General features: G+C 63.7%; 51 protein-coding genes (2 of these 51 running past the window's edge). 15 read left to right on the forward strand and 36 right to left on the reverse strand.

Annotation, left to right across the window (positions count from 1 at the left end; translation table 11 throughout):
• Window positions 1-173, reverse strand: partial view of a Sun protein gene (locus tag H6718_30245; protein ID MCB9589734.1) — the 5' end (the start) only. The gene continues 1,105 nt to the left of window position 1, outside the view; only the first 173 of its 1,278 coding nucleotides appear in the window; its start codon is at window positions 171-173; the stop codon falls past the left edge of the window.
• Between the two features lie 133 nt (window positions 174-306).
• Complete coding sequence (rseP, locus tag H6718_30250) at window positions 307-1,983, reverse strand: RIP metalloprotease RseP (GenBank protein MCB9589735.1); 1,677 nt, start codon at window positions 1,981-1,983, stop codon at window positions 307-309.
• A 71-nt stretch (window positions 1,984-2,054) separates the two neighbouring features.
• Here rseP and H6718_30255 point away from each other — a divergent pair, with 71 nt between their 5' ends.
• A complete protein-coding gene (locus H6718_30255) occupies window positions 2,055-2,540 on the forward strand; it encodes an acyl-CoA thioesterase (protein MCB9589736.1) in 486 nt (161 codons plus the stop codon).
• A gap of 59 nt (window positions 2,541-2,599) precedes the next feature.
• Here H6718_30255 and H6718_30260 read toward each other — a convergent pair whose 3' ends face one another.
• From H6718_30260 to H6718_30275, 4 genes are all read right to left on the reverse strand, one after another.
• The gene (locus H6718_30260; protein MCB9589737.1) at window positions 2,600-3,043 is read right to left on the reverse strand and encodes a hypothetical protein; all 444 of its coding nucleotides are present in this window, start codon (window positions 3,041-3,043) and stop codon (window positions 2,600-2,602) included.
• 4 nt (window positions 3,044-3,047) lie between these two features.
• A complete protein-coding gene (locus H6718_30265) occupies window positions 3,048-5,201 on the reverse strand; it encodes a TonB-dependent receptor (GenBank protein MCB9589738.1) in 2,154 nt (717 codons plus the stop codon).
• Window positions 5,198-5,740: a DUF4154 domain-containing protein gene (locus H6718_30270; GenBank protein ID MCB9589739.1), complete on the reverse strand. Its 543-nt coding sequence runs from the start codon at window positions 5,738-5,740 to the stop codon at window positions 5,198-5,200. Before H6718_30270 ends, H6718_30265 begins: the two co-directional genes overlap by 4 nt.
• Before the next feature lie 226 nt (window positions 5,741-5,966).
• Window positions 5,967-7,388, reverse strand: a complete 1,422-nt coding sequence (locus H6718_30275) for a ferritin-like domain-containing protein (protein MCB9589740.1) — start codon at window positions 7,386-7,388, stop codon at window positions 5,967-5,969.
• Window positions 7,389-7,525: 137 nt separating this feature from the next.
• Here H6718_30275 and H6718_30280 point away from each other — a divergent pair, with 137 nt between their 5' ends.
• Window positions 7,526-7,867, forward strand: a complete 342-nt coding sequence (locus H6718_30280; GenBank protein ID MCB9589741.1) for a hypothetical protein — start codon at window positions 7,526-7,528, stop codon at window positions 7,865-7,867.
• Window positions 7,868-7,910: 43 nt separating this feature from the next.
• Here H6718_30280 and H6718_30285 read toward each other — a convergent pair whose 3' ends face one another.
• From H6718_30285 to H6718_30315, 7 genes are all read right to left on the reverse strand, one after another.
• The gene (locus H6718_30285; GenBank protein ID MCB9589742.1) at window positions 7,911-9,269 is read right to left on the reverse strand and encodes a discoidin domain-containing protein; all 1,359 of its coding nucleotides are present in this window, start codon (window positions 9,267-9,269) and stop codon (window positions 7,911-7,913) included.
• Between the two features lie 219 nt (window positions 9,270-9,488).
• The gene (locus H6718_30290; protein MCB9589743.1) at window positions 9,489-10,973 is read right to left on the reverse strand and encodes a VWA domain-containing protein; all 1,485 of its coding nucleotides are present in this window, start codon (window positions 10,971-10,973) and stop codon (window positions 9,489-9,491) included.
• Between the two features lie 125 nt (window positions 10,974-11,098).
• Window positions 11,099-12,496, reverse strand: coding sequence for a hypothetical protein (locus H6718_30295; GenBank protein ID MCB9589744.1), 1,398 nt, complete (start codon window positions 12,494-12,496; stop codon window positions 11,099-11,101).
• A 139-nt stretch (window positions 12,497-12,635) separates the two neighbouring features.
• Window positions 12,636-13,814: an ABC transporter permease gene (locus tag H6718_30300; GenBank protein ID MCB9589745.1), complete on the reverse strand. Its 1,179-nt coding sequence runs from the start codon at window positions 13,812-13,814 to the stop codon at window positions 12,636-12,638.
• Between the two features lie 51 nt (window positions 13,815-13,865).
• The gene (locus H6718_30305) at window positions 13,866-15,074 is read right to left on the reverse strand and encodes an FtsX-like permease family protein (protein ID MCB9589746.1); all 1,209 of its coding nucleotides are present in this window, start codon (window positions 15,072-15,074) and stop codon (window positions 13,866-13,868) included.
• On the reverse strand, window positions 15,071-15,802 hold the full coding sequence (locus H6718_30310) for an ABC transporter ATP-binding protein (GenBank protein MCB9589747.1): 732 nt from the start codon (window positions 15,800-15,802) through the stop codon (window positions 15,071-15,073). The genes H6718_30305 and H6718_30310 overlap by 4 nt, the downstream gene beginning before the upstream one ends.
• Window positions 15,799-16,824: an efflux RND transporter periplasmic adaptor subunit gene (locus H6718_30315; GenBank protein ID MCB9589748.1), complete on the reverse strand. Its 1,026-nt coding sequence runs from the start codon at window positions 16,822-16,824 to the stop codon at window positions 15,799-15,801. The genes H6718_30310 and H6718_30315 overlap by 4 nt, the downstream gene beginning before the upstream one ends.
• Before the next feature lie 207 nt (window positions 16,825-17,031).
• Between H6718_30315 and H6718_30320 the strand changes: the two genes are divergently transcribed.
• Entirely contained in the window at window positions 17,032-18,147 is a 1,116-nt protein-coding gene (locus H6718_30320) for a MarR family transcriptional regulator (GenBank protein ID MCB9589749.1), read from the forward strand.
• Between the two features lie 175 nt (window positions 18,148-18,322).
• Here H6718_30320 and H6718_30325 read toward each other — a convergent pair whose 3' ends face one another.
• The 3 genes from H6718_30325 to H6718_30335 form a co-directional block, all read right to left on the reverse strand.
• A complete protein-coding gene (locus H6718_30325; GenBank protein MCB9589750.1) occupies window positions 18,323-19,648 on the reverse strand; it encodes a hypothetical protein in 1,326 nt (441 codons plus the stop codon).
• A gap of 70 nt (window positions 19,649-19,718) precedes the next feature.
• Entirely contained in the window at window positions 19,719-20,669 is a 951-nt protein-coding gene (locus H6718_30330; protein MCB9589751.1) for a c-type cytochrome, read from the reverse strand.
• Window positions 20,666-21,346: a c-type cytochrome gene (locus H6718_30335; GenBank protein ID MCB9589752.1), complete on the reverse strand. Its 681-nt coding sequence runs from the start codon at window positions 21,344-21,346 to the stop codon at window positions 20,666-20,668. Before H6718_30335 ends, H6718_30330 begins: the two co-directional genes overlap by 4 nt.
• A 226-nt stretch (window positions 21,347-21,572) precedes the next feature.
• Here H6718_30335 and H6718_30340 point away from each other — a divergent pair, with 226 nt between their 5' ends.
• Window positions 21,573-22,427, forward strand: a complete 855-nt coding sequence (locus tag H6718_30340) for an MBL fold metallo-hydrolase (protein MCB9589753.1) — start codon at window positions 21,573-21,575, stop codon at window positions 22,425-22,427.
• Window positions 22,428-22,433: 6 nt separating this feature from the next.
• Complete coding sequence (locus H6718_30345) at window positions 22,434-23,591, forward strand: hypothetical protein (protein ID MCB9589754.1); 1,158 nt, start codon at window positions 22,434-22,436, stop codon at window positions 23,589-23,591.
• Here the strand turns inward: H6718_30345 and H6718_30350 are convergent.
• Together H6718_30350 and H6718_30355 are read right to left on the reverse strand one after the other, a co-directional pair.
• Complete coding sequence (locus H6718_30350; GenBank protein MCB9589755.1) at window positions 23,588-23,773, reverse strand: hypothetical protein; 186 nt, start codon at window positions 23,771-23,773, stop codon at window positions 23,588-23,590. The genes H6718_30345 and H6718_30350 overlap by 4 nt on opposite strands.
• Before the next feature lie 136 nt (window positions 23,774-23,909).
• A complete protein-coding gene (locus H6718_30355) occupies window positions 23,910-24,776 on the reverse strand; it encodes a Crp/Fnr family transcriptional regulator (GenBank protein MCB9589756.1) in 867 nt (288 codons plus the stop codon).
• 502 nt (window positions 24,777-25,278) lie between these two features.
• On the opposite strand from H6718_30355, the gene secA reads away from it, so the two are divergent.
• The 4 genes from secA (at window position 25,279) to H6718_30375 (ending at window position 30,856) form a co-directional block, all read left to right on the forward strand.
• Window positions 25,279-28,356: a preprotein translocase subunit SecA gene (gene secA, locus H6718_30360; protein MCB9589757.1), complete on the forward strand. Its 3,078-nt coding sequence runs from the start codon at window positions 25,279-25,281 to the stop codon at window positions 28,354-28,356.
• On the forward strand, window positions 28,334-29,539 hold the full coding sequence (locus H6718_30365) for a trypsin-like peptidase domain-containing protein (GenBank protein ID MCB9589758.1): 1,206 nt from the start codon (window positions 28,334-28,336) through the stop codon (window positions 29,537-29,539). The genes secA and H6718_30365 overlap by 23 nt, the downstream gene beginning before the upstream one ends.
• 68 nt (window positions 29,540-29,607) lie before the next feature.
• Window positions 29,608-30,099 (forward strand): hypothetical protein, encoded by a 492-nt coding sequence (locus tag H6718_30370; GenBank protein ID MCB9589759.1) that lies wholly within the window; start codon window positions 29,608-29,610, stop codon window positions 30,097-30,099.
• A 43-nt stretch (window positions 30,100-30,142) separates the two neighbouring features.
• Window positions 30,143-30,856, forward strand: coding sequence for a patatin-like phospholipase family protein (locus H6718_30375; protein MCB9589760.1), 714 nt, complete (start codon window positions 30,143-30,145; stop codon window positions 30,854-30,856).
• Between the two features lie 54 nt (window positions 30,857-30,910).
• Here the strand turns inward: H6718_30375 and H6718_30380 are convergent, their stop codons facing one another.
• From H6718_30380 to H6718_30420, 9 genes are all read right to left on the reverse strand, one after another.
• Window positions 30,911-32,590: a hypothetical protein gene (locus tag H6718_30380; protein ID MCB9589761.1), complete on the reverse strand. Its 1,680-nt coding sequence runs from the start codon at window positions 32,588-32,590 to the stop codon at window positions 30,911-30,913.
• Between the two features lie 52 nt (window positions 32,591-32,642).
• Entirely contained in the window at window positions 32,643-33,704 is a 1,062-nt protein-coding gene (locus H6718_30385) for a proline dehydrogenase (protein MCB9589762.1), read from the reverse strand.
• A complete protein-coding gene (locus H6718_30390) occupies window positions 33,701-34,906 on the reverse strand; it encodes an acyl-protein synthetase (protein ID MCB9589763.1) in 1,206 nt (401 codons plus the stop codon). The genes H6718_30385 and H6718_30390 overlap by 4 nt, the downstream gene beginning before the upstream one ends.
• Complete coding sequence (locus tag H6718_30395) at window positions 34,903-36,255, reverse strand: aspartate aminotransferase family protein (protein ID MCB9589764.1); 1,353 nt, start codon at window positions 36,253-36,255, stop codon at window positions 34,903-34,905. Before H6718_30395 ends, H6718_30390 begins: the two co-directional genes overlap by 4 nt.
• Before the next feature lie 21 nt (window positions 36,256-36,276).
• Window positions 36,277-37,176, reverse strand: a complete 900-nt coding sequence (locus H6718_30400; GenBank protein ID MCB9589765.1) for a GGDEF domain-containing protein — start codon at window positions 37,174-37,176, stop codon at window positions 36,277-36,279.
• Between the two features lie 431 nt (window positions 37,177-37,607).
• Window positions 37,608-39,509 (reverse strand): DNA mismatch repair protein MutS, encoded by a 1,902-nt coding sequence (locus H6718_30405; GenBank protein ID MCB9589766.1) that lies wholly within the window; start codon window positions 39,507-39,509, stop codon window positions 37,608-37,610.
• 43 nt (window positions 39,510-39,552) lie between these two features.
• Entirely contained in the window at window positions 39,553-40,638 is a 1,086-nt protein-coding gene (locus H6718_30410; protein ID MCB9589767.1) for a chemotaxis response regulator protein-glutamate methylesterase, read from the reverse strand.
• Window positions 40,635-41,300, reverse strand: a complete 666-nt coding sequence (locus H6718_30415; GenBank protein MCB9589768.1) for a hypothetical protein — start codon at window positions 41,298-41,300, stop codon at window positions 40,635-40,637. Before H6718_30415 ends, H6718_30410 begins: the two co-directional genes overlap by 4 nt.
• A 191-nt stretch (window positions 41,301-41,491) precedes the next feature.
• A complete protein-coding gene (locus H6718_30420) occupies window positions 41,492-43,243 on the reverse strand; it encodes a response regulator (GenBank protein ID MCB9589769.1) in 1,752 nt (583 codons plus the stop codon).
• 196 nt (window positions 43,244-43,439) lie between these two features.
• On the opposite strand from H6718_30420, the gene H6718_30425 reads away from it, so the two are divergent.
• Window positions 43,440-44,651 carry a hypothetical protein gene (locus H6718_30425; GenBank protein ID MCB9589770.1) on the forward strand — a complete coding sequence of 404 codons (1,212 nt, stop codon included), beginning with the start codon at window positions 43,440-43,442 and terminating at the stop codon, window positions 44,649-44,651.
• A gap of 92 nt (window positions 44,652-44,743) precedes the next feature.
• Window positions 44,744-45,085 carry a hypothetical protein gene (locus H6718_30430; GenBank protein MCB9589771.1) on the forward strand — a complete coding sequence of 114 codons (342 nt, stop codon included), beginning with the start codon at window positions 44,744-44,746 and terminating at the stop codon, window positions 45,083-45,085.
• A gap of 41 nt (window positions 45,086-45,126) precedes the next feature.
• Here the strand turns inward: H6718_30430 and H6718_30435 are convergent, their stop codons facing one another.
• Complete coding sequence (locus tag H6718_30435; GenBank protein ID MCB9589772.1) at window positions 45,127-45,465, reverse strand: hypothetical protein; 339 nt, start codon at window positions 45,463-45,465, stop codon at window positions 45,127-45,129.
• Window positions 45,466-45,743: 278 nt separating this feature from the next.
• On the reverse strand, window positions 45,744-46,133 hold the full coding sequence (locus H6718_30440) for a PPOX class F420-dependent oxidoreductase (protein MCB9589773.1): 390 nt from the start codon (window positions 46,131-46,133) through the stop codon (window positions 45,744-45,746).
• A 94-nt stretch (window positions 46,134-46,227) separates the two neighbouring features.
• Between H6718_30440 and H6718_30445 the strand changes: the two genes are divergently transcribed.
• Window positions 46,228-46,695, forward strand: a complete 468-nt coding sequence (locus H6718_30445) for a winged helix-turn-helix transcriptional regulator (protein MCB9589774.1) — start codon at window positions 46,228-46,230, stop codon at window positions 46,693-46,695.
• A 56-nt stretch (window positions 46,696-46,751) separates the two neighbouring features.
• Entirely contained in the window at window positions 46,752-47,198 is a 447-nt protein-coding gene (locus tag H6718_30450) for an SCP2 sterol-binding domain-containing protein (GenBank protein MCB9589775.1), read from the forward strand.
• A 75-nt stretch (window positions 47,199-47,273) separates the two neighbouring features.
• Here the strand turns inward: H6718_30450 and H6718_30455 are convergent, their stop codons facing one another.
• The 6 genes from H6718_30455 to pilM all read right to left on the reverse strand — a co-directional run bounded on the left by H6718_30455 (window position 47,274) and on the right by pilM (window position 53,473).
• Window positions 47,274-47,495 (reverse strand): hypothetical protein, encoded by a 222-nt coding sequence (locus H6718_30455; GenBank protein ID MCB9589776.1) that lies wholly within the window; start codon window positions 47,493-47,495, stop codon window positions 47,274-47,276.
• A gap of 402 nt (window positions 47,496-47,897) precedes the next feature.
• A complete protein-coding gene (gene pilQ, locus H6718_30460) occupies window positions 47,898-50,207 on the reverse strand; it encodes a type IV pilus secretin PilQ (GenBank protein ID MCB9589777.1) in 2,310 nt (769 codons plus the stop codon).
• Between the two features lie 315 nt (window positions 50,208-50,522).
• The gene (locus H6718_30465; GenBank protein ID MCB9589778.1) at window positions 50,523-51,137 is read right to left on the reverse strand and encodes a pilus assembly protein PilP; all 615 of its coding nucleotides are present in this window, start codon (window positions 51,135-51,137) and stop codon (window positions 50,523-50,525) included.
• Window positions 51,137-51,760, reverse strand: a complete 624-nt coding sequence (gene pilO / locus H6718_30470) for a type 4a pilus biogenesis protein PilO (GenBank protein ID MCB9589779.1) — start codon at window positions 51,758-51,760, stop codon at window positions 51,137-51,139. Before pilO ends, H6718_30465 begins: the two co-directional genes overlap by 1 nt.
• 1 nt (window position 51,761) lies before the next feature.
• Window positions 51,762-52,400, reverse strand: coding sequence for a PilN domain-containing protein (locus H6718_30475; GenBank protein MCB9589780.1), 639 nt, complete (start codon window positions 52,398-52,400; stop codon window positions 51,762-51,764).
• Complete coding sequence (pilM, locus tag H6718_30480) at window positions 52,397-53,473, reverse strand: type IV pilus assembly protein PilM (protein MCB9589781.1); 1,077 nt, start codon at window positions 53,471-53,473, stop codon at window positions 52,397-52,399. The genes H6718_30475 and pilM overlap by 4 nt, the downstream gene beginning before the upstream one ends.
• A 338-nt stretch (window positions 53,474-53,811) precedes the next feature.
• Here pilM and H6718_30485 point away from each other — a divergent pair, with 338 nt between their 5' ends.
• Together H6718_30485 and H6718_30490 are read left to right on the forward strand one after the other, a co-directional pair.
• On the forward strand, window positions 53,812-55,074 hold the full coding sequence (locus H6718_30485; GenBank protein ID MCB9589782.1) for a DUF882 domain-containing protein: 1,263 nt from the start codon (window positions 53,812-53,814) through the stop codon (window positions 55,072-55,074).
• Between the two features lie 268 nt (window positions 55,075-55,342).
• Window positions 55,343-56,149, forward strand: a complete 807-nt coding sequence (locus H6718_30490; protein ID MCB9589783.1) for a sigma-70 family RNA polymerase sigma factor — start codon at window positions 55,343-55,345, stop codon at window positions 56,147-56,149.
• Window positions 56,150-56,162: 13 nt separating this feature from the next.
• Here the strand turns inward: H6718_30490 and H6718_30495 are convergent, their stop codons facing one another.
• Window positions 56,163-57,671 carry the 3' portion of a hypothetical protein gene (locus H6718_30495; GenBank protein ID MCB9589784.1) on the reverse strand. 1,185 nt of this gene lie beyond the right edge of the window, so the window shows 1,509 of its 2,694 coding nt (coding positions 1,186-2,694); its start codon lies beyond the right edge, outside the window; it ends in the stop codon at window positions 56,163-56,165.

Here is a 57,671-nt window from a genome sequence, read left to right on the forward strand (position 1 = left end):
CGTGCGATGCGCGCCTCGAGAGCCGCCCGAGTGCGCAGGGAGCCATATACGAGCTCCGTGGCAAGGGCCCGATCGCGAGGCCCCAGCTCCTCCGAGCGTGCGAGCTCCGCATCGAGCGCCGCAGACGCGAACGCCGAGTCCTTCAGCACGCGCTCCAACACCCGAGCGGCCACGTCACGGGCGCTCGGCAGCCTACGCTGCGCGCCGCGCGGCGCAGCACTACCTCGCGGCGCAGTATTGCCTCCCGGCGCTTTATTACCGCGCGGTAACTTATCGCCAGCCGCAGGTTTTCCCGACTTGCCCAAGCTAACCTACCAACTCTTTCACGTGCCCAGCGATCACGTCCCAACGCTTCTCTACGTCGTTCTTGAACGCGACTGCAAGCAAGAGCAAGAGCACCCCCATGCCGAAAATGTGAGCCACCTCGCGGACGCGTAGCGGCACCGGCTTGCGCATGATGCCTTCCAGGGTGAAGAACAGTAGGTGGCCACCGTCGAGCACCGGGATCGGCAGCAGGTTGATCAACCCCAAGTTGATGCTCAAGAAAGCCATCACCCAGATGAAGTAGTCGGTGCCCTTGCGGCGCTCTTGGCCTGCGACTTCGTAGATCGTGATCGGTCCTGACAGGCTCTTGAAGCTGATGCGTCCCTGAACCAAGCGCACCATCGCCACCACCGTGAAACGGGCGACCTTCACCGTCTCATCGACCGCCTTGCTGAAGGCGTATTGGATGGGCCGTGGATGCTCCACCCGATCTTCAGGTGAGTAAGGGGTCCAGTGCTTCACGCGCAACACGTAGCGCGCGAACGTCTGCCCATGCTCGTCGGTGAAGTCCTCACGCCGCATCTGGAACGTGCCGGATGCCGCGCGACCATCACGCGCCGACAGGTACTCGATGCGGTGCGGCTGATTGGGCTGTGCGAGCACTCGCTCACGAAAGCTCGACCAGGCGGGGACCGGTTCCCCGTCCAGGCGCACGATCTTGTCGCCCGGTCTCAAGCCAGCCTTGTGCAGGTAGCTGTCCTCCGGCACGTAAGCGGCGTACAAATCCGCCGATTCGATGCCGGTCTTGCTCAGCACATCGGTTCCGTTCGGATCCGGGGTGAGGGCGACGACACCGGCTTCGTACACCGCCATATCAGCCAAGCCACCCAGCGCATTCGGAACATCCACCGGGCGCATGTACGTGATGGGGACCGTCTGCTCGCTGGTCTCGCTGAGCGCGAGCTCGAGGTCCATGTAGCGTCGCACCGGCTTGCCCGCGACGTGGGTCACGAGGTCGAAGGTCCTTAGCCCCGCGCGATGTGCCGGTGAACCAGGTTCTGGGACGCCAATCACCGCCGCTGGAGCGCTGGGTCCTATCCCCACGGTACCGTAGCGCTCGACCATATCGAGTTCACGGCGCTCGAGGGTCTCCTCTGCGGTCACCTCGACTTCCGTGTGCTTATTGTCACGGAAAATCTTGAAGCGCAGCGGCTTGCCCGGGTTGTCGTGGATGATGCGCTTGATCTCGTCGAAGGTGCCGACCTCTTCGCCGTTGATCGCCATGATGCGATCCCCTGGCAGCAGCTTGCCTTCCGCCGCATGCCCCGGCAGCACCACGCCAACCGTCGGCGGTAGGAAGGGCCCGCTGCTCACGTAGACGGAGAAGTACAGCAGCACCGGGAACACCAGGTTCATCACCGGCCCGGCAAGTACGACGAGGATCCGCTTGTACAGCGCCAGGGACTCGAAGGTGCGCTTCCGATCCTCGGGCAAGACGATGTCGTTCTTGGTTGCCTCGAGCATGCGGACGTATCCGCCCAGCGGAATCAATCCGATGCAGTATTCGGTCTCACGCCCGCGAATTCGAAGGATCTTCGGCCCGAAACCGAGGCTGAAGGTGATCACCTTCACGCCAAAGGCCTTCGCAAATAGGAAGTGCCCCAGTTCGTGCACGAAGATCAGCGGGCTGACCAAGACGATGAGATAAACGAGATCCATGCCTCGCGCGCGGCACGCGTAGCACAGGGTGGCTGGTGGCAAACCCAAATCCCGCATACGTTTCCGGCCCGATGAGCGACAAACCCGGAAAAAGCCCGCGAGTCTCACAGGTCAGCGTGCAGCAGCTGATGCTCCCAGAGCATGCCAACGCCTGGGGGAAGGTCCACGGCGGCCTGATCATGAAGCTCGTCGACGAGTCCGGCGGGATCTGCGCCATGCGCCACGCCCAACGTCCCTGCGTGACGGTGGCCATCGACTCGATGACCTTTCAGAGCGCCGTCGAGGTGGGTGAGGTGCTGTGCTGCGAGGCGTACATCAACTTCATCAGCCGCTCAGCAATTGAAGTCACCGTGCACGTGAACGCAGAGGATCCGATCCGCGGAGAGGTGACTCACACCAACACCGCACACCTGGTCTACGTCGCGATCGACGACGAGGGTAAGCCAACCGAGGTGCCACCGCTGCTCCTCGAGACCGACGAGGATCACCATCGCTGGGAAGCTGGCAAGCGCCGGCAGCAAGAGCGCCTCGAGCGCCGCAAACGCCCCGACGCCTGACGCTTGCTTCGGGTTTGGGGGTGAGGGTCAGACATCCGTTACCCCACGGCAATAAAAGACTACGGACACTTCGACGCACAAAGCGACGTCTGGAAACACTCAGGGTCGGCGAGACAGGCCGTCAGCGCATCGCAACACAGGTCCTTCACGCAGGCGTTGCAGGTCGGTCGGGGGTCAAAAACGCCAAGAGTCGTGCAGCTGGGCTCAGTATTTCCGGAAGCGCCGTCCGTGCATGCCTCCGTGCATTGCCCCTCTGGCGCGGGACCAATGCACGCGGCCATGGTCTGAAACAGCGTCCGAGCCCCGGGGTGCAGATCCATGCACGTATTGGGACAGGCGCCCGCGTCATAGTCAGCCGCATCGCCAGCCAGCCCACCATCCCCGGGTTGCCCGGCGGAACCGCCTGCGGAGTTAGCCTCTGCTCCAGGCACGCGTTCGATCTGCAGACACCCAGAAGCGCCGAGGAAGCACAAAACCAAAGCTAGTACGGGTAAGGCTCTCATCTCGTCACCAAGGCAGGTTGTAGTCGAGGCCGACGCCCGTACGGAACGTCTCCAGGGGCAGCACGACAGGATCAGGGTTTGCGGCGGTGCGCGAGTTCACCGGGCTCACGGTGATGGGCGCCTCATCCCCGATCGCGCCTTGGACGTACGCGCGGTAGTTCAGGCCGCTCACACCAGGCATCGCGCCGCTCAGGGCCAAGCGCCCCACCAGTCGAGGGCGCCCTTCCGGTCGCTCTGGGTAAGTCTCTTCGGCGACGCCGAACACGGGGGAGGCCGCCACGTAGTGTCCCGCGACGCCGACGGTCGGCAGCTCGTCACCGAACGCGTAGCTGACGTTGGCGTTGCCGAAGATCTCCGGCGAAGCAGGCAGCGACTTTCTGTCACTCGAGGCGCCGGTGAGCTGCCGTGTGTGGGAGAACGTCGCGCTCGCCCCATAGCGCAGCGCTCCTGAAGCCAGCGAACCGTCGAACGCCGCGACCAGCCCGTAGCCGTCGATCTCGGCGTCGTTCCGGTACTGGAGCGCTGTCGGCGCAAACGGCAGGAGCCGCCCATCTGCCTTGGCGGCCGCCTCATCCGCTGCGCTGGGACGACTCAGGCGTACGAAGTTCTCCCACTGAGAGCGAAACACGTTGAGCACCAAGCGCTGGGTCCCAAAGCGTTGCTCGTAGCTTGCTTCCACGGAGGTGACCGTCTCCGCCTCGAGATCATCCGCGCGGATTGCGTACAACGGGTGCTCGAACGCTCGCTCCGAGGTGTTGGGCGCACGGAAGGCTCGGCTGTAGACAGCTTTCAGCGTCGCACCGGGCCAGCTGGCGAAGGCCACAGCAAAGCGCGGGGAGACGGCCGGGTCGAAGTTCGGCGCCGTGTCGAAGCGTGCGCCACCATTGACGGACCAGGCCTCCCCTAGCTCGACTTCGTGTTGCGCGTAGACACCGAGGGTCTGCTCGAACTCGTCGTAGTAGGCCAGGGTCCCTGGGTTCGACTGACTGTCGTGATCCACGGTGTCGACTGAGAAGCCCACCTGACGCGCTCGCACGTCAGTGCCGACCAAGGTCTTCAAGCTGCCGTCACCCAGCCAATCGAACCGCGCCTGAAGCTCAGTCCCCGCGGAAATGGCTCGTCCCTTGATTGCGGTATCGCAGCCGGAGATCTGTCCAGGCAAGCAGTACTGGGGGAAGCTGCTGCGCTGGTCGTACTGTTCATCAGTGGAGTCACCGAAGAGGCGAACCCCCAACTCCACGCGGCTGCTCACTGCGTGCCGGTAGCTCGCGTCGAGAGAGAGCCAGCGATCTCGATCGCCTTGCTCTGGGTTGTCGAAGTCAGTAAGCACGAGCGGGTGGTTGCGATCGTTCATGCCGCTGCGCAGCGTGAAGCGGAAGCGACCGATATCGAGCTTGCCGTAGGCGCTGGCGCCGGTGAACTCGTTGTGCTCCCAGGTGCCACCCCAGAGGATCGGCTGACCGTTGACCGCGTCGAGACCGGCGTTGACCCGCGGCAAGTCAATGGGTTCGTGGAATCGATAGCCCTCCACCTGAAGCGTGAACGAGGCATCGTCGCCGAACAGCTTGAGCTTGCGACCGACCCCCAACGTTCCACGGTAGAACGAAAACGGTTCACTCTCCGCCCCCACGAAAAACCCGTTGTGGTCCTCCGCGCGCTTGGTCACCACGTTGATCACCGCCAGCATGGCGCTACTGCCATACAGCACCGAGCCCGGGCCCAGGATCACCTCGATGTGATCAACGAGCTCAATCGGTACGCCAATCGCGCGGTCCAGCCGCCCAAAACCAGAAACTTGTTCGTTCGTGGTGTGACCATCGACCAGGATCAGGACGTGTTTGTTTCCATCGGAGTGAATCAACACTCCGCGGGCTCCGAAGTCGCTTTGCGCACCGGTCTCGTTGGCTGTCGCACCTACCGCGAGGAAACGAATCGCTTCATCGATCGTGCGGATCCCGTAGCGCTCGAGCTGCTCCGCCGTGATCGTGATGCTGGTCGCAGGAGCCGCTCGTGCAGTCTGGGACGACTGGGATGCGCTGGTCACGACCTTTTCCTCCAGCAGGCCTTCGAGGTCGCTCAGTTCTTCCGCTCTTGCTCTTGGCGAACTCAACAAGAGGAGTGCAAACGCGCTGCCGGCGAAATGCGCAAAGCGGCTCATCGGTACACCTTCATGAGCTTGAGCACCTTCGTCTCGAAGGCGACGTTCTGACGTTTGGACTGGGGAAGGTCGAGTAGCATCTTGGGCTTGCTCGACACGAGGTCAAAGCCCAACACGAGACCAGGAACGTCGGACGCAACACTAGCTACCGAGAGTACGTCGCTCCCATCCAGCTCCGAAGCGACGTCCTTCAGCACGCCGCGCAAGCCCGGCGCAAAGTAGACGATGGCAATCCGCTCATTCACGACAATCGACCGCAACTCGCTGGCCTTTTCGAAGTCGTGGACTCGCACCCGGATGGGATGCCCAGCTATGTCATCAAGCTTCCCCAGCTCTCGCGCCATCTCGCCGCTGGTTCGCTTGGAGAGGGCATCCTCCGAGCGCCGTACCACGAGCACCTCCACCCGATCATCGATGCGCGCCTTGAAGTGACGATCGTAGGGGGCGACCTTCGCGAGCAGCTTCACCTGCAAGTCGATGGGAACACGAATCGACTGGGCGAGCGCCCAGCGCGGAGCGCACAAAGCGAGGCCGGCCAAGACACCTTGGCTCAGCAGCCGCCTCCTGGAGATCCCCACAACCCTCACCTCGCTCCAAGTGAGTGGCAGGTCCGAACGCAGATCATTGAACCCGGCAGTACGACGTGGCGAGGCAGAGCTTTAGTCTAGGGGGCGAAGCGATGACCGAGCGCTGCCCTACGCGAGCGGGCAGGTGCGCCAACAGCTTGACGCACACAACCGCCCACGTCGTAGCAACAGGTGCGTTCTAGGCAGCGCGCAGCTGATTTTCCCCAAGCAGCGCAGCAATACACGGGAGCACTGCGCGTTCTAGCGCAGCGCGACGCAAGCCAAGCTGTTGCGTTGGGGAAACGCGACCGTACGCGGCGAGGTCCTCCGTAGAGGTACCAAGTTGAACGCCGTTTGCAGAGTCCTCGAGCCGACGGAGCTGCAACCGCGTCTCGTCTTGCATCCGGTGTAGGAGGACGGAGCGCGCTTCGGGCTCGAGCTCCGCGAGCACCCAAGCCACGACTCTCCAGGCGAGCTCCGCGTGACGGGATTCGTCCGCCGCAATGCCGCTCAGCACCTGCTTCGTCTCCCCATCCTGCGCGAGCTCCGCCCCCGCTTCTGCGATCAACGCAGCCATACTCTCGCCCAGGCAGCCTTCGACGAAGGTGCACCAAGCGAAATCCGTGAGCCCCCGCTTCGAGAGCGCACCGTCGAGCGAGAGCGGTCCCGGACCGAGCTTCACGCCGGCAAACCTAGATGCCATACGGAAACACAACTCAGCATGACGCTGTTCGTCCAACCCGGCGATCTGGGAGTCGCGGACCAGGTCACTCGGAGCCCCGAACGCCATCAGTTCGAGCGTCAGACGGGCGAACGCCGCCACGGAAGCGTGCTCCATCTGTGCGTCGTCGATCCAGTGTTGCACCAGCCGGGCGGCCACACCCAAAGGCACGCCAGCGGCGCAAGGCTCACCCTCACCAATCCAGTCTCCGCGCGGAACGACCGGAGCTACCCTTGCTTCGTCACTCACAACGAATGGCCGTCCGCCGCCACACGCGTACATCGACTGGTAGCAGCAGCTGCCGTTGAACGGCGCCGCGTCGGGCCAGTAGTCAATCCAGTTATCCTGGCAGAAATTCGGTGTACGGGTCGTGTCGAGCCAGTCGGGGCAACCGTTCTCGTCCAGAGTGGCGCCGTCCCCGCCTGGCACCACCGAGGGGTCCCAGCAGGTAACCCAAGTGCCACAGAAGTCGCATACGACCTCTCCCTCGACGCTGAAGGCCGGAGTACCACCAGCGCCAGCTGCGCCGCCAAAGCTCGAGCCCCCTTGGCCGCCCTGCGCGGTACCTGCTTGGCCGCCTTGCGCGGTACCTGCTTGGCCACCTTGGGCGGTGCCCGCTTGGCCGCCTTGCGCAGTACCTGCTTGGCCGCCTTGCGCGGTACCAGCCTGGCCACCTTGCGTCGATCCGCCCTGCGTCGATCCACCCTGGCCGCCGGAGGCGCCAGAACCGGCTGAACCGCCGACACCACCAGTGCCCCCAGTTCCCAAGTCCCCCATCGCTTCGCCGCCGCAGCCCACCAGGCCGGCTGCAACCAAAAGCGCGAGACATCGCCCTTGCAGGCGCCCGCTCTGCACCCACGCCCAGTCATTCAACGCCTGATCCCGCTTCAAGTCCGTCATAAGCACCCTCCGATGCTCCCACTCTGACGGGATCCACGTCTCCTGACCATCTGAATGATCCGAACGAATCGTGCAAACGATTCGCACGACGCGCCGCCGCGGAGGTGCGCCAGCCCCTTCGTGGTTAGCCTGCCCCGATGCGCCCGGATCTGAAGGTCATCCTCGAACGGCTACTGAGCGAGAGCGAGGGTCAAGCGCTGGTCCCCCTCGACGCGATTGGCGAAGCCGTAGGTGCCATGAACATCACCCACGCGGAAATCGAAGCCTTAATTGACGCCCTCGAAAGCGCGGGGCGCCAGGTGGACACTCGGGAAACCGGCAGCGCGGTAGTCCAATTGCGAGCAGTATTGGTGGCCGCCCGCGAGCTGAAGGCGAGCGGACACGAGCGGCCAACCGTCGAACGCATCGCTGAGCACAGCGGCTTGAGTCGACAGGCAGTCGGGCAGGCACTGGCGCTAGCCCGCGTGATGCAGCGCTAGCATGCGGCCGGCCTAGCGCAGTCCGGTACCATCGAGCACTTCGCTAGAAGATCTCCAGCTCGTTCACGCGCAGGTAGTTCGGCTGGTGATTCGGTCCGCTCTTACCGTAGACGCGCACCTTTTCGGTGGCGATCGTCGGGAAGTCGTAGGTATTGTGAAGCTCCGTATTGCCCGTGACGGTCTCGAAGGCTTGCCACGCGGAACCATTCCAGAACTCTAGGTCGTAGTCCCTGAGCGGGTAGTTCTCCGACGTGAAAAGCTCCACGCGACTGAACTCGTGACAAGCGCCGAAGTCAAACTCGAGCCACGCAGGCGTCACCGGGCCACTGCTCCAGCTGTTCTGGTAACCGAGCACAACACTGCGGCTCCCATCGTGCGCCTTGTCGACGGAATACAGCTGTTCGGTGGAGCTCGCAGTGACTGTCGCATCTAGCGCCTGGTTGTCGAACACTTGCAGCTCGTTGATGCGCGCGAACGCTGGCTGGTTCGTCGGTCCCTTCGTCGCGTACACCCGTACTAGCTGCGCCGTCACGGCCTCGAAGGTGGAGTAGATCACCGTTTCCGTGTTGGCCGTTACCGCGGCGAGCGTCTTCCACACCGAACCGTCGTAGTACTGAACTTCGTAGTCCGCGATCTCGTAGCCTTGCGTGGTGAAGATCACGACCTCGCCGAAGCGCTTTGCGCTGCCGAAGTCCAGCTGCACCCAAGCGGGCAATCCTCCGTTTTCGTTGGACCAGCTGTTGGTACCGCCTAGTGCCGATGACGTATCGCCATCGTTGACTTTGCTCGGGCTGTAACCGCTGTAGGTCGAGTTGCTCGTAGCGGTAGCCGCCAGCGCGAGGTTCAAGGGTGGATTCGCCCCCACGCTACAACCGGAAGCGCCTCCTGTCCCCGCAGCGCCGCCTGTCCCCGCGGAACCACCGGTGCCGCCACTGCTGCCTCCAGTGCCCGCAGCTCCAGCCGAGCCCGCAGCGCCAGCCGAGCCAGCAGCTCCGCCTGTTCCACCCGCGCCCGCATTGCTACCGCCGACACCGGCAGTGCCGCCTGTGCCCGAGCCTCCGCCGGAGCCACCGGTCGCGCCGCCTGCGCCTCCAGTTTGATTCCCCGCGGAGCCGCCCGTCGCACCCGAGCCGCCCGTCGCACCCGAGCCGCCCGTCGCACCCGAGCCGCCCGTCGCACCCGAGCCGCCCAAGCCACCGCTAGCGCCTGATCCGCCGGTCGCGCCGCTAGCGCTGCCGCCTTGTCCCCCTGTTCCCGCGCTGGAGCTACCTCCAGTACCGTCGCCCCCACCATCGCTGCTACAGCCAACCAGTGAGGACGGCGCGGCGATCAAGACCACCCCAACTAGCCGCTTCCAGGGGAACTCGAGGTTGGACAGGGAAGACTGAGACCTGGGCTTCATACGCTACCTTTCGTGTGGTGCCGGCGTGCTGCCGGTCCCATTGACGATGCGTTGGAGCCCAAGCTTCCACAAGGGCTGAGCACCTCAACAAATGTTGAGGTTGAGCCCAAACCCCTATTTTTTAGCCACTAGCGCGACCGCCCAAGCTCCGGACCGATGGTCTTTGGCCGCGCCGGCGACGAATCTGCGCGGAAACGACTGCAGGGCGTCTCTAGCGTCTCAGCGTGAGTACGGATTCGCGACCTCTTCCATGCGCTTGGCGGCGGCTTTCTCACCCGACCCGGGCTTCGCTGAGCAATTCATGGCGCACATCAGATCCTCCGGGGCGCATGCACACGCTCTGGCCCTCGCGTTGCGCAATCCGGTCTTGGTCTTCTTGATATCCTGCTCTTGCTTCTTCAGTCGACTCTTGGCTTCGGGGTCGGCGTTTGGCGCCGCTGCGGCCGACGCGACCGCGGCCAAGGCGCTGTCGAGCTTCTTCTCTGCTTCACCGAGGTTGCCGTCCTTGTAAGCCTCGCCTGCCTGCCGCAGCGCCCCCAGGGTATGAGTCCGCTGCATGCGCTCGTTGACGATGGGGTCCATCGAGGTCAGCTGCGCCTCCTGATCGGTGAACTTGACGCCGACATCGAGGTGAGACTTGAGAGGCACCCGTGATTTGCCCTGGGGAATTTTAGCTGAGAGATCGATCCCGATCTGACTCAGCTCTCCGGGCTCGGCTCCGTCCAGTGCCAGGTCGAGCAACAAGGTCTTCTTGTCCCCAGCGGTGAAGGTCCCGAGGGGCACCCGCAGGGTCTGCCCCTGTTGTTGCACTGCGCGGTCGTACACCTGGGTCACCCTCACCCCCTCTGGCAAATTGAGCACCAGTTCGCTCTCCAGTGCCCGCGCGGTGACGAGCTCCGCAAACTCCTTCTGGAAAACCGAGGCGAGTTCCGTCGCGTCCTTGACGAAGTGGTGTCGCCCGTCGGAAGCAGCGGCCAGCTCGGAGAGCACCCGCTCGTCGTAGTCGACATCCACACCGATACTGCTGATGGAGACGTTGTCGAGCTTCGCGCGCACGCCGAGCTGACGCAGATCGTCAAGCTTGGTCAAACCCCGATTGGCCTCGCCATCGCTCAAGAGCAGCACATGGGGCACGCTGCCAACGCTCGACTTGAGCAAGCCAAGCGCGCTCTCGAGGCCGCAGGAGATGCACGTGTCGCCGTGGGTCTGGATGCTCGCCAGCGCCGTCTCGGCACGGCGTCGCCCATCAACGTCAATGCGGGTCGGCGCGAGGATCTGTTCCGCGGAGACGTCGTAAGCGATCACGGTCAAGCGGTCCCCGTCCCGCAGCTCGCTGACCAAACGCCGCGCGGCCGACAACGCCTGGGTAATGCGCTTGCCCTTCATCGACCCCGATCGGTCGATGACCAGCGCGACGTCGAGAGGCAAAGAGGTGTCCACGCCAGGTCGATCTTCTGGGCTGACTTCGATCAGCAGTTGGGTCGACGAAGACTGTCCTGCTGGCAACACCCGCTGCCCAAATCGAGCCTGCACTTGGAGCGGTCCCTTGAGCTCGACCACCTCGGGGGGAGCGACGAACGCATCAGACTGCGCCGCCTGCTCGGCAGCGCTCGCGGTTGCGTCCACGGGAGCCCAAAGCCACGTACAAACGCTGGTAGCCGCCGCACCTACCAGGGACCACCCCACCAATCCTGCAAATCGCATCGTCGGACCCTCCCGCAACCTTGGTTATACGAACACCGAGGCGAGAGGATCCATGGGCGGAAGCACAGATTGTTCCGCCGTCGATCAATCAACGACCAAAAGACCAGGAGCGCGGCGACGTCCGCCTACTTGACCACCGGCGCATCCGAGCAGGTCTGAATTTCCATGATGAGATACATCATGATCTTCTCCTGCAAGGCCAGCTGATAGCTGCCGCTGCTGTCTTCCGTGTGGGTGTGGTAAACCGTGAACAGCACTTTTCCGCAGTGGTAGTCCCAGGACACCGTCGCGGGATTCTCGGTCTGCGGCGCGGGTGTGTCACCGCTCATCCAGACCTTCGGCTTGGCCCTGACCGGTGCGCCGGTGTCATCGACACCAATCTGTCCCTCACCGAGAGCGTAGATGCTGTTCCAAGCTCCCTCGAGCTGGATGGTACCACTGGGGTTCACGCTGGGTAGCGCAAGCCAACCGGCGAAGTCTGGATCCCCAGGGATTCCGATGAAGTCGTACGAGCTATCCCAGTCGTTACAAGTGCCAGGCGAGGTGCTGCTGCCGTCTCCACAGATAGCGTCGGTCTGCCCACCAAAACCGTCACCGCGAACGAAGTAAGACAGGAAGTCGGGCCACACCTGCTCCGCGTAGTCGTAGCTGAAGTCGTCAATGTACAACTTGCCGCCCTCGCGTACGTAGCGCTCGAGGTTCTGCTTTACGCTGCCACCGGTCGGCATATCCGCACCGCACGGAAACACGATCAGGTTGTACTGGCTGAGCTGGGCGTAGTCGTTCATCAGCGTGTCTACCGCGTCAGAAGACAGGTAGTCGGTTTCGTAGAGCTTGATCTCGTTCCCGTAGTCGAACCCGAGCGCGGACCACATCGGCTCTTGGTCCTCATACGCTCCGTCGACGATCGCCACCTTGGGGATGTTGTCTCCGAGGCCTAGCTCGGTGTGATGGGGCAGCGTGGTGATCTCGGGCTTTGCCGCGCTCGGATCCGTAGGCTCCAGATCCATCACGCCAGAACCGTCGTCCACCACCTGGATTTGGCGAACACGGCGGAACTCACCCTTTTGGATCGTCAAGAACCAGGTGCCGGGCGCCAGATCGAGCTCAAACGTGCCGTCTACCGGGTTGGCCAGCACGTTCGGGACGCCGCTGGCGATCTCGACGCACTCATTGCAGTAGAGTGCTTGAGGCAACGGACTCGGCGCATTCGCGAACGCCATCACGGCGGCGCCAGGGATCGGAAAGCGGTTCTCCACGGAAGTGGAGGGAAGGTCAGCGCCCGGACTCCAGATCGTGCCGCGCAGCGTGACCTTCGGTCCGAGGTCAGCGTCGTACCCCCCGCCGCCGACGCCGATGGTGCCGCCTTGGCTGGTGCCCCCAGCGGAACTGCCACCATCGCCCGCACTACCCGAGCTGGCACCGCTCCCACCAACCTTCTTCTCGCTGCCGCCCGACGCGCTGCATGCGGCGATGCTCAGGACAGTACCCAGGGTGACCAACGCGAAGGATCGTTTAGACATGAAGCACTCCGATGGAGGGGGGAGAAAATGAAATTGCCCTCCTATCAGAAAGCCAGAGTCTGAGTCTCGCTCTACTCCGATTCCCGCGGTACTGGCCAACCGCGCGACGTCGAACGGTAGGCCGTTCGGTTCGAAAGCTTCACGCCCTGAGAGCGTCCAACGGCCGCAGCCACGCCGCACGGAGCGCCGGGGCAATCCCTCCGACCAGCCCCATCGCGGCGCCGAAGACCAGCGCTTGAAAAAGCACACCGAACGAGGGGTCGAAACCAAACACCACCTCCGACCAGCTGCTCTGGTTCATCATGGAAACTTCCACCCATTTCAAAGGCAGAGCACACACGACGCCGAGCGTCGCCCCGCCTAGGGTCAGCGCGCACGACTCGAGTAGAAACCCAGCCAATATTTTTCCACGCGAAAAACCGAGCGCCCGCAGGGTGCCAATTTCTCGCGAGCGCGAGGCTACCGCCCCGTGCATCGTGATCGCGGCGCCAAGCATCGCGGCGATCGCGAACATCGCCGATACCAGCGTGCCGAGCACGCGGATGAAGCTCGACAAACCGCTGGCCTGAGCCTCCAGAAACAGCGCCTCCGAGGTCACATCCAGACCGAGGCGGCGGTCGCTCTCGACTGCCTCGCGAAAGGCTCCAAGTTCGCTCGCGGAACTCAGCTCGACACGCACCGACGACGCCAAACCGGTTCGGCCGAAGGCTGCGCGCGCGGTCTCCAAGTCGACCCACAGCTCCGACTCAGCAGAGTCTCCTGGAGCGCGAAACACTCCAACGACGTGAACCGGTCGATTCTTGCCCAGGAGCACCTCCCCCCCAACCCCATCGGGTTGAACCTCGAGGCCTTCGAAGTGACCGACCACCCGTTGACCGACGATCGCTTCGTCGCTACCAGGTCGAGGAAACCGCCCGGAAACAAGACTAAGGGTTGGGCGCAACCCGAAGGCTCGCTCCCCCACTCCACGCACGGTGAGGTTGCTGATGCCGCTCTCGTCCGTCTTCTGCAAGGCGATCACGCTCACCAGCTCAGGGCTCACGTTGGGTTCACCCCACGGCGCCGCGACGCCGGGCGCCGCGCGCAGGGCCTGAACTGCGGCAGTATCCACGCTCGACGCAAGCTCAGAGTCGCTTCCGGAGCGCAAGACGATAGCCACATCCTCACGCCCCCCGCTGGACATTGCGCGTTCCGCCCCACGCGCCAGCATCAGCGCGCCTGCCAAGACGAAGGTCACCAACGCGACGCCACCCAGCGTTGCCAAGGAGGTCAGCCGACGCACGAACAAGCTGCGCAAATTGTACAGGATCGCAACCATGATTCTTCTCCCTGCTCGTTACCACACGGATCTAATCGTCAACACGTTGAGTCAACTCACCCGACTCAGAGCCGCCCCGACTGGAAGCCTGGAACTGGACCACGCGGGAACCAGCCCGGCGAGCAACCCCAGCAACACGGACAGCACGCCAGCCCCCAGCAGCGTCGCGGGGCGCACCTCAAATATCGGAAAGAACTGAGACATGTTCTGCTCGAAGAACTGCCCGATCCCGAAGTCGATGATGACCAGCGCCACGGCGATGCCGACGCTCACGCCAATCAAGGACAAGTAGATTGCTTCGAGCAAGATCAGTCTCAACACATCGCCTGGGCTGAAGCCGAGCGCCCTGAGGCTCGCGTATTCCCGAATTCGCTCCCGCACGGAAAGACCCATGGCATTCGCCAGCACGAGCAGCACAATCACCAGGATCGCGTAAGACAACACCGTAACGACATCGAGCACCGTAGACACCATGCCAAGAAAGCCAGAAACGAAGGCGCGCTCATCCTGGGTCAGGGTCTGCACGTCCGAGTCGGCGAAAAGCGAGTCGACAGCCCTCGCCGTTGCTTGAGGATCTGCACCGGGCGGCGTGCGACTGACGAGCCACCCAACCTGGTCGCGATCCCTCGCGGGTAGTGCTTCGTTCAGTCGCTCATAACGAAACACGAAGCTCTGGGTGTCCACCGCTCGCGAGCGCGAGCCATACACGCCCGCCACACGGAAAGACCACGGGTTGCCATCGGCGCTCGGATAGATCGGGCTCTGCAAGCTCACGCTGTCCCCCACCTTCAATCCCAGCTTGCGCGCGAGCCCTTCGCCGATGATCGCGGCATCCAGGTTCTGACGAAAGTCGCTCAGCGCTTCAGGGCTGAGCTCGACCTCTTCGTACACGTCGAAATAGCTCTCCGCGTCCACCGCGACCGACTGAAAGAACTCGTGCTCGTGGTTCGGCTCGCGGCCCCCAAACCAAACCGCGTACGTAACCCGCTGCACCAGTGGCGCTCCGTCCCCGCCTTTCGCTTCCGTGAGGCGCGAGACGTAGCGTTTCGGCAATGAGAGCACGAAGGTGACCTTGTGCCGCGTGACCAACCTATCCTGCCGCGAGACTTCTTTCGCGCTGTCCCAGGAGCGCTTGGCGGTGTCCAGAGTCATGAATATCAGCACGGAAATACAAACAGCCAGCAACGTCATGCTGAAGCGGGCCTTGTTCCGGGTCACGTTGCGCAAAGCGACGCGCCACAGACTGATGCTTGAGCTCATGTCAGCACTCCCTTGTCCAAGCGACGCACCGCGCGGGCGCACTCCGCCGCCGCTGGGTCATGGGTGACCATCACTATCGTCTTGCCCAGCTCTTCGTTCAGCGCCTGGAACAACGCCAAGATCTCATCGGCGCTCTTGCGGTCGAGGTCGCCCGTTGGCTCGTCGGCGACCAGCAACACCGGGTCGTGTACGATGGCCCGTGCGATCGCGACGCGCTGTTGTTGACCGCCAGAAAGCTCGCTTGGGAGGTGCCGCGCCCGGTCGCTGAGGCCAACGATCTCGAGCGCCAGCTCCGCGCGCCCCCTGCGGTCCTTGCGCGGAACCGGTGTCAACAACAGAGGCAGCTCGACGTTCTCCACCGCGTTGAGCACCGGCAGCAGGTTGTAAGTCTGAAACACGATGCCGAGCTCTCGTGAGCGCCAAGCCGCGAGCGCTGCGTCCCCCAGGCGTTCGAGCGCGGTACCGGCCACTTCGACGCTGCCTTGAGTCGGCCGGTCCAGACCGGAGATCAGGTTCAACAGGGTCGACTTGCCCGATCCCGAAGGTCCCATGAGCGCCTCGAAAGCGCCCCGCGGGATGTCGAGGTCGATGCCGCGAAGCACCTTCACGACCTCGCTGCCGCGCACGTACTCTTTAGTTACCCCACGGATTCGTATCAGGCTCTCCGCTACGTCTGTGTCGCCTACGCCGCCTGAATTTTTGGGGGTGAGTAGCTCTGTTTGCGTCATCGGGGAACTCCTTCATTGCATTCGACCCGCCCCGCCATGGAGGGTCGAAGTTCGAGCTCTCGGCTCGTGACTCGCAGGTAGACCGCGAGGGTCGCCTTCGCACGATCCAGACGGGGGGCCAGGCGTTCGACCTCTGCCTGCACCTGAGCTTCCGGGGCCGCGTCCAGACTGACCGTGCAGCGCTGGCCGAGCGTGACTCGCGCAAGCCTCGCCTCAGCCACGTCGGCCACGACCCGCAGGGAGTGAACGTCGTAGAGCTCGATCACCGGCTCCTGCATCGGGCCCACCAATTGCCCCACGCCTGCCGGCGGGGCCGCGACGACAGCGTCGAACGGTGCGCGGAGAGCGTAGGCGTCGCGTTCGAGTTCGACTCTGACGGTCCGCGCTTCATTCGCCTGCAGCTCGAGCTTTTCTGCTCGGATATTTTTCAGCAACTGCACGCGTTCTGCACGGCGCTGGCGCAGCGTCTCAAGGCTCAAGACGGCGCTCTTCACCAGCCGCGCCTCTTGCGCCAGGCGACGCTCGACCTCTGCTTGCTCTGCCTGTCGCACCGCGAGCTTCGCGCGGTTGGCCCGCGCCTCTGCCTTGGCAACGACGGCGTCTTGTTCTGCCCAGCTGCCGTCCAGATCGATCAACGGGTCCCCAACCTGCACCCGCTGACCTTCTCGCACATGGACTCGGACGATCGGCGCCGTGACGCGCGCGCTCAGACGTACCTGCCGCGTGGCTTCGACGCGTGCCGCGGCCACCCATGCGCTCGCTGCGACGGGCGTGGGTGACGCAACCGGAACGCTAGCTGCAGCCCGAGCCTCGCTCGAAGAGCGAGCTCCGTCGCGGAAGTACCTCACCCCCAACCCCACCGAGGACGCCACGAGTGCCAGACACGCCGCGATCCAGATCGGGCGTGTGCGAGTCCCAGGCCGACCCGCCTTGGTCTCCCTGACTTGCGGCATGAGCGAACGGGATGCGCGCTCGATGCGCAACGCCGCGAGTCGCTGCTTGAGCTGTTGTTCGTCCGCCACCGCCGCCAACCTCCCGCCAATCTCTTAGCCCGTCAGATATCTTAGTTTCTAAACTATTTATCTTAGCCGTCAAAATATTTTACCCGAGAGCGCCTCAAGGTGCTGAAATCCTTGCAAGATCGCTCGCTGCCTGAGCCTCCTCTGCTGACCGAGGCCACCGCTCGGGAGCTAGACCCTGGATATCTCGGTGACTAAACTTCTTGAACGATGAGCAGAAAGCGCCTGGAGGGACCGATCGATCCCGAGCTTGCGAACGACATGCACCGCAAGGCGTCGACCTACACGCTGCTCTTGCACCAGCTGATCGCCGAACACCTGAACCTGAACCCAACGGACCATAAGGTGCTCGACTTCATGCAGAGCTCGGGTCCCGAACCGCCGATGACCGCCGGGCGCCTCGCGGAGATCAGCGGCCTCAGCAGCGGAGCGATCACCGGCGTGCTGGATCGCCTCGAGAAGGGTCGGTTCATTCGTCGCGAGCGAGATCCAAAGGATCGGCGCTCAGTCATCATTCGTTTCCTCCCGGATCGAATTCCCGACCTCGAGTCTGCCTTCGCGCCAATCGGGGAGGCAAATGCCCGGCTCTGGGCGGAGTATTCCCCGAGCGAGCAGGCGCTCATCTACGACTACTTCCAGCGCACCTTCGAGCTGGTGGATAGAGAGGTGGCAAGGCTCAAGGGTACAGCGCCCGTATCCCCGGCGAAGGCGATCTCGGAGTCTGACTGGGTCGCGCCTCGGGGGGACACGCAGCGCGGCACCCTGGATTTCACCAACGGCATGAGTCGACTGCTGCTGACTAGCGGCTCCGACACGGAGCTCGCGCGCGCCAGCTTCGACGGCGAAGCTCCAAAGCTCGAACACCGCGAGGAACTGATACGCGTTCGCTACCCGCGCTCGCTGCTCGCGCTGCTCAAGTCGAAGCCGAAGCGGGGAGAGATCCGCCTATGCCGTGCGGTACCCTGGCAGCTACAAGTCAACGGCGGGGCAACGGAGCTGGAGTGCGCGTTTCGTGAGCTTCAACTTGAACACTTCAAGCTCCGCGGCGGCGCCCAGCGACTGACCCTCGATCTTGGGGTGCCAGCCGCCCGCGTTCCAATCGAAATCCAGGGGGGAGCGCAGCAATTGAGCGTGGTGCGCCCCGCGTCGAGCGCGATCCGTTTGCGCGTGGACGGTGGCGCAACCAAGGTGGAACTCGACACACTGAAACTCGGGGCCGTCGGTGGGGAGCTTCAGTGGGCGACGCCTGGGCTGAACGAAACGCAACCGTTTTATGACATTCATGTGCACGGCGGGTGCGTCGGGTTGGCATTGTCGTCGAGCTGAGCGCAGGGCGCGCTACCCAACCTAGAGGCGTTCAGCTAGCGTCTTGTCTCCGTAGTTCGCTGCAAAACTCGCCCGCCCCCTCGGGGTGTGGGCACGCGAGTTTTGCGCCTTCGCGCTACTTTTGAGACGAGGAAACGCTGTGTTGATTTGTTCAGCGAATCACAGATTCGCCTCACTAGTACCTCACCGTCGCCTGCACGCTGAGCTTCGGCGCTACGGTGTCCACGATGCGCTTCGCGTCGGGGCTACCGTCTGGGGCGGAGATGTCACGCCAGGCGTAGTTCAGGGCGACCTTGGCTTTGGCGTCGAGGAAGTACTGGGCGCCGATGACCACTTCCGTGAAGATACGGCGCGGAGCCTCCTCGTCATACTGTTGGTCCAGGCGGTTGAAGCCCAAGTCGAGCTCGAGCGGTTCGACCACTCTCGCTCCGAACAAGAACGTCCCTCCCCAGGCTTTTGCGTCCGGAGCGACTGCCACAGGATTACCCGGGAAGGGTGGAGCAGCGCCGGTAGGCAGCGCTCCCTTCGCCCACACCGCCTCGGTACGCAGCCTCAGCCAGTCCCACATGAACTGCGCGCCTCCGCCGGCGCGGAGGCGGTCCACTCGCTGCGTGTCGCTGTAGTGGCGCGAGCCTTCGAGGCCCCAAGCGAATAGCGCAAGCTCGTTGCGGTCTGGCTTGAACTCTTGCTGAGGCTTCGGCAGCCAAGCGAGCTGCACTCGCCCACCGACGTCCTTCGCGTCGTCCTCGTCGATGGCTCTCGCCTTGCCGTTCGTCACGCTCAGCGCGTAGCTCAAACGCAGCTGATTGCTGAAGGAGACGGTGTCGAACAGCATGACGCCGATGTCTCGGAACGAGTACGCGGCGCCAGTCTGCACGCCTTCATCGATTGCCCGTTCCTGCAGCAGGCGAGCCGCAACAACGGAGAAATCGATGAGGTCCGTGGTGATGTGAAAGGCCTCGAGGGTCTCGTCCATCGTCGCGAGCTTGAACTGTCCCGCACGGAAACGCGGTCCCCAGGGAGAGCTATAGGTAGCCGAGCCGTCCATCAACGCGGGTCCGTCGCTGGTGGAGGCGTTCTGGCCGGCGTCCACCGTGGCAAGGTAGGTCACCGCGCCCTCCGTCTTCGGAATCGTGCCGCGGATCCCAAGGCGCAGGCGACGCACGCCGAAGGCGCTCTGGGTGTCGTCTCCCGAGAGCACGTTGAAGGCTGCATGACGCCCCTCGTAGGCCTGCAGCCCTGGGCTCTGTAGACCAGTCACTTTGTCGGGGAACAGCACCGCCTGGTAGAGCGGCTGAATGAAGAACACCGGGCGGATCGCCTCCTCCTCCTTGGCCGTCACCTCGGTGCCATGAAGCATCATCCAATCGGTGGCATGGGCAGGCTTCGGAAGGGCGAACACACTGGCAGCGCCAAGCAGCGCGAAGCCAAGTTGGGCTCGACTGGAGCGCTTCACTCGACGCGGGCGGGCATGCAGCAACGCCGGTTTGTTCTGGATCATACTTCTAGTTTTCTGCTGACAAAGTTCGTTTTTGGGGGGAGGTCAAGCGTCGCCCTACCCCGTGGATGGTCTAGCGCGCCGCCAGATGTTTCTTCACGGATACGCCTTCTCCCAAAACATGACCGTCGACTTCGTCTCCATAGGTACACTTCTCGTCGTGATACCTCGCATCCGCGTCGGCGATGGAACCCTTGGCGCGGGGGTCCTTCGGGCGTTCGTGGCTGTTGATGTAGAGCGCGACGTCCCACGCTTCCTGGTTGCTCAACGAGTCGCCTTTGCCGTAAGGCATGTTGGCCTTGATGAAGCCCGCAGCTGTGTTCACTCGGTGCATGCCCGCGCCCCAGTTGTAGGAGTCAGGTCCCCAGAGGGGCGGGAAGGCGTATTCGCCGCTCTTGAGCTTCGTGCCTTCACCGTTTGCACCGTGGCAGAGCGCGCAGCTGCTCTGATAGATGCTCTCACCGCGGGCGTAGCTCGGCTTGGCTGACGGCTTCGGCAGATCGGGGTAGCCACGCCCCGGATAATCGGCGCCCTGAGAGACTCCCTTCGCGAGCCACGCCATATAGGTTTGGAGATCCACGAGGATCGGATCGTTTGGCGGCGGTGCATGCCCACGCTTACTGGCAGGCGCATTCATCGAGTAGGTGAAACAACCTCGCAGGCGCTCGTCCATCGTGTTCACGTGGCCGTTCTTCTTGCGATAGGCGGGGTACATACCCCAGGCCGCCCAGAGCGGTCCTGAGTTCGCCTTGCGCCCGTCGTCGAGGTGACAGTTGCGACAGCTCATGCCGTTACCGACATACTCGCTGGCGTACTTCCCGGTGTCGTGAAAGATCGCCTCTCCTCTCCGCACGGAATCTCCTTGGGCACCTGCGGGGACGGCATCACGCGGTGGGGAGACGAAGTACTTGGGCTCTGGCGAACTCTTCGGGGTCGCGCTCGGTTCCTCGGTTGCGCTCGGCTGACGCTCTGGAGCGCCACACGCGAGCAGTAAAAGCGGTAGAGCCAATAGAATGCGCTTCATTGCGAATCCTCCACGGGTAGGGAGGCGAAGTACGCAGCAGCGGCCCGCATGTCTTCCTCGGTCATGCGAGCGGCGATGCCGCTCATCAACTTCAGCGGTTCGCCGATCCGCTCCCCGCTCTTCCACTGAGCGAGCTGGGCCTCGGTGTAGCTTGGATGCTGACCGGCGAGCGCTGGAAAGTTCACGCCAACCCCCACCCCACCTGGGCCATGACAGCTCTCACAAGGCGGGATCTCCCGGTCCCAAGCTCCGTGCTGTGCGAGTGTCTTTCCGCGCGCAACCAGACTTGCATCGGCTACCGCGTTGCTCTTGGTCCTCAGTGACGCGTAGTACTCACTCACCGCCCCTCGCTCAGCATCAGTGAGCGCCGCGGCGACTGGAGACATCAAGTCGTTCTTGCGTTGCTTGGCTTGGAAGTGCTTGATCTGCTGCTCGAGGTAGGCCGCGTCCAACCCCGCAAGCCGTGGAAAGTTCGCACCTGCCAGGCCCGCGCCGTCTTCCCCGTGGCAGGTCTTGCACGCCACCACACCCTTCGGGTTGCCCTCCGTGGCGAGCTTCTTTCCCAGTGTCAGCCTATCCTCCTCCGCGTGAGCGCTACCCACGACGAGCGCCAGTAGCGACGCGAGAGCTCCCAACAGCACTCGGGGGCGATAGAGGCGAACTCTGGAGTGCGACATAAGTGCCCACCAAGCAACCCGCGTACCAATGGACATTTCTGGGTCTTTTCGCGGGAATTTCTAGATTTCGCTACACCTTGCAACGGCGACCCTGGAACGCGTGAAACACTACGAAACACCACGCCGGAGCGGAGCCAAGACAGCTCGCCTCTCCCCCCAAGATCCACGCGGAAAGGGATGCCGGTGACTAGCCAGCGTGCCGGGAGATCCTGATACTCTGCGCGCCATGCGCACGCACTCCCTGGTTCTGAGCCTGCTCACCGCAGCGTGGTTAGTAGGCTGCAACAACACGACACCGCCTAGCACTCAGCCCAGTGCGGAGACTCCCAAGACAGCGAGCGCGAAACCAGAGCCGAGCACCGCGCCAACCGTGACTGCTGCGACCGACGGCGCGAAGGTCACGGACACCCTCGAGACGTCCGCCGGGCCTGTCACCTTCAGCCCGATCTATCACGGGACGCTCGCCATCGGCTTCAAGGGCAAGACCATCGTGGTGGATCCGTATTCCTCTGCTCCCAAGGGCTGGCTGCCAAAAGCCGACTTGGTGCTGATCACGGATATCCATCCGGACCACTACGATCCCAAGGCTATCGAAGAGGTGAAGAAGGACAGCACGATCTTCGTAGCCCCCAAGGTGGTGACGGATAAGCTGGAGGGAGCAAAGCCCCTGGCCAACGGCGAGGAGACGAAGGAACTCGACATTGGCATCCGCGCGGTACCAATGTACAACCTCAAGCGCGGACCAGAAGAAGGCAAGCTCTTCCACGACAAGGGGCGTGGAAACGGCTACGTGCTGACCTTCGGCGACAAGCACGTCTACCTCTCCGGAGACACCGAGTGCACCGATGAGATGAAGGCGCTCAAGGATATCGACTTGGCCTTCGTCTGCATGAACCTGCCGTACACCATGCCCCCGGACGAGGCAGCGGTGTGCATCAAGGCGTTCAAGCCAAAGCTGATCATCCCGTACCACTATCGAGGCAGCGATCTCTCGAAGCTGGAGACTGCCCTCGAAGGTACGGAAGGCGTGAAGCTCGAGAAGCGAGACTTCTACGTGGGCGGAGAAGAAAAGAAGAAGTAGCACCCCGTGCTCCGCGTCCTCGCCTACCTGTGGGGCGCCCTGCTGTTGCTCGGGATGGGGTGGGGCCTCGCCGATCTCTCACTGAGCGAAGAGGCCGCCCTCACCTATCAGCGCTCCATCTGTGAGGGGAGCGAATGCACTTACTCACAAGCCACGGCCGGCCGCTATCCGAGGCCTTGGAACGTCACCTGCCGCTTCGCTCACCCGAAGAGCGGGCGCAAGTTCCCGGGCCACGCCAGCACGTTCGCCGACCGCGACCAAGCCGCAAGCTATGGTGGGACCACCCGCTATTGCTGGATCGACGCGGCAGGCAACGACGTGCGACTCGAGCCTGGCTCCAAGGGATTGGTCGCCCTCGGGGCGCTCGGGGTGGTGTACGTGCTCGCTTGCTTTGGCGGATTTCTGATGCTGGCGGGACGGGACTTCCGTGCCCACCGGCCAGCGAGGCCGCTGGCCGATCCTCCAGAGTGGCTGCCTGAGTCTCTGCGCACCCCACCTCGGCGGATCCACTGGGAGGAAGCGCCGGGAGCGATGCCGCAGGGCAACGCTGAAACAGCGCTAGGGTTTCGGCTAGTACCAGACTCTGGCGGCAACTTGGTATCCCTGTTCGTCGTCATGCTAGCGGTGCTCGGTGTGTTTTTGACCACGATCTTCGTGTTGATTGGCGACAAGGCGCACCCCATCTTCTGGGTGCTCGGCGTCCCCATCATCGCGGTGGTTCAGCTAGCGTTCGGAGGCTTCATCTTCAGCTTCTTCTTCGAGCCGCTGCGACTGGAGCTCGACGCCGATCGGGTCTTCCTCGGCAGCCGACCCATCCCATCCAACGTTGATGAAGACATCCGCGAGGTAACGGTACACCCGGACCGCTGGGCGAATCGTCGCTGGAACGTCAGCGTGAACGGAACGTCCCTGTTAGACTGCCAGCCGGGGCCAACTCGAACTCAAGCGATGTGGCTCGGTGAACTGATCGTCGCTTGGGCGAACCGGCGGCGCACCGACCTGCTCGAGCTCAGGCTCAGTGAGACACCACCGCCTCGCCCGCTGAGCAGGCTCGAGCGGCAGGCGCGCGCCGAGCGGCGCGCACAGCGAGAGCACGAGCGGCGCCAGCAGCGACGGCTACAAAAGCGCCGCCGACGGCTCGAGGAGGTTGGTGAGCCCGACTAGTCATCATCGGTATCCCGCGCCAGCTCGCCACTTGGAGCATCCGGCAACACTGGGGGGCGATCCAGCGTGATCCCCTTGGACTTAGCGTACTCGAGAACGTGGCGCAGGCTCCTCTCGTAGAGGTCCCGTTCGCGAGCGTCGTCCTCGTCGCCGTCTTCCAGCTCCTCACGATGGGGTTTCACGCCGCGCGCGATCTCCCGCGCGAGCTCAGAGCGCCTAACCTACGCTTGCTGAGCTTAGGCCGAGGTTAGTCCACCCGGCGCGAACGAGGCGCGTCGAGCAATGCCAGGTCGAGCAATGCCTATCCACGCGGATTCGCTACAGCACCACGTCGAGCATCTGCAACTTGGTGAGGTGCCGGTCGAGCGCGATGGCGTACTCGTCGATCAAGGGGTCCAAGTCGACAACCACCTCGCTGCTGTTCGCGTTGTCCACGGTGCCGCTCAGCGGTAGCTCGACGTCCGGCGCGACCAGCACGCCAGTCCAGGTGTCACCGTTCTCCAGCTGGTTCTGTGTACAAGCCAGGATCAAGCGCTCGTTGCTGATCGCCTTCACCTTGCGCAGGCTCCCGTCGTCCAAGCGCACACGCGTCTCGAGGGCGCTGCTCGGCTCGACTACGTAGTGCCCCTTCTTGTTCTGCTCGATCAACGCATCCAGCTCCTCGAAGAGCTGATCGTGAAGGGGCGTATCGTCGCTCTCCAAGAGCGCTTCGCGCATCCGCTTCATCGCTTTCTGCGTGGAAATCAAGTTCGAGCGCATCTCCTCCAACCGACGCTGATCCCGGCGCACCTTCGAGGCAACCACCCGGAGCAGGTTGTGGTGGAAGGGGAACGCGACGTCGCCGTGGGCCTCGAAGAACTGCATCAACTTGTCGAAGCTCGCTCCGAGCAACGTCACGTCAGTCTTCGCGACGGCCGTCATGCTGCGCTTCGTTTGTGTCACGGCACCGAGCTCGCCTACGGGCGCCACCGGCTCGAGCACGAAGACTTCGGTCTCTCCGTCCAAGAGCGATACCTGCCCTTCGACCAGTAGCTCGAAGCGCTCCGAGACTTTGCCTGCGCGAAAAGCCACCTCGCCGGAGTGCAGCCGCCGTTCACTGAGCGCACCGATCAGCTCACTCAGGTGAGCCTCGGTCATCTCCGCGAATAGAGGGATGCGTTGCAGATCGGCGGGGGACACACTCATCAGGAACTCCTCCGCTCGCTGGGTGGGCGCGGCGAGCCGCGGGTGCGAGCGGACGGATAGCCTACCTGAGCGCTCAGGCAGCGCGCCCTTAGATCCACGCAGGCTCCGCGCGTGGTGCGCAGTGCTCTCTCCCCCCCGAAAGAAGCCACCGAGGGACGGCCAGCGCCTTCCCCCATAGCCAAGCTAAGTCCAACGAATGCGTATCTTTTTCCGGTTTTTGGGGGGAGGACCAGCGGGCCAGTCACCCAAACTCGGCCAAAGGGGGCTCAGAAACCGCATGCGGCGGGCTCCCGACCCTGGCATGGCCCGGCCGCTGGTACTACTTTGAGCGCCTTCAATGGGCCGAGTCGTTTGACCAGCACGAAGCGCGAGCGAGCCTGAAACTCAGCTCCGCTCCGGAGTCACGACTAGACCGGCAGGGCACCTCGACCGAGCAAGCTGCTTGGTCTCGAGGGCTTCGGCGATTAGAGAGCGACCACACAGCGACAACAGAGAGAACGCGATGCTGACCTGGGTAGCCAAGAAGTTGTTCGGCACGGCCAATGACCGCGCCATCAAGAAGAGCCGTCCGAAGGTGGACCTCATCAACGCCATGGAGCCGGCGCTCAAGAAGCTGAGCGACGCCGAGCTTCAGGCCAAGACCGCCGAGTTCAAGGAGAAGCTCGACAACGGGGCGAGCCTCGACGACATCCTGGTCGAGGCCTTCGCCGTCTGCCGCGAGGGCGGTCGCCGGGTGCTCAACATGCGGCACTACGACGTGCAGCTGATGGGCGGCATGGTGCTCCACAACGGCTCCATCGCCGAGATGCGAACCGGTGAAGGCAAGACGCTCGTCGCCACCTTGCCCATCTACCTCAACGCACTCGAGGGCAAGGGCGTCCACCTGATCACGGTGAACGACTACCTGGCGACCCGCGACGCCGAGTGGATGGGGCGGCTCTACAACTTCCTCGGGTTGTCGATCGGGACGATCGTCAACAACCAGAGCGACCGCGAGAAGCGCGACTCGTACAAGCGCGACATCTGCTACGGCCAGAACAACGAGTTCGGCTTCGACTACCTGCGTGACAACATGAAGTTCTCCGCGCTGGACTACGCCCAGCGCAAACTGAACTTCGCGATCGTCGACGAGGTTGACTCGATCCTGATCGACGAAGCGCGTACTCCCCTCATCATCAGCGGCGCCCAGGAGAGCGCCAGCGACAAGTACCGGCACCTCAACGAGCTGATGCCGGGCCTGCGCCTCGATGAGCACTACATGGTCGACGAGAAGGGCTGGAGCGTGACCCTCACCGACGAAGGTGTAGAGCTGGCTCAGCAGCTGATCGGTATCGACAACCTGTACGACCCGAAGAACCTCGAGACGCTGCACATCCTGAACCAGCTGCTGCGCGCACACACGCTGTACAAGCGCGACCAGCACTACATGGTGAGCCGCGACGGCAAGGTGATGATCATCGACGAGTTCACCGGCCGCGTGCTGGCAGGGCGTCGCTGGAGCGACGGCTTGCACCAAGCGGTGGAAGCCAAGGAGAACGTGCCGATTCAGGAAGAGAGTCGCACCATGGCGACCATCACCTTCCAGAACCTGTTCCGCCTCTACAACAAGCTGGCGGGCATGACGGGTACGGCGCAGACGGAAGCCGCGGAGTTCCACTCCACGTATGAGCTCGACGCCGTCGCCATCCCGACGAACCGGCCCATCCAGCGTCAGGACGATGAAGACGTCGTCTACAAGACGGAGCGCGAGAAGTTCACCGCGGTGATCAACGAGATCCTGGAGTACTCCGAGGCGGGCCGCCCGGTGCTCGTCGGTACGACCAGCGTCGAGAAGAGCGCTGCGATCAGCCGCATCCTCAAGAAGAAGAAGATCAGTCACAGCGTGCTGAACGCCAAGCAGCACGAGAACGAGGCGTACGTCGTCGCTCAGGCGGGTCGCAAAGGCGCCATCACGGTGTCCACCAACATGGCGGGTCGTGGCACCGACATCTTGCTCGGCGGAAACGCCGAGATGATCGCGCGCCTGGACTTCAAGGAGTCGAACCGTCTCCCCGAGGCAGAGCCCGAAGAGTTCGCCCAGCTAGTCAAGAAGTACGAGAAGCAGTGCAAGATCGAGCACGACGAAGTGCTCGAGGCGGGCGGCCTGCACATCATCGGTACTGAGCGCCACGAGTCGCGTCGTATCGACAACCAGCTGCGCGGCCGCGCTGGCCGTCAAGGCGACCCCGGTTCGAGCCGCTTCTACCTGTCTCTCGAAGACGACCTGATGCGCATCTTCGCCGGCGACCGCGTGAAGACGCTGATGGATCGCATGGGCATGCCCGACGACGAACCCATCGAGCACCCGTGGGTCACGAAGAGCGTCGAGAACGCTCAGCGCAAGGTCGAGGAGCGCAACTTCGACATCCGCAAGAACCTCCTCGAGTACGACGACGTCATGAACGCCCAGCGTAAGACGGTGTACTCGCTGCGGCAGTCGCTGCTCCTCGGTCGCTATGAGCCCGAGGAGATCGACGAGACGGGCAAGCCGACTGGCGACGCCCGCAAGATCCCCACGGATGAGAGCATCAAGGAGAAGGTGGCTCCGGTCATCTCTCAGCTCGTCAACATGTTCGCCGAAGAGCCGCTGCAGACTCTCGACAAGAACGACGTTCCTCGGCCTCCGAATCGCAAGGAGCTGAAGAAGGTCAAGAAGCTCGTCGAGGTCGAGTCCTTGCAGCACGAGGTCTACCAGATGTGGGGCGTCAAGCTCGAGCTGGAAGGCAGTGCCGCACGGAAGCGCACCCCGCTCGAGACCTACGACGAGCTAGTCGACCTGGTGGCCGTTGGCTTGAGTGAGCAGCGCGAGCGCTTCCTAGATCTCATCGATCGCGTGATCGGCGCGATTGTAGAAGAGAGCTGTCCCCCCAATCGCCAGCCCGAAGACTGGGACTGGAAGAGCATTCACCAAGGCTTCAACGAGCACTTCAAGGAGCCGCTCGCGAAAGACGTGGATGAGATGGGTGAGCGTGAGGCGCTCGTCTGCACCATCTACGAGCGGGCAGAAGCGTCGTACCTCCAACGCGAGGAAGAAATCGGCGTCGAAAACATGCTCCGCTTGTTGCGCCATGTTTACCTCGAGGAAATTGACCGTGCGTGGGTCGATCACCTCTCCAATATGGAGCACTTGCGCGACGGCATCGGGCTACGCGGCTACGGTCAGCGCGACCCGAAGAACGAGTACAAGAAAGAGGGCTACAACCTCTTCGTCAACATGATGGCGCGCGTCTCCAGCAACGTGATTGCGCGAGTCTTCGATGCCCACATCCAGCGCCGCGAGCAGCTCGAGGCCATGGAGCGGGAAGCTGAAGCGCGCCATCAGGCGGAGCTCGAGGCGGCGGTCGCCAAGCACCTTGGAGAGCCCGCCCCCGAAGGCAGCGACCAAGTGGTGGAGCAGCCGCCAGCGCCGCCACCCCAGGCAGCGGCGCCGAAGATTGGTCGCAACGATCCCTGCCCCTGCGGCTCCGGCAAGAAATTCAAGAAGTGCCACGGCGCCGCCCTCGAGGATGATGACGAGGATGACGACGCAGACGCCGCCTGATCTTCGGCCGGGGCGCCGCTTGCTGGCTGCGCTCTTCCCCATCGTACTGTTGCCCGCTGCCGCGTTCATCGCGGCGGCTTGTGGCTCGCCCCCACCGGCCACTCCGGGAAACACCGGTCCGGCGCCGTCAACTTCAGCGTCAGCCTTAACGGCAACGCCCGTCGTCGACAGCGAGCTCGGGCTTTCTCCCGCCGCGGGTATCGAGGACGAGAAGAACACGATCAACGTGTTCCGCAAGGCAGCGCCTTCGACGGTCTTCGTGACTCAGAGTCGAACGGTCGTCGATCCGTCGACCATGCGCTCCACGGACGTGCCCACCGGCTCGGGTACAGGCTTCGTGTGGGACAAGAAGGGCCACATCGTCACGAACTTCCACGTGATCCGCGGCGCGCGCATCTTGAGTGTGCGGTTGTTCGATCAGACCAGCTACGACGCGGTCGTGGTGGGTGTGGAGCCACCGAAGGACATCGCGGTGCTTCGCATCAACGCACCCGAGAAGAGCCTGATCCCGCTGGGACTGCCTCCCGAGAAGTACGATCTCGTGGTCGGCCAGAAGACGATCGCCATCGGTAACCCATTCGGCTTGGATCACACCCTGACCACCGGGGTGATCTCGGCGCTTGGTCGCGATGTGGGCGGCGCCGGCGGCGTCACCATCAAGGACATGATCCAAACCGACGCGGCGATCAACCCCGGTAACTCCGGCGGTCCGCTGCTCAATTCCTCGGGGCAACTCATCGGCATGAACACGATGATCTACTCCGCAAGCGGGTCGAGCGCCGGTATTGGCTTCGCGGTGCCGGTGGGCACCATCCGCCGCGTGGTGCCGCAACTGGTCCAGTTCGGTAAGGTCGAGCAAGTCGGCATCGGCATCGAAATCGATCCCCTGGGCCGCATCGAGCGGCGCTTCGGGATCCGCGGCGTGCTCGTGCTCAAGGCCACTCCGGGTGGCCCGGCCGAACGAGCAGGTGTGAAGGGCGTCTCCCAGGCGCAGAACACCTTCCAGCTCGGCGACGTGATCATCGGCATCGGAGACAAGCCGGTGGAGAGCTACGACGACCTCTACAACGCCCTCGATGGCCTGAAGCCCGGTGGCAAGGTCAAGGTCAAGCTAGTGCGAGGCCTCGGCCGTCCGGATCCTCAAGAGGTGAACCTGGCGATCGAGCTGGTAGTCGTCAACTAGCGCAATTCCCCATGGATATCGCGCGGGGGGGTTCTCTGGTTCAGCTCTCCGCGCTCTAGCGAACCGCCGTGCAACCCTACCAACCGCCAAAGGACGAGAGCCACGGGCTGAACGTGCCCGCTGGTGCGGACGACATCGAGCTCGCGCGGCCGAAGACCGTGGTCAACGCCGCGGTGCTCGCGCTTTGCGGCTCAGGGGTGCTGTCGATCCTGCTCGTGCTGCAGATGCTCGCGAACTTTCGCATCCGCGGCATCGCGTCGGTCATCCTCTACAGCCTGTTGTTGCTTGGCGCCGGCAACCTGATCGTCGGGTTGCAGCTCAGGCGCTTGGTCCGCTGGGCGGCGCCCGCGTCGGTGATCGTCTCCACCTTGACAGCGCTGGTGTCCATCGCCTGGGGCCTCACGTCACTGATGGGGCTCGTCTTCAGCCTGCTAGCACCTCTGAGCAGCCTCGCGTGCTGCTCGGCTTGTCTGCTTAGCTTTCTCGCACGGAAAGATGCACTGGTCGGCGCCAGCGCGCGGGAGCGCCTGAGGAGCGGAGGATTCGATCTTGGCACGTGAACTTCTCGCAGATTGGCTCGGCAGGGAGCCGTTTGCCCTGACGATGTCTTCTGGCTTCTTCGGCTTCTTTGCTCACGCTGGCGTGCTGAGGGCGCTGGAGCGGGCGGAGCTAACGCCGCGAGCAGTGAGCGGCTCGAGCGCGGGCGCGCTGGTCACCGGCTTGTGGGCGGCAGGCCTCGGTGCGGAAGCCATCGAGGACGAGCTGATGCGCCTCGAGCGCGATCACTTCTGGGATCCGAGCCCAGGACTCGGCCTGCTACGCGGTGAGCGCTTCCGAGAGAAGCTCGAGAGCTTGCTCCCCGTCTCCCGCTTCGAGGACTGTCGCGTGCCAGCGGCGATCAGCGTCTTCGACGTCTACTCACGGGAGACTCGCGTCATGCGCGAGGGCGCGCTCGCTCCGGCGATTCGCGCTTCGTGCACTTTGCCCTTCCTGTTTCAGCCGATGTGGCACGAAGGGCGACCGCTGCTCGACGGGGGAATTCTGGATCGCCCAGGGCTAGCCGGCATGGGACACGAACGCTTGCTCTACCACCACCTCGCCTCGAAGTCGCCTTGGCGCCGGCGTGGCAGCGTGGCGCTGCAAGTTCCGCAACGCGCCGGGTTGTGCGCTCTCGTGCTCGAGGAGCTCCAGCGCGTGAACCCCTTTCAGCTGTCTCGCGGCAAGCGTGCGTTCAAGCAAGCAGAAGACGCAACGCGCCGCGCTTTGGAGCTCCCTGTGCACTCCGGCGAAGTGCGCGTTCGCGTTTCCTCCCGGTAATTGCGACTTGCTAACGCCCCGCAGGGACTATCTCAGCGACGGATCCCCACTCGCTCAGGGTGAAGCAGCGTGGGCCGCGGCGACGACGGCCTCCCCCGCGAGCTTCTTCAACACCTCCGGCTTGAGCCGCAAGCGGAAGTACAACGACCGTCGGGGCGCCTCAGCCATGATGCCCTCCCAAGTCCTGCGCCGCGGCTTGCTCATCTGGTCGGCGAGCCCATAGGCAAAGCCAGTCAGCGGGTCCGTGCGCTCGAGCAGGATCGCGTGTTGGTGCACTCGCCCGTCGCCCTTCACACCGCGAATCGCAACGATATCGCCGGGCGCGAACTCGTCTGCATGGGACTCGAGGTAACCAAAGAACTCCTGACGTTTCGCGAACGGGATGCGCTCTTCATCCTTGAAGCGTACCCCTTCGAATAGCTCCGGGTGCTCGAAGCCGAAGTCTTCGAGCGCCAGCACGCCGCGCCTGTTCTTGATGCCGTAGGTGTTGAAGTCGAGTCCTCCTGGCTTGCGCTCACGGGTGCCGCTCTTTGGCGTGAACCAAGTGCCCGAGGCTCGCTCGAAGCTCTCCAAGACGAAGTCCACGCAGACTTGGGGCGGCGTCGGGGTGCCGTCAGGCGCGAAGACAGCGTAGCTCGTTTCATCCACACGGAAATACGACTGACCAAATCGATACGCCGAGTACCAAACTGGCCTGAGTTCACCGTCTCGATCCGGTCCTTCCTCTCCTCGGGGGCGATCGAAGCGCAAGCCATCGCGCAACATCGCGTCGACCGAGCCCCTCAGGTGAGCGAGCGCTGTTCGCTTCCAAGCTCCAGACTGACGCAGCTTGGCTGCGAGGGCGCGTCGCTCAACGTCTTCATCCAAGCAGTCCATACTCACGCGGCCAGCGGCGTCATGCTTCAGCACTGCGTTGAACCACTCGGCTCCTAGACGCAGCTTGGCGAGGCTGCCTTGCGTCGTCAGGCGCGTCAGCTGAATGCGCTCCGCGCCGTACTCATGAGCCAGCGGGCTGAAGTCCAAGGCCACGGGGTCACCCGGTGCCTCCGGCTGCGAGAGTCCCACCCAGTCGCCGAATAGCAGCTCTGCACGCTCCCCTGCGAGTGGCCCGTTTTGGTACTCGTAGTGCCGAGAGCGCCCGCTGCCCTTGCTCAGGAGCTCGTAGCGAGAGGCGCCACGCTGCAAGGTCAGCCGCTCTTCGTCGAACAGCGCCTCGAGCTTGAGTTCGAACGTCAAGGCGAGCGCCACCAACGGGCTCTTGCTGTAGACGTAGCCTTCACGCAGCAAGAGCTGACGCAGTCCATTTTTCTCGCGCGGAAATGTCCGGAGCAGGCCGGCGATGCGTCGCCGGTTCCAGATCTTGGGGTCGTCGCGATCGGCCTCCGCTGCTCTGCCAAGAGCCTTCTGCAGTGTACTCGGCAGCTCCGCAGTCGACGACGACTTGGGCTCCCGTAGCCAGACCAGGGGTTCCCCTCGTGCGCGCCCGAGTGTCTCGCTGCGAACGGGTCCATTGACAGGTGAACCACCCGCCGCGTTCAAGGCAAGCAGCGCCTGCTTGTGCGCCTGGCAAGCGACCCGCGCTGTGTCCACAACGGGCTCCACCGCGCTCGAGCTGGGCGGCGCGGGTGGAGGCATCGGCGGTTCGCTTTGACTGCAGGCAAGCGAGAGCAGCGCCGCGACCGGCGGCGCCACCAGCGCACGAGCCAGCGCGCCTCTCCCCCAAACCCTGCTCACCGCGTGCATTCTCCCATGAGAACGCCACAGCGTCAGGCAGCGTTCCCTGAAGTCAGAGCGGAACCCCGTCGCGGAGCGGGCGCTTGTCTACCGGTCCATCGAAGCGCGGCCGCTGCATCTGGCCAAGAGTACTGAGCCGCGCCTTGGGCAGCGCTTGCACCAAACGCTCCTGCAACGCTGGGGAGACATCGACTCCGAGCGCAGCGACATCGGGACCGAGCCCGGCCACCAGCGCCGGAGCGTCGTGGGTGTGCACGACGTGCATGTGTCGGCCCACGGGCGCAAGCATCAACCGATCGCCTTGGGTGTCGAGCCCCACGCAGCCTTTCCCCGCGAAGTGGAGCTCGCCGGCATAGGCCATGCTGTCGCGATACAAGGTCACGTCAGCGGCCTCGGCGGGGCTCAGCTCGCCACGGGGAATGCGCGCTTCGAACGCGGAGAGCTCCCTCGCCAGGCGCCGAGCGAGTTCACTCGCGAGCTTCACGTCTCCCTGCACAATCAGGATTCGCGGGCTCAAACAACCTCGTTGATCGAAGACCCCAACATCCCTCGCGAGTGCCTCGGCGGCTGCTTGGGGGGAGAGGCGCGCCGCATCTGCCTCGTACACCGCGACGCCAAATCCGGATCCGTGGGGATGCAAAACAACGCCAGCCGGGAGCTCCCCGCGCAGGCTCGTCAGCGTTTCGTCGCTGCCGTACGCCCACAAGTGGTCACCGGGCAACGGCACCAGCTCATCGACCACACGAAAAGCCCCCTTGCTGGCCTCTTCCAGGAGCCGCACCACAAGCGGCTCCCGTCGCGAGGAGCGCACGAAGACCTTCGGAGAGGCGGCAAGGCCGAGGGCGACGGCGCGCAGCCCTGCGACGAACACGTTCGCACTAAGTAAGACGTGGGCGCGCTCGACCTGGGGCACCGATTGACACAGCTCCAGGACTTCCGAGCTGCTCGCGTTCACCTCGAGGTTATGTTCCAGGGCGTAGGCCACGCCCTCCGGGCTGAGCCCCGTGAGCCCTGGTAGCTCGCTGCGCAAGCGTGCGCCCAAGGGGTGCTTCGGATCGACGAGTTTCTTTGCGGCAATCAGCAGCTGCCGCACGCGCGTCTCCGGACGACTCACGCCGCCCCCTTGCCTGCCCCGACGATCCAGGATTCGAAGGACAGTGAGCAGCCGCGCGCTGGACTCCCCTTGCGACGCCCCAACAGCTCGATTCCGCTGCGCCCCTCGTCCACTGGAACGCGCCGCACCAGATCTTGAGTGAGGATCCCGACGGCGGAATCGACGTTTCCGATATCGATGATCTTCGCCAGCCCAGACTCCCCGCTTGGAACTGGCTTCAAGCTCACCGGATCTACCGGGACGACTCTCAGCCAAGGCGGCTCGAGGTACACACCCATCGGCGCCGAAAGGTCGCTGCCCGGCAGCGTGCCTTCGTAAAGCTGACTCGTGAGCTCCGTCATTCCGTACTCCCCAGTGACTTGTGCCTCGGGGATACGGAAGACACGTGCGACTTCACGTCGGAGCTGCTCGGGGTTGACCTCGCGGCTGCGACCCTTGAAGCCACCGGTGTACATGACGACGGTGCGCTTCGGTGCGGGTACTTGCGCGCCAGCAAGGCCGTCGAGCATGGCGACCAACGCGAACGAAGTCGCCAAGATGAGCAAGGGCTCTTGCCTCTCCAGGGCGACCAACGCCGCACGGCGCAACCCTTCGAGGTCGATACCGCCCGAGCCACCGAGCCAACGGGCGCTGGACTCTGGGTCATAAACGGCGCCCCGAGGTGCGACGCTGAGCGCTCGACCGTCCCAGCGATTCATGAACAGGCTGAGCATATGCCCTAGCGACGAGTGAGGCGCCTGGCTCGGCGCAGGCGCCAGGGCGACGACAACCCGTTGCCCACCGAACGCCGAGGTAAGCGCTCGACGACCGTACGCGAGCGACAGCTCCTCATAGGTTTTTAGCGTGCGGAAATGGTGCTTCCCGCTGAGCGCAGCCGTGGTTCCACTGGTGTGAAAGGTCGCCACGTCGAGCTCCGCTGGGTGTAGCGCGACGCGGGTCAGGCGAAAGACGTCGGTGGGCACCGCGACCAGGCTCTCGAAGCGCTCCAGGAGCACGCCTCGGGACTCGACCAAGCGCGCGTAGCCGGGGATGTGCTTCGCTTGAAAGCGCGCGATCTCCAGCGCCAGCTCTTCGAAGCGCTCTTCCTGGACTTCCCCATTGAGGCTCGCCTTGGCGAAGGTCCGCACTCGCTCGTGAAGCGCGTCGGATTCCTTCAGGTGTTCAGCGGCCGCAGGGTTGGCGCTCGGGTCGTCGGGACTCACGGGCCGCAAGCTTGGAGCGCGAGCGGCAACTCTGCAACGAATGCTTCCAGCTGATTCTCTCCAACGACCAAAGGTGGAGTGAGCACCAGCACATCACGCGACCCACCACCGGTGGAGACGATGTAGCCCGCTTCGAGCAACGCGCCCATCAGCCGCACCGCGGCGCCAGCCCTCCCGAACTCCACGCCCCACATCAATCCTTGGCCGCGCACGCTAGCGCTTGGGGCGAACGCCGCCACGACCTCTTGGAGACGCGATCCAAAGTCCGCGCCGAGGTGCCGGGCGCGTTCGATCAGCTTATCGCGGTGCAGGATGTCCAGCGTCGCGATGGCCGTTGCACACGCCAGAGGCGCACCAGCAAACGTCGCCGTGTGCACCACCTCTTCCTCTCTTCGCCAGGCAGACATCAGCTCCGCCTTGCCGATGCACGCGCTGATCGGCAATCCGCCTCCGAGGCCCTTGCCGAGGCAGGTTAGATCCGGAGTGACCCCCTGCGCCACGCACGAGAGCATCTCGCCGGCTCTCCCGAGACCAGTCCAGATTTCATCGGCGATCAGCAGTGCGCCATGCTGAGACGCGAGCCCCTGCAGTTCCTCAAGGAAACCAGGAGGCGGGACTACCACGCCGCCGCGACCGAGGATGGGTTCAACCAACACCGCACCGACGTCGCCACGCACGAGCTCGAAGCGCACGCGCTCGAGGGCGAGATCCAAGAGCCCAACACTGGAGGGGTATGGCGCGAAACGCACAGCCGGGTTGAGCTGCTCGGAAAAGGGCTCTCGATAGCTCGGGCGCAGGCTCGTGGCAGCGAGAGGCCCATAAGACAGGCCATGATAGCCACCCTCGAAAGCGATGACCCCGGGCTTGCCGGTAACCAACATCGCCGTCTTGAGTGCTGCGCTGACTGCATCGGCGCCGCTTTGGCCCAGGATGACTTGAGCAGGCACCGGATAGAGGCGCGCTAGTCGCTCGCTGACTGCGATGCGCGGCTCCGAGGTGTAGACGTCGCCGAGGGCCTGCATCAGGCGCTCAGCTTGGAGCTCGAGCACCTTGAGGATGCGAGGGTGCCCATGGCCGAGGAGCAGCGCACCGAAGCCGGCGGCGAGGTCGACGTAGCGGTTGCCGTCCACGTCGAGCACATTGGAGCCCTTGGCGGTCGAGTAGACCACGCCGCTCACCCGAGATTTTCCTCGCGGATTTTGAGCTGAAGCGGGGCCCATCGGCGCCACGTTGACGGAGTTGCGCAGGAGCCAGGTACGGGACTGGGGGCCAGGAGGTCGCGCCTGGATCGCCGGTAAGTCACAACCCGGCGTCACCTCGGGAGGCAGCGGAATTTCGCTAAAGCCCATTACTTTGACGGCCTCACGAACTCAGAAGCAGACGCGGTTTCTGCCGCCGCGCTTTGCTTCGTACAGCTTCTCGTCTGCACGCTGAATCAGCTCGTTGGCGGTCTGGTCACCGGGCTCCAGCTGCGCACAGCCAACACTGATGGTGGTTGGGATGCGCTCGCCCTGGAAGACGAAGCGATGCTCCGCGACGCGCGCACGAATGTTCTCCGCGAGCGACGAGGCGCCATCAAGGGGTGTCTCAGGGAGGACGATCACGAACTCCTCACCACCGTAGCGGGCAAACACCTCATCGCGACGGATGCGGTTCTGGACCAAGCGCGCGAGTTCTCGCAGCACGTGGTCCCCCGCGAGGTGACCGTACTGGTCGTTGATGCGCTTGAAGTAGTCGATGTCGAAGATCGAGAGCGACAGCGCCCGCTCGTGGCGCCGCGCGCGAATGAGTTCACGCTCCAGCGCCTCGTACAGGTAGCGCTTGTTGTGGATCTGCGTCAGACCATCGATGATGGTCATCTTGTAGATTTCCTCGTGGTATTTGGCTTCGGCGTCGGCGCCGCTCAAATACTTGAGGATGGTTGGCCCCACCTTGATACGATCGCTGTTCTGTAGCGGCGCCTCACGAACGATCTGTTCCTCGTTGAGATAGGTGCCGTTTGTCGAGCCGTCATCCACGACGATCCAGCGCCCACCTCGCTTCTCGAAGTGGCAGTGCCGCCGCGAAACGGAGTCCCCTTCCAGAACGATGTGGTTGTCCGCGCCCCGTCCCACACGCATCGGGTTGTGTTCGAGCACGAAGCGTTTACCCAGCAAAGTCGGTTCTTTGCTGTAGATCACGACTAGACAGTCGTTTCCCGGCCCATCAGCCTCTTCCAGGGGTCGCTGGACGACCTGGGTGACTCGCGTCTTTTCCTCGTAGTCGGTCACTTATGGTGGGCCCTGATTGGACTCGATCGAAGTTAGAGTCTAACCGACCTCGCGGACCTCGCACAGTCCGGCAAGTGTCGGATAACACACATGACGGCGGTGGCGGCACCGCCTGGCTGAATGGGCTTGGTCGAAGAGTTCAGGCTCTGTGGTGGGTATGAGTGGTTGGGGTGAGGAAGCCGACGAGGTTCTCGCGGTCACGAGAGCCTGGCGTCCGTTTGGGCGGCCCTCTTGATGGACGCCTCGGACTCTCGCCCGGATCAATGTTTTTCACCGATCCAATCCCGCCCCCTGCCTGCGCTTTCTAGCAGAAGCGGCCCCTCGGTGTGCTGTTTCTAGCAGCCCGCGGCGAGTTCCATGGGGCGCGGTGATACATGCTCCCACCGTATCCCGCGAGGTAGCCGAAGGCTGCACATCGCAGCCGCCGACGCCTAGCTCTCGTCATCAGCGAGTGGGACGGGGATCCCCACCAGCTGCATCAGGCGCAGCGCATTGCCTGAGGTCACGGGCCCCTGCCGAAGCTGGTAGTCGAAAGTCATCTTTTGTCCCTCCACGTTCTCACGCAGATGGACCTGCTGCACGCATTCCATCAGCTCGGGCGTCAGCTCACATAGCCCCATATCGTGGGTGGACACCGCGCCCACTGCCCCGCGGCGCAACAACTCAGCCAGCACCCAACGAGCGCCAACCTGGCGCTCGCGGCTGTTCGTGCCGTGGAGCACCTCGTCCAATAGGAAGAACACACAGCCCGATTGAGTCTGTTCGGTGGCGTCCAACACCGATTTGAGCTTGCGCACTTCCGCGTAGAAATGACTCACCCCGCTCCCCAGGGAGTCACTTACTCGGATGCTGGTGCGTAGCGTCAGCTCACCCAAGCGCAGAACCTTTGCGCACACGGGGCCGCCAGCTCGCGCCATCACGATGGCCAAGCCCATCGACCGCATCAAGGTGCTCTTGCCGGACATATTCGAACCGGTCACGAGCAGCGCCGTGCCGCGCCTTTCGAGGGAAACGTCGTTGTTGACCCGACTCCCCGGCTCGATCAGCGGATGGCCCAGCTCTGCGGCGACGAACACCCCCGCCTCGTCGAGTTCTGGCCAGCTACAGTGCGGCTCGTCAGCGGCATAGCCTGCGAACGAAGAGAGTGCCTCGAGCTCTCCCAACGCTTCGAACCATCCTCGCACCGCTTTGCCGGCGCCGGCCTGCCACCGCTCCAAACGGAGCACGCAGTGCAGATCCCACAGCAACACCACGTTGAGGACCGGATGAACTAGTCCATTGTGGCGTAGGTCGAACCAACCCACCCCACGCTGGAACTCAGCCATCGCGACCGACGGCCTGCGCTCTCCAGACATGATGCTCTCGCGCAGGCGGGCTACCAAACGCGCGTCTAGCTTTATTTCCTCAAGGAGACGCAACATCGGTGCGTAGCGCAAGAACGCGCCCTCGGTCGCGCTGACCGCGGTGAATACCCGTCCCGCCTCGCTTCCCGTGCGCAGCACGACGATCAGCGACACCAAGAGCCCGGGCAGCACCGCGTACCCCGGCAGCGGGCCCCAAGTCACGAGCCCCAACACCGCTAGATTGATCAACGGTAGCACCCAGGCAAGAACCCGGATCGCGACGCTAGGACTCAGCCGAGGCTCCGACTCCGCCCAGCGCAACAGCGGCTCAGGATCGGGTGGTTGAGGCGTCGCCTTGTTGCGAGAGCTTCCGGAGAGGCTCGCGCCTAGAGAGCGCTCTGGCACCAAGGCTAGCGAGAGCGCCTCGAGCTCTTGGCGAAACTCTTCCTGGGACGTCAGCTGACGCACGGCCTCCTGGCGCTCTCGGGCGACCTCAAGGGGTGGCATCTCCGCGAGGTACTTCTCCAGGCAGTCCTGGCCAAAGCGGGTGTGTGCCACATTGATGCGCTGAAACAGTGATCCTTCGCCAAAAACGTCGAGGTCCTCGACGTACGGGTGCGGCGGCTTGCCCACTCGCAGCTCGGCGCCGGTCTCGATCAGCTGATTCCATTCCCCACGGCAACGCTTCGCGCCGCGTTCATTGACCAGCTGCCAGCGTGCCGCAGAATCCCTGGCGTCGATGACTCGGCTGTGTGCCACCACGAGCACAACGAACGCGATCAACGCGAGCAGACTGATAGGCGCGGCGACCAAGCCATAGCTACTGAGCAGCGCAAATCCCAACCCGAAGGCGAACACGCTGAAGCTCAAGCCGCGCAGGTTGCTCACCAGGCCCGAGCGGGTCTCCAGGCGCTCGGCCTCCAACGCGAACTTTTGAGCGCGTTCTACGTAGCGCTGAGCGCGCGCCTCGGACTCGGGATGAATCGACACGCCGAGAAGCTAGACGAAACCTCCCGAGAAGCCAGCCACGATATCAGGTTGCGACCAAGCGCGTGACCGCCGCTGCGACGCGTTCGAGCGCCACGACCTCATCCACTACACCAAGCTCCGCCGCGGCTTTGGGCATGCCGTAAACCACGCTGCTCGCCTGATCTTGCGCCAGCGTTCGCCCTCCGGCGGCCTTCAACGAAGCCAGGCCAAGCGCGCCATCGCGCCCCATTCCGGTGAGCACCACGCCAACGGCGCGCGGGCCGTATGCCTCGCCGACGCTCTTCAGCGTCACATCTGCGGCAGGCCGTACGCCGTGCACCGGTGGTCCGGACGTCAACCTCACCACACCTCCCCGCTCCACCTGCAGGTGAAAGCCCCCGGGCGCGACCAGCGCGACGCCTTCACGCAGCTGCTCACCGCCCGTCGCTTCTTGCACCTGAAACGGCGACAACTGACTGAGCTGGTCCGCAAGGGCGCGGGTGAAGCCCTCAGGCATATGCTGGACTACCAGCAGCGCTGAAGCCCGCAGATCCAAGCGCGGCACCACGCGAGTCAGCGCCGCTGGGCCCCCCGTGGAGCTCGCTATCGCGATCACGCGCAGGCCGCTGGGCATGGGACGCGTGGCGTCTGGACGCCGCGAGCCTCCAGGAGCGATGCCGCGAGTCGAGACCGGTGGGGCCTCCTCCGTTTCCGCACGGTTCGGACTCAGCGCACTCAACGCCTTCAGGTTCGCGCCACCCGCCGCTGCCAGCTTGCTCAGCAGCACGTCCTTGATCTCACTCAAGTTGGTGCTGACCTCGCCTCCGGGTTTGGGCACGAAGTCGACCGCGCCGGCTCCAAGGGCATCGAGGGTCTCCTCAGCGCCTTCCTTGGTGTGTGCGCTCAGCATCACGATGCCGACCGCACGCTCCGCCAAGATGGCCCGCGTCGCCTGCGCCCCGTTGAGCCGCGGCATGTTGAAATCCATGCTGATGACATCGGGAGCGAGCTCTCTCGCGAGTCGCACGGCCTCTTCACCGTCCCGCGCTTGGCCGACGACCTCAAAACGCGGATCAGAGTCGATCAGGCGTGCGACGGCGCCACGCATGAACGCTGAGTCGTCGACGACTAGCACACGGCGAGAGCTCACTTGGGGGCTCGCGTGAAAGACAGCTCGAGCGTAGCGCCCGTGATCGGCACCGATGGGTGCCCCACGCGCCGCCGATCGATCACCTCAGCCACGCACTTTCCTGCCTTCTCGCTCATGCCTTTGCGCCGCTCCACTTCGACCCCTTCCGCGATCCCGCGCTCTCGTACGAGAAAGCGTACTCGAAGTTCCCCCAGGTCGCGGGTTAGACCGCCGTGTTCTTGGACACAGGCTTCCATCTTCTTCTGTCCCTTGGCCAGACTCTTCAGCGCAGGTTCGGCAGGCAGGCTGCCTTCATCGACCTTGAGCTCGCCAAACTTCAGCGTCACCGGGCCGCTCTTTCCCTGGGGTTTCTCTTCTGGAGGCGGAGCGGGTTTCTCGGTCGGCTTTTCGGGGGGCTTCTCCGCAGCCTGCTTGGCTTGTTCCTTGGCTTCACGAGCACGCTTGGCCGCTTCGAGCACTTCACCGGCCTCGCGCTTCGACATGCATCGGACGATCATGCCCTTGCCATCGGAGATGCGCCCCCAAGCACAGGCTGGATCGTAGGGGTAACGGTTGGCGAGTGCGGTATCCGCCAGCGCTACTCCTCCGCACAGCGACGCGGTCACGAGTGAGCTTACCAGCGCGACTTTGAGCGTCTTGAAACCATCTCGTCCACGGAACATATGGGAGGTGAACTACACAAACTCCCAAACGTCCAGCGCACGACGAAACTCTTCTACCCGCACGTACCGCGCCACACGCGCTCTGCCTGGGAACCGCCGGGCAGATCCGCCAGTTCGACCGACTCCGCTTCTGAGGCGAGCTCGGCTACGGCGAGATCAGCCCCAAGTTTTGGGGGTGAGGTGCAGCGGTCTCAAACGAAGCCCTTCAGGATGTAGCCGCTCACGGGCTCCGTGATGCCCTTCAACTGAATTCCAGGCATCTCTTCAGTTTCGACCAAGTCGCTCACCCGAGCGTAGGTGTCCTGACTGAGCAGCACGCCTCCAAGTGGCGCCTTCGACTCGTGGCGTTGAGCGCGGTTCACGGCGTCCCCGATGCAGGTGTAGTCGCGCCGCACGAAACGCGAACCAATGTCACCCCGCACGATCGGCCCGGAGTTGAGCCCGATACGCATGACAAGGGGCGGATCACGATCTGCGTTGAAGGCGGTCAACGCCTGCTGCATGCCCCACGCTGCACGTGTAGCGCGGAGTGCGTGGGGCTCATCGAAGTCCGGGCGGTCTTCGAACACCGCCATGATCGCATCACCGATGAACTTGTCGATGTCTCCACCCTGATTCTTGATCACGATGCACAGCGCATCGAATGCTTCGTTCAAGATCGCAACGACCTCAGCCGGGGTCATGCGCGAGCTCATCGAGGTGAAGCCGCTGATATCGCTGAACAGCAGCGTCGCGTCGACCTCCTTCGCTCGAATCGCATACGGCTCGCCGCTCACCGAGAGCTCTTCGGCCGCTTGCACCGCACCTTCGCTGATGTAAAGCCGCGAGGCCTCTTTGTAACGAGCAAGCCTTGCCTCGGCCAGCACACGCTCGACAATGGCGATGCACTTGTCCGTCGTGAACGGCTTCACCAAGTAGCTCGTCAGACCGGCGGCGCGCATCTGCGCCTGATCGCGTTTCGACTCGCGCGCAGTGAGCATCACCAGGGGCACGTCGCGGGTTTCCAGGGTGTGCCGCATCGCGTGGACCAGCTCGAAGCCCGTCATGCGAGGCATGTCGTAGTCGGTGAGCACCAGGTCCGGGACGGTCGCCTTGGCTTTTTCAAGGCCATCCGCACCGTCAACGGCCGTCTCCACGCGGAAACCTTGACGGCGCAAACAATCCGCAACCAGATGGCGAATCGCAGCGGAGTCGTCCACCACCAGCACGTGTTCGCGCGCGCTGATCATGCGGGTGGCGAGCAACGAGTGCAGGCGCGTCACCAACTCCTCCGGCACGACGGGCTTGACCAAGTAGTCGTCGGCGCCAGCGTCGAAGCCACGCTCGAGATCCGCGGCCTCCCCAAGGGAGGAGCAGATCACCACTGGCACCTCCCGGAAACGTTCGTCCTGCTTGACCTTGCGACACAGGTCATAGCCGCCGAGCTTCGGCATCTCGACGTCAGTCAAGAGCAGATCAGGCGGGTCCTGCTCCAACATTTGAAAAGCCTCTTCCCCGTCGAACGCCTCCCGCACCTCGTAGCCGGCACCAGTCAGTATGGGCACGGTGTGCTTGTGAATCAGCTCGCTGTCGTCGGCGAGCAGAACACAGAGCTTACCTCGCACGCTTCGCTCGATGGCTGCCTTGAGTTCCTGCGCCTGAAACGGCAGCTGCAGCCCGCGAGAAAAACCTTGATCCCGCGCGGAATCACAGTAGGTCGCCTCGAGACCGAGGTAGATGGCGTGAGGGATCTCCAGCCCCGCCTGACGAGCGCGCTGCAGGACCTCGTGCGCGGGTTCACCGTCGACGTGGGGAGCAAACAGCACGACGTCGGGCGTATCGCCGGTCTGGTCAAACAGCGCGTCCAAATGAGGAGCCACGAATAGTTCGTGCCCCGCCGGTCGCACCACTTGGCCGACGAACTCTCCGAGCAAGCCGGGCGGCGTCACGAGCCCTACGCGCATGGCCGCTGATGGTAGAGGGCGAACGCCCGATCTTCCATCGGTTCGCGCAGGACCCGGGCGATCGCCGATTCAGCGGGCCAAGGCGCTCGGCCCGGCGCGCGCCGCTTCACCCAGCGGATCCTTCGCCGCGTCGCTCCCGCGCCGGGTGGGCGCAGTGACGTTGCATCGCACGCCGAGGCCGACTACACGCGCCAACGTGACGTCTCTCGAAGCCTCGGAGGTTGTCCTCACGTTCTTGGAGAGCGTCGGCAGGCGCAGTGAGGCCGAACTCTACCTCGAGCTGTTCCGCAAGCTGCCGAAGTCGAGCTTCGGTGTGATCGCGGCGGAGGCGACAGTTACGCGCCACGCGCATCGCAGCTTGGTCGAGCAGCTGAGCTTCTTGACTCAGCTGGGGCTGGTCGCGCCGCTGCTACTTGGCTTGTTCGACCCCAAGGGCGCCGCAGAGTCGAGCGCAACACTCGTGAAGAGCTTGGGCAAAGCGGGCATCGATATCAGCAAACACCCCGCCTCTTCTATTTCCTCAGGGAATCTTCTCAAGGCGGAACTCGAAGCTGGTACGCTCCCCATCGTAAGCTTTGCCCGAGACTCTGTCGAAGACGAACGCTTCGCGGCACTCGACTCGCTGTTGGGTAACCTGGACAGTAAGAAGCTAGTCGTCTTGCGCAATCGCGGCGGCCTCGGGCCCCACGGACAACGCCGCGTGGCGATCTCCCAAGAGCATGTGCTGCCAGCCCACGACGGGGGCATCAGCGTGATCAACCTGCAGACCGACCTCGCACCGTTGCTTGAATCGAACTTGCTCATGCCCGGCGAGGGTGCACTGCTTGGCCGCCTGGCGCCGCTGGCTGAGGCGAATCCCAAGCTCCAAGTCAGCGTCGCCTCTCCCCTCGGCTTGTTGAAGGAGCTCTTCACGGTTCGCGGCGCGGGCACGCTCGTCAAACGGGGCGCTCAGATCCAGCGCTTCGATACCTATCAAGGCCTCGAGCGCGAGCGGCTCAGCGCGCTCCTCGAGTCCGCCTTCCACAAGCGACTCAAGCCGAGCTTCTTTGAGCGTGCGCCCCTCGCCGTGTTCCTCGAGACCAACTACCGTGGCGCGGCGATCCTCGAACCAGGAGTTGGAGCCGCGTTCTTGACGAAGTTCGTGGTGGGCCCGGTCGCGCAGGGCGAAGGCATGGGACGCGACCTCTGGGAGGCGATCAAGCGCGACCAACAGAGCTTCTACTGGCGCGCCAAGCCCGGCAATCCCATCGCGAGCTGGTACGCGGACAACTGCGACGGGCTCATCCGGCTCCCAGCGTGGACCGTGTACTGGAGGGGTGTGGAGCCTCAAGACGTACCTGCCATCGTCAAAGACGCTGTCGGTCGCAGCGAGGATTTCACCACTCCGGCGTCAGCACTCGAGGGCTAGCGGCGCCTTAGTCGGCAGTTTCCACCGCGCTGGAATGTCGCAGCAGCGGGCGGAGACAGCGCCCGTACCGAGTGCTAGAAGCGAAGCTCTCGGTGGCATACGTAATCATCTTGCTAAGCATCGCCGCGGTAGCAGTTGGCGGCTACCTCTTCCTGGTCTTCCGCGAGGTACCAGGAGCCGTAGAAGAGCGCCTGGGCCAGTACGAGGATCTGCCCAAGGACTTGGGAGAGTGGGTACGCGATTCCACCAGCGAGGCGGGAAAGCAGGCAGCGAGTGAAGGCCTGTTCCGCGAGGTCCGGGTGTTGCTGGTGGACGGGGGCACGTTCAAGGGACAGCGGCTGGTCAAGCAGTCGCGCTATCGAGATCTCGAGACCAACAAGATCGAGCGCGTCGAACCGGACGAAGAGCTGAAGCGGAAACGCGTAAAGAAGTAGGCTTTCGTTTCCACGCGGCAACCTAGTTCTGCGTGTCGATGCTAGCCGAGCTCGATCTCGAAGAGCAATGCCGCGTCGAGATCGGCAAACTCATCCTGGCTCCGGATCCCCGACTGGGGCTCCTCGACGACCTCGACAAGCGGTGTGCGCTCGGGCATCTGGAGACCTGTTTGGTCGTAGATCGACACCAACGTGATCTCGTCGGGTTCGCCCCAAAGGCGAACGTCGTTTTCCGCGTGCGCATCCAGCAGAGCCTCTGGGGCCGGCTCCGCGCAGCGCTGAACACCCGACTCGCATCCGCCGTCATTCAGCGTGTCAGGGGCGACGTCCGCCCAGCGTCGGGTGGGGAGGTCAGCCTGTGAGTCGCGCGCCACGTTCATGATGCCTTCAAACGCATGAGCCTCGCGGAGGCTTTCAGCTGATTGCGGTTTCTTCGCGCAAAAGCGCTCAAGACAAGCGAATGCATTTCCAGGTAGTTCCGCGAGCTGCCAAATGCGGCTCACGACCACCCGCGAAGGAAGCCTGCCCCCATGTGGACGTAATACGCCGCCTGCATCCGAACGGATCGCCTTCACAGAGACTCGCAACGGCTCGCGTTTGGGCGAGCGGCAGCCAAATGGCCCGAGTCAGGCGCGCCCCGTCGGCCAAGAGGCGGACTTCAGGCGTGCAGGTCGAGTTCGACGACCGTCCAGTCCTTGTGCCGTCCTGAGAGCTTTGCGCCCACAGTTACGAACCACATCTGCACACCATACTTGGCCTTCAGCGCCTTGTAGACTGCCTCGATGCGCGCAGGGTCGCTGACGATGTGCCCCTCGCCGTCGTACCACGTCGCAGCATTCCCAACGCCGCCTCGGGCGTCACACGCAGCGACACGCACCTTGGAATTGCGCCGCAGCCGCTTGACCTTGTAGCTCTTGCCGTTGGTGAAAACACCAAGCTTGTCCCCGACGTTGACGAACCACACCGGTGTCTTCACACCGTTGCCATCTCGCTTGAACGTCTCGACGTTGATGTAGCGCTCTCGGCGCAAGGCTTCGTTGGGCTGCATGGCGTGGGCCAGAGCATGGGTTGCTGCCTGACGAACCACAAGCCGCAATCTCACCCCCTTGACCACGAATACTACGGTTGCATATACAACCAAGATGCCTCGCCGAACAGCCGAGACAGGAAAGCGTCCCAAGCCCGCGACCGATACGGGCGCCGTTCTGGGCGCGCGGATCGCAGATGAGTGCATCCTCATGCGCAGCCGGCGTCTGAGTCGCGTGATCTCAAAGCTGTACGACGACGCTCTGAGGGAGCTCTCCCTCAGCTCAGCCCAGCTGAACCAGTTGGTTGCGATTTCGGTGGGTCAGACACTCGGCATGCGGGCGATCGACCTGGGCAAGGCGCTGGATATCGAGAAATCGACGCTGTCTCGCAACCTGTCACGGATGCAGGAAGCCGGCTGGATCCGACAAATTCCCCAGGGAAAACATTTGCTACTGGAGTTGACTCCCGCCGGAGAGGCGCTGCTGCGACAGGCCTACCCAAGGTGGCAGGCAGCCCAAGCCAGCGCTGAGCAACTGCTCGGCGGCGAACTCACCTCCGCACTTCTGGAGCTCGACCCGTAGCCTCGCTTCCTGGGCCAACGGTTGTATATACAACTCACTCGTGGGTACGCTTACCGGTGCTGGAGCCCCTGACCAAGCGAGAAGAGCCGGTCTATGTGATGCGCCACTCCGACGCCGCAGCTCACGTCGCCAAGCGCTTCCCGCACAAAACCCCGCGCTTCGTACAGAGCGGCCTCCGCGCCCGCAAGGCCCAAGGCTTCTTCCGCTCCCTGCCCATCGGCTTCCAACGCGGGCTCGCGAAGGACCTTGATCTGCTGTTGCACTTTCGCCTGGGCGAAGGCGAAGCGACCCACGAAGCCAGCGTGCGCATCCAAAACGCCAAGCTCAGCGTCGAGAGCGGCCTCCAAGGCTCGCCAAACACGCTGGTCGACGCAACCTCCAGCGCCTGGCTCGGCTACCTAGCAGGTGAGAAGGCCCTGTGGTGGCTCCTCGCAACCCGCGCCATCCGTATCCGCGGGGATGTAAAGGCGCTACGCCAGTTCGCCGCCTGCTTTCCGAAGTGAGCAGCTCTGCTTGCTTCGCTCATTGCCTCGAGGAAATAACTCGCGCCGCCCCCGATCGAGCATCAGGGGAACAGCTTAGTCGTCTATCCAGCCGTCGCTGAGCGCTTCGAACTCGCGCTCGACCTTCAGGCGGCGCTCCGACTCGAGCAGGATGCGGTACGCATCCGCTTCCTCCTGAGTCACGGCGGCCATGTGCTGAGTGCTCTGGTTAGCCTTCGGAGGGGGATCGCTGCGACGTGCCGCGTGTGGGATCACCACAGCGCGAACGCGTACGGTGGGGTGCCGAGCGTGCGCCATACTGTCATTATTCTGACGGGCCGGACGACCGATCGCAAGCTAGCTCAGGTGTTCAGGGCTGACGCCCCGCGCTTCGTGAACCGTGTGCGTAGCTGTGAGGCCGCGTAGGCCACCGCTACGCTGGACCTCTCCCCCCCAACAAACCCTCGAGATTGTTGCAGGCGCGCGTTGTTTGCTTTGTTCGCGCGTTGTTTGCTTGTTGGCGCTCTGCTTTGTTTCAGCGCGGTAACGGCCAGCGGAGACGCTTTGGGGAACATGACTGCAGCCAGTGTAGGTGTGCTCGTTACAGTCCCTTCGGTGGGCTGACATGTTCGCGGACCGAAGTGCTCGTTTCCATAAACAAAACGCCGATGCGCCGCTCGAGCGTTGGCTCTCGCGGCGCGTTAGTTGCTTGGTTTCCGCTCAGCGTCCGAGCGCTTCCGCGCGGTTCACGATGCGGGGGGTGAGGAAGATGACCAGCTCGCCTCGGGTATCACTCGCTCGGCGACGCTGGAAGAGCAGACCGATGAGCGGGATGTCGCCGAAGAAGGGCACCTGGTCCAGGTTGCGACCGGTGTTGCGGGTGAAGATACCGCCGATCACGGCCGTGTGGCCATCCATCACCAAGAGATCCGTTTCCGCCTCGCGCTTGAGGATGGTCGGATCGCCGCGGGGCGAAGTCTGGTTGAAGTCGGGCTCATCGCGGTTGATCTTCACGTGCATGCTCACGCTGCCATCGGCGGTAACGTGAGGCTTCACCAGCAGCTGCAGCTTGGCTTCCTGGAAGGTCGTCTGCACACCCTGAGCGCTGATCTGGGAGAACGGAATCAACGTCCCCTGGCTGATGCGTGCTTCGCGGTTATCCAAGGTGAGGATGCGCGGACTCGAGAGGATGCGCAGCATACCGCTCGACTCAGCTGCCGAGAGGCGCACTGCCAGGTTGATGGTGTTGTCGATCGACCCGAAGGTCAGACCAAGCGCGCCACCAGTGCCGGTACCGACCGTCGCCGGCAGGTTGACCGCGAAGTTCGGGTTCTGAACGTTGCGCTGGAAGGGCGACAAGCCTGCGGTGGGTGTGTCGGTGTCGCTAGCACCACCAACGACGCCAACACGGTTCGGGAACGCCAGACCCGTCGGGTTGCCGGTAGCAGCGGAGAAGGTGCCATCACCACCCCACTGGATACCGACGTCGCGCAGGTAGCGGCTCGTGGCTTCCACGATGCGCGCCTCCACCAACACTTGGGGCGTCTGGGTGTCGAGGGACCGCGTGAGCTCCTCGATCTGGTTCAGGTTGCCCGCGACATCGCGCACGATCATCACGTTGGTGCGCTCGTCCACCGCGATGCTGCCGCGCTCCGAGAGCAGATCCCTGGCTCGCGCTTGGAGCTCACTCGCCTCCGCGTAGCTCACGGGAATGAGGCGCGTCTCGAGGGGCTCCAGCTTCGCCATTTGGATGCGACGCTGGATCTCCATGTCGCGCTCCTTCTCGAGATCGGCGAGAGGTGCGACGCGAATCATGTTGCCCTGACGCACCATGCCCAAGCTCTTGGCTTGGAGGACCACGCTCATGGCTTGGTCCCAAGGCACGTTGCGCATGCGGATCGTGACGGTGCCGCTCACGTTGTCCGCCACGACTACGTTGACGCGACCCACGTCGGCCAACAGGCGCAATGCATCGTGAACGTCCGCGTCTTTCAGATCGAGGTCGATGCGGCGACCGCGGAACGCCGTGCGGCGCTCTTGGCCTGCCAGCGCGGGCGTGAATGCCCCGGCCTGGTCGGCGTCTTCCGCCTGCTCAACGGGTGCCGCGTCGTCGTCCGCGAGCTCGTTGAAGTCGGTACCGATCTGCGGCAAGCCCTCGGTCAGCGTGTCGACGTGCAGCGTGCGAGATTTCCGCGCGGCTCCGCCGTCCCGAGCCACGCCGGTCATGCTCGAGGGCAACTTGCCCGGCTCGTAGAAGCTCCAAACGATCGAGTCTCCGCGACGGGTGACGTCGCCGGTGGCCTTGGGGTCGGCATCGACCTCCAGGACTACCGTGTGCTTGTCCTTGCCGGAGGCGTAGCTCGAGACCGACGAGACCAAGCCGTTGAACGCGGAGGTGTCCAGGCGACGCTGCAAGCCTTCAGGCAGCTTCGCGCCCTGGATCACCAAGGTGTTCTTGCCCTTGCTGCTGGTCTGGCGGAACTCGGCATCGCCACTCACCCGAATCACGACTTCGTCTTTGAGCGACTCGTGACGGAAGCGAATGTCTCGCACCTGGGCGAGCTCAGGGGCAGCCTTCGGCGCCTCACGCTCTTCCGGTGCACGCTCGAGCACCCCGCTCTTGCCCGGCGCGAAGTTCATCACCAGGCGCTTGCCCTCGACGCGTACGGAGTACTTCGCCTCCTCGGTCAAGGTCACGAGAACGCGGACCACCTTGTCCTGGCCCTTGCCGAAGCTCTGGGTCAGCACACCGCCCACGACACCGCGTCGCTGGGTCACCGCTCCGGGCGCACCTCGGACGTCCGCGCCAGGAATGTCGACGATCAGTCGCTTCCCGCCCGCGCCAAGTCGCGCGGAGTAGGTGGGTTCGCGGTCGAAGGCGACCACGACTTGGGCCTCCCCCTTGGCCTTCGAACCCGTAACTCGCACGCTGGTTGCGTGCTTTAGCCCTGCAGCCGAGGCGTCGGGGCTCGCCAAGAGCAAGGTCGCACCAAGCGCGCACAACCCAGAGGCCCGCACCAGCCGGTGCATGAACCTCGCGGAAGCGCCCTTTGGCGATTTCGATTGGTGGTTGCTCGCTGAGTTGAGCCTCATCAGATCCGCTCCGGTTCGAATCATCCGACTCCAGAGTGAAGCCGGGTTATCGCTGGAAACCGTAACGTGCTGGCGCTCAACCGAACAAATTACCGGGGGAACATTCGTGCCGATTGTCGCAGCGACCGCCAGAGCGGGGGCAATGGACCCCAGATCGCGCCGAACGCGTCGACGAGCCGCGGCCAGTCAGCACGGCGGGTCGTCGGCACAACGTCTCACCCCCGAGAGGCGCGAAGAAACGGCGATTCGAGCTCAGTTGGAGGTCTGGATGTTCTCTGGCCTGAGCGGGATCACGCGGGTCGCGCTGGGCACATCCGGGTGAGTCGGGTCTTCGCGCACGAGCACGATGTCTTCCTCGCGGATTCGGTCGACCCGCCAGTTGATCTCGTACTCGGCTCCAGAGGTCCCAGCTTGAACTCGCTCCGCGCGACCGATGAACTGGCCCCGTTGCACCACGTGCCCCTTACCCGTTGGGTCAACCAACATCGCCTTTGCAGGGTTGATGCGGGTCACGAGGCCGATCAGCTTGAGCTCATCGATCGAGAACTGATCGAGCATGACCTCTCGCTGAGAGCGAACGGTGGTCTTTGACTCTTCGGCGAACATGCCCGCGAAGGAGCGGAACGGGTCTCGGCTGCGTTCCGTCTCGCTGAAGTCGGCCTCTTGGAACTCGACCTTGGGCGGCCCAGCATCTTCGCCCGGCCCCGCGGAGGCGGACGCTAGGCTGTCCACTGGAGCGGCTTGGGTCGTGGACTGCATGACCTTCTCCTCACACGCGACTCCGGCCAGGCCGAAGGCGGCGAGCCCAAGGACCCACAGCGCGCGACTGGCGCGCGGGCATTGCGAGGGAGCGATTCGGGGTGCCATCACGGAGACCCTTTCTTTGGCCGACCGCCAGGCTTGCCGGGCTCACCTGCCGTCGCGTTTTCCGCCGCTTTGAACGCCGTGGCTAGAGCGACGACCTTGATGAAGAAGTCATCGCCGTCTTTTTTTGGTTCGGTCACCGAGATGTTCTCAATATTGATGATCCGGTCTAGCTGGCCAACTTGGTAGAAGAACTTCGCGAGCTGGTGATACCGCCCACTGATCTCGATCTTCATCGGCACCCGAGCGTAGAACTGTTCCGGTACCTCGGGCTCCGGGCTCCACGCCGTGAGGGAGATGCCTGAGACGTTGGCGACGCTCTGCAGCGCGCTCAAGAACGACGGATACTCCGTGGTCTGGGGCAACACCTTGTTCAGCTCGCGCTGCCGTTGCTGGCGCTCCGTGAGTTCTTGGAGATCCTTCTGATAGGCGAACTCATTTTTCCGCGCGGTTTTGAGCTCATCGAGGAGCTTGGTCTCCTTGTTACCTGCCGCCTGAATGCGGCTGTTCACCTCGGTGTGGAACAAGGCGAAGTAGACCGCTGCGCCTGCGAGCATGACGACGCTGACGATGATGACCTTGGCCGCCAGAGAGAGGCGCGAGAGTGCAGATTCACCGCGAGCCATGTCAGTACCTCACCTTTGCTTCGAGCTGGAACTGCACCAGTTCGAGCTTGGTCGCCGTGTCGATCTGCTTCTTCGCCGGCAAGAGCTTCACATCGTAGAAGTAGCTCGACAGATTCATGCGCTTGGCGAGCTCGGAGACGTCTTCGCCGTCGCGAGCGAAGCCCTCGAGGCGCACGTTGCGCTGCTCTTCGACGAACTTCGTGAGCCACAGCCGCCTGGCGTCCCAGCTCGGGTTGAAGACCGCGAGCGGGTTCGTGCGCCGCAATTGATTCAGCTTGTCCGGGTCGACGCTGGGTCCGCGCCCAGGGGTCAGGATGCGCGCAAGCTCGAGCAGCATCGCCGTCGGACCGGAGCGCGCGCTCTGTAGCTTGGAGATGGCGTCTTCTCGGGCGCGCAAGGTTGCGAGCTGCGTCTTGACGTTGCCATGGTTCGCGACCTTCGCCTTCGACGCGTCGATCTGCGTCTGAAGCTCGCGGTTTTGCCGCTCCTTCGCCTCTAGCTCTTGGACCTTGAAGCTATGGAAGACGAACAAGCTCACGGCTTCGATCACCACCAGCAGCAAGCCAGCTACGAGCCATAGCTGACTTCCCTCGCGCTGCTCGGCGCGGCGCTTCTGGGGTAATAGGTTGATCCGAATCATGACGGACGGCTCTCCTTCTCCTTACGAAGGGTCAGGCCCAAGGCCACGGAGAGCTGCGCGGCCCGAGCCTGCAACATGCCCCCGTTGATGGAGCGATCTTCGATCGAAACGCGCTCCAGGGGAGACCAAACCTCGACCGGCACCCGAGACCGGTTCTCGATGGCTTGGCCCAAGGCGGCGAGGTTCGCGGTGCCCCCAGTCACGAAGATGCGACTGATTTCCCCTTCACCGCTCGTCGCCATGAAGAAGTCGAGGGAACGCTGGATTTCGGCGGCGATGGTGTCGCTGACGGCTTCGATCACCTGCACCACCTGCTGCGGCAGGATGCCGCCGTCAGGCGTCGCCGTACCGTCCACGCCGCCGCACTTGTAGGCCTCGGCTTGGTCGAAGGGCACGCCCATCTGCTTCTGGATTTCCTCGGTGATCACGTTCCCGCCGTTGGCGATCTCACGAGTGAATGCTGAGACGCCGCCGGCGATGATGTTGAGCGAAGAGAGGCTCGCACCCACGTTGATCAACGCGATGGTCTGATCACCTGGCAAGCCGCGAGAGACCTCGAACAGGTTCTGCACGCTGAAGGCGTCGATGTCGCAGACCACGGGCTTCAGCTTCGCGTCCCGCGCCAACTGCGCATAGTCGAGGATCTGCTCCCGCTTGGCAGCCACCAGCAACAAGTCCATTTGGCTCGCCTCAGGGCGACGCCGCAGCACCTGGTAATCCACCTGGACATCCTTGATGTCGAAGGGGATGTGCTGCTCCGCCTCCCAGTGGATCTGCTCCTCGAGCTCCGCGGCGGTCATCATGGGCACCGTGATCTTGCGGATGATCACGTTCTGACCCGACACGCTCAGAGCGCACTCCTTCTGCCGGATCTTGTTGTCGGTGAAGATACGTTGCAGCGCCTCGATGACGTTGCCTGCATCCATCACCTGCCCGTCGACGATGGTCTGGGGAGGCAGCGGGGTGTACCCCAGGCGCACCAGCCCGTAACCCTTTCGACTCTCCTTGATCTGGCAGACCTTGATCGAACTCGTTCCGATATCGACCCCGACCAGGTTCTTTCCTTCAGCCATCTTTCCTCACTCGCAGCACACCGCGGGAAGCTGCTGTGAAAGTGTGGCATTGCCATGGATCGACCGCCAAGAAAGCGCCGTTCGCTGGAGACACGAAAGTGCGCCTCCTCCGCACTTCACAGACGTGCAGACTGAACTTCACTAAGCACGCACGTCGTGAAGCCAAGCGAGCTTCGTTAAGCGTCCGCGGTCCGATTTGGGTTTGGGGGTGAGGGCCGCTGAATCACGCCGCGACTCGACAACCCAGCGTTCAAGCCCTTCGCCGTGTGACATCGATGGCGTGTCGCGCTCCAAAATTGGTCCAACCCGCGCGATGGACGCTAAGGCCCAAGGGTCGCATGAGCGTCTCGAGTTCAAAGCCGTTTCTAGCTGTTTTCGCCTGGTTCATCAGCGCTTGTTTGCTCTGCATAGGCGCGAGTGAAGCCTCCGCGGCCACCACCAACTCGAAGCACCCCATCGTCCACAAGGTCCAACGTGGACAGACGCTGGGGATGATCAGTCATCGTTGGAACATCCCCCTGGGTGGGCTTTGCACAGCGAACGGGATCAACCGCAAGAAGCCGATCCACCCTGGGCAAGAGCTGATCATCCCAGCCCTTGATGACCCGGAAGGCAAAGCTGCAGCGAAGCTGCGGTCACGGGGTTTCCTTGATGAAAAGCAGCGCCCCAAGCTGCTGGAAGAGATTGAGAAGGCCGAGCGAGCCGAACGCGAAAAGGCGGAGGCCGCCGAAAAGGCCAAGCGTGAGAAGGAAGAGCGCGCACACAAGGCCGAGCGCGCGAAAGCCGAGCGAGCCAAGCGCGCCGAACGCCAGAAGGCCGAGCGAGCCAAGCGCGCCGAACGAGAGAAGCAACAACGCAAGCGCAAGCTGGCGCGCAAGGAGCGGAGCCAACGCAAGTCGACGCGATCCCGCACTCAGCGAGCCTCCCGTGCAAAGTCGACGAAGCAGAAGGTAGCCAAGAACAAGCCCACCCGCCGCAGAGGCTATGTGCGCATCAAGGGCCTGATGGGCTCCTGGCACGGCTACGCGATCGATCAGAAGGGGAACGTGACCGAGGCTGCCAAGGCGGGCTTTCGCAAGGTGCTGCGCTCGTGGCGAACCGGAGCCGGCGCGGACATCGAACCTCGATTGATCCGCATGGTGGCGGAAGTCAGCGACCATTTTGGCGGAAAGCAAATCCTGGTGATCAGCGGCTATCGCCCCAAGCGCAAGGCCCAGTTCACCCCTCACTCTCGCCACAACTTTGGCCAGGCGATGGACTTTCATATCGAGGGAGTCAAAAACGAAGAGCTGAGGGACTACGCTCGCAAGTTCAACAAGGCAGGCGTCGGCTACTATCCCAACTCGAGCTTCATCCACTTGGACGCTCGTGAGTACCGCACGTACTGGATCGACTACTCGGGTCCAGGGGAGCGCCCTCGCTATGCCCATCAAGGCTACTCGGGACGAGACAAGGCACCCGCCGCAACAGCGGCGGACGCAACAGCGGCGGAGGCCACGGCGACGGACTCCCCGCCGCCCGCTCCAGCCCCCGAGGCCGCCAAGGACACGGACAGCGAGAGCAAGCCCGCAGAGGGAAAGGTCGCGCGGGGCGACGGCTGAGCGTCGATTGCGCTCGACCTCTGAGCCGCGTCCACGCGCGCCGACGCTCCCTTCTCCCCCAAGACCTGCGCGCGATCCGCACGGATAGGCATCCACGCCAACGGCTTGGCGCGGGCGTCAAAGCTTTGACTCGAGAGCTGTCCCTGGGCTGACGTACGGCGGAGAAGCGCCGGGGATTAACCCCCGTTTTCGTGATTGGCTGACGAAATCCGCCTGCGCGGGCACCTGGCACGACGCGTGCTGTAGGCCTCATCGGGAGGTTATCAACATGCAGCCGAACGAGACGACTCAGCCAACTAGAACCACCACGAAGACAGCAGCTAAGACTGCGCGAAATACTGGGCGCGTGCAGCGCGGTGCGCCGGTAAGGAGCCAACGCAAGCCCCGCGCGGGTGCCTCGTCTAGCTCCGTTCGCGAAGCCCAGCCGAGCCTCCGCAACCAAAGCGCGCTGACACCCAGCCGTCAGTCGAATGCCAGAGCGCTTCGCCCGACCGCGGAGCAGCAGAAGCTCTTCGAACAGCTGTTGCCCCTGGTCAACCAGATCGTCGGCGGCTTTCAGCGCCGGCTGCCGCGGAACGTCCTGCGAGACGACCTCCTGGGCGCGGCGATGGCTGGCCTGTGGGACGCGATCCGCAAGCACGGCGACCAGATCGAAGGGAACTTCGAGTGGTACGTTCGAGTGCGTATCCGCGGGGCAATACTCGATGAACTCCGTGCCCAAGACTGGTTGCCGCGTCGAGCCCGCGCAGCCGCAGAGCGGCACCCCACCGGACGCGGAGCTCCCAATGTCTTGCGCTTCGACGAGGTCAGTGACAGTGAACAGAATCGCTGCCTCGCGACTCCCGAGCGCTTCAGCGCGGAGCTCGCCCTGCTCAAGGCAGACGAGAGCAAGACCCTGCGCAAAGCGATCGCCCAGCTGCCCGAGCGCGAGCAGCAGATCATGACCGATCACTACTTCCGTGGGGTGAAGTTCAAGGATCTAGGCGCGCAGCTAGGCGTCAGCGAGCCACGCATCAGCCAACTGCATGCTCGCGCAGTTGCGCGCCTGCGGGAGCTGCTGCAGGACGCCGCCTGAGGGGCTCGAACTACTACTGCGCGCCCTTGGGCGGCGGGTAGTCATAGCTCGAAGGCTTGGTCGAGGGTGTCGCGCCCTTGGCCTTCCAGCGAAACGCATAGGGACGCATAGGCATGCCCAACGCATACAGCGCCGTCGCTTCGTACCCTCCCAGCGGCGGCGTTTCTGTGCCTGCACGATGCACGAAGGCAGGGTGCTGCGTACCGCGATCGAGTTCAGCCACTCGACGGCAGCCCACACGCAGCAAGACGCTGGCTAGCGGATCGCTGCTGTCGTGCCGAGCCAGGGCAACGACGACACGACCACGCTCAGTTACGCAGATCGCGCCGCGCTTGCGCATTGCCCCGCGCTCTCGCGCGACGGGCAAGAGCTCGCCGCCCTCAGCCAAGAGCGGCAACTGCGCGAGATGGCGCTTCGAGCTTGGCTCGACATCTTGAGTGTCACCAAGCAGTTGAATGGCGCCCTCTTCCACCACCAGTGTCGCGAAGCCCGACTTCGAGTTGATGGCGGGCTTGCTGTCGAAGGCGAGGCCCAGAGATGTCGCGCTGGTGGTATTGCCCAAGCTCACCGACGCCACGACTCGATGCTTGTCGTCTCCGGTCAGCTCGAGCAGCTTCGGCCCGGCTCCCGGGGAGGCGTACTCGCTCGAACCCGCGGTAAGCCTCCAAGCGACGCGCCCTGGTTCGAAGCTGAACAGCTCGACCCCTAGCGACCCCAAGGACATTTCTCCTCGGAAAATGCCAGGCCACCAGGTAGGAGACGGTTGGGTACCGGGCGCCGCCTGCCAGCGAACCTGAGATGGGTCGTTGGGCGTCGGCTCGCGGAGCATCACGTAGAAGAAGTCCTTCGCGGACCAGCGCACGAACTTGTCCGGTGCGATCCCCATTTCGGGGTGCGCCTTCGAGAGCTGGAACTCCTTCTTTTTGAGGTCCACGATGTCCGTAAAGACGAAGCCGCAGTGCCCCGGGTTCATGTCCAGGTGCATCCCGTAGGCGCACCCAGCCTGGCGCAGCGCCTTGCCGAGCGTGGGGCCGTCAATCTCGTTGCTCCAGCCGTAGTAGAGGTGCCCGGCGGGGGTCACGCAGAGCGCGGTGCGTTCGGTCATCACGCTAGTCCCCGCGAGCTGCCAGCCCCAGATGTAGCGTCCCGTCGGGTTTGCTACGCCATCCTCGACGAGCGGGTCCAGGTTCTGACGGAAGCTCTCTAAATCCGCGGGGATATCAGTGGTCTGCGGCCAGCTCCCCAACCCGACGCGGTGATCATCGGTCACGACCACCGTAGCGCCTCCAGGGATGGGCGGAAGCAGCACGCGCTTGCGCACCATCATTCCGTACTTGCCGTGGGTGGTCTTGAAGGCTCCGTTGAACGTGCCAACGACGCGCTTGAGCACCTCCGGCTCTCGGGGCAGACGCCCAGAGCCCGGCGGACCGGTGAGGGGCTTCGGATCTTCGAAGCCAGCCTCCATGTTGAGCTCGAGCCGGCGCATGTCCATCGCGATCAGCTGCAGCTCGGCGTACGGGCG

The organism is Polyangiaceae bacterium (assembly GCA_020633205.1).
In the GTDB taxonomy this organism is placed as follows: Bacteria; Myxococcota_A; Polyangia; order Polyangiales; family Polyangiaceae; genus JAHBVY01.

Excerpts from the sequence above, each read along its gene's own strand:
- pilO (MCB9589779.1), bottom strand. The coding sequence starts at position 51,760 with ATGGCTCGCGGTGAATCTGCACTCTCGCGCCTCTCTCTGGCGGCCAAG.
- H6718_30290 (MCB9589743.1), bottom strand. The coding sequence starts at position 10,973 with ATGCGATTTGCAGGATTGGTGGGGTGGTCCCTGGTAGGTGCGGCGGCT.
- H6718_30445 (MCB9589774.1), top strand. The coding sequence starts at position 46,228 with ATGCCTCGCCGAACAGCCGAGACAGGAAAGCGTCCCAAGCCCGCGACC.
- H6718_30305 (MCB9589746.1), bottom strand. The coding sequence starts at position 15,074 with ATGAGCTCAAGCATCAGTCTGTGGCGCGTCGCTTTGCGCAACGTGACC.
- secA (MCB9589757.1), top strand. The coding sequence starts at position 25,279 with ATGCTGACCTGGGTAGCCAAGAAGTTGTTCGGCACGGCCAATGACCGC.
- H6718_30440 (MCB9589773.1), bottom strand. The coding sequence starts at position 46,133 with ATGCAGCCCAACGAAGCCTTGCGCCGAGAGCGCTACATCAACGTCGAG.
- H6718_30375 (MCB9589760.1), top strand. The coding sequence starts at position 30,143 with ATGTCTTCTGGCTTCTTCGGCTTCTTTGCTCACGCTGGCGTGCTGAGG.
- H6718_30320 (MCB9589749.1), top strand. The coding sequence starts at position 17,032 with ATGAGCAGAAAGCGCCTGGAGGGACCGATCGATCCCGAGCTTGCGAAC.
- H6718_30435 (MCB9589772.1), bottom strand. The coding sequence starts at position 45,465 with ATGAACGTGGCGCGCGACTCACAGGCTGACCTCCCCACCCGACGCTGG.
- H6718_30265 (MCB9589738.1), bottom strand. The coding sequence starts at position 5,201 with ATGAGCCGCTTTGCGCATTTCGCCGGCAGCGCGTTTGCACTCCTCTTG.
- H6718_30475 (MCB9589780.1), bottom strand. The coding sequence starts at position 52,400 with ATGATTCGGATCAACCTATTACCCCAGAAGCGCCGCGCCGAGCAGCGC.
- pilM (MCB9589781.1), bottom strand. The coding sequence starts at position 53,473 with ATGGCTGAAGGAAAGAACCTGGTCGGGGTCGATATCGGAACGAGTTCG.
- H6718_30415 (MCB9589768.1), bottom strand. The coding sequence starts at position 41,300 with ATGTTCCGTGGACGAGATGGTTTCAAGACGCTCAAAGTCGCGCTGGTA.
- H6718_30455 (MCB9589776.1), bottom strand. The coding sequence starts at position 47,495 with ATGGCGCACGCTCGGCACCCCACCGTACGCGTTCGCGCTGTGGTGATC.
- H6718_30280 (MCB9589741.1), top strand. The coding sequence starts at position 7,526 with ATGCGCCCGGATCTGAAGGTCATCCTCGAACGGCTACTGAGCGAGAGC.
- H6718_30340 (MCB9589753.1), top strand. The coding sequence starts at position 21,573 with ATGCGCACGCACTCCCTGGTTCTGAGCCTGCTCACCGCAGCGTGGTTA.
- H6718_30325 (MCB9589750.1), bottom strand. The coding sequence starts at position 19,648 with ATGATCCAGAACAAACCGGCGTTGCTGCATGCCCGCCCGCGTCGAGTG.
- H6718_30255 (MCB9589736.1), top strand. The coding sequence starts at position 2,055 with ATGAGCGACAAACCCGGAAAAAGCCCGCGAGTCTCACAGGTCAGCGTG.
- H6718_30330 (MCB9589751.1), bottom strand. The coding sequence starts at position 20,669 with ATGAAGCGCATTCTATTGGCTCTACCGCTTTTACTGCTCGCGTGTGGC.
- H6718_30310 (MCB9589747.1), bottom strand. The coding sequence starts at position 15,802 with ATGACGCAAACAGAGCTACTCACCCCCAAAAATTCAGGCGGCGTAGGC.
- H6718_30300 (MCB9589745.1), bottom strand. The coding sequence starts at position 13,814 with ATGGTTGCGATCCTGTACAATTTGCGCAGCTTGTTCGTGCGTCGGCTG.
- H6718_30365 (MCB9589758.1), top strand. The coding sequence starts at position 28,334 with ATGACGACGCAGACGCCGCCTGATCTTCGGCCGGGGCGCCGCTTGCTG.
- H6718_30355 (MCB9589756.1), bottom strand. The coding sequence starts at position 24,776 with ATGAGTGTGTCCCCCGCCGATCTGCAACGCATCCCTCTATTCGCGGAG.
- H6718_30490 (MCB9589783.1), top strand. The coding sequence starts at position 55,343 with ATGCAGCCGAACGAGACGACTCAGCCAACTAGAACCACCACGAAGACA.
- H6718_30465 (MCB9589778.1), bottom strand. The coding sequence starts at position 51,137 with ATGGCACCCCGAATCGCTCCCTCGCAATGCCCGCGCGCCAGTCGCGCG.
- H6718_30395 (MCB9589764.1), bottom strand. The coding sequence starts at position 36,255 with ATGGGCTTTAGCGAAATTCCGCTGCCTCCCGAGGTGACGCCGGGTTGT.
- rseP (MCB9589735.1), bottom strand. The coding sequence starts at position 1,983 with ATGGATCTCGTTTATCTCATCGTCTTGGTCAGCCCGCTGATCTTCGTG.
- H6718_30285 (MCB9589742.1), bottom strand. The coding sequence starts at position 9,269 with ATGAAGCCCAGGTCTCAGTCTTCCCTGTCCAACCTCGAGTTCCCCTGG.
- H6718_30485 (MCB9589782.1), top strand. The coding sequence starts at position 53,812 with ATGAGCGTCTCGAGTTCAAAGCCGTTTCTAGCTGTTTTCGCCTGGTTC.
- H6718_30260 (MCB9589737.1), bottom strand. The coding sequence starts at position 3,043 with ATGAGAGCCTTACCCGTACTAGCTTTGGTTTTGTGCTTCCTCGGCGCT.
- H6718_30335 (MCB9589752.1), bottom strand. The coding sequence starts at position 21,346 with ATGTCGCACTCCAGAGTTCGCCTCTATCGCCCCCGAGTGCTGTTGGGA.
- H6718_30275 (MCB9589740.1), bottom strand. The coding sequence starts at position 7,388 with ATGACGGACTTGAAGCGGGATCAGGCGTTGAATGACTGGGCGTGGGTG.
- pilQ (MCB9589777.1), bottom strand. The coding sequence starts at position 50,207 with ATGCACCGGCTGGTGCGGGCCTCTGGGTTGTGCGCGCTTGGTGCGACC.
- H6718_30295 (MCB9589744.1), bottom strand. The coding sequence starts at position 12,496 with ATGTCTAAACGATCCTTCGCGTTGGTCACCCTGGGTACTGTCCTGAGC.
- H6718_30420 (MCB9589769.1), bottom strand. The coding sequence starts at position 43,243 with ATGCGCGTAGGGCTCGTGACGCCGCCCGGCTTGCTCGGAGAGTTCGTC.